The following is a 48,497-nucleotide window of genomic DNA, read 5'->3' as shown; positions in this document are numbered from 1 at the left end:
AAATGACACCTGTGGAATTCGAAAAAAACTTTCCTTTGATGGCTAGCCATCAAAGGAAAACAATGACTATTTTTAACAACGAAGTATTAACCTAAAAACGGTCAACGCTAATCAGGGAAGTACATGATGAACGTGAGAAATGTAAAAGTCAAAATGTAAAATATCAAAGTACAAAGTATTAAGTATTAAGTAAAAAATCATAAAGAATTCCCTCCATGAGGTCAAGGGAGGTGTTTTTGAATTCAGAATTGAAAAATGTAAAAGTCGAAATTTAAAATATCAAAGTACAAAGTATTAGGTATTAAGTAAAAAATCATAAAGAATTCCCTCCTTGAGGAGGGCTTGGGAGGTGTTTTTGAATGCAGAATTCTGAATTCTGAATTAAAAAACATACTATATTGTAACTATCTAAAAATATAAAACCACATGAACTCGCAAATAAAGACATTACAAGAAAAAATAGATCAAGCTAAATTAGGTGGCGGGCAGCATCGAATTGCAAAACAACATGAAAAGAAAAAATTAACAGCACGCGAGCGTGTTACGTATTTGTTGGATGAAGGTTCATTTGAAGAAATTGGTATTCTGGTGACGCATCGAACTACTGATTTCAACATGGATAAAGAAATGTATTACGGAGACGGAGTGGTAACGGGTTATGGAACGATTCAAGGTAGGCTGGTGTATGTGTATGCACAGGATTTTACTGTGTTTGGAGGCGCATTATCTGAAACTCATGCCGAAAAAATTTGCAAAATAATGGATATGGCTGTTACCATGGGAGCCCCCATTATCGGTCTTAATGATTCTGGTGGTGCAAGAATTCAAGAAGGTGTTCGTTCTTTGGGCGGTTATGCCGATATTTTTCACAGAAATGTACAGGCTTCGGGTGTTATCCCTCAAATCTCTGCTATTATGGGACCTTGTGCCGGCGGAGCTGTGTACTCTCCGGCGATGACCGATTTCACAATGATGGTAGAAGAAACCAGTTATATGTTCGTTACAGGCCCCAATGTTGTAAAAACAGTTACGAATGAAGAAGTTACTTCTGAAGAGTTGGGTGGCGCTAGCACACACGCTACCAAATCGGGTGTAGCACATGTGACTTCTAGTAATGATATTGCTTGCCTAGAAGATATCAAAAAACTACTTAGCTATTTACCCCAAAGCAATGCAGAATATCCCAATAAATTGCCTTTTGCACCTGCAGAAGAGATTCGGGAAGAACTTGCTGAAGTCATACCGGATCATCCTAATAAACCTTATGATATGCATGAGGTCATACGTGGTATTATCGATGAGGATTCGTTTTATGAAATCCATAAAGCGTATGCAGAAAATATCATTGTAGGTTTTGCACGCATCGGCGGTCGCAGTATTGGTATCGTTGCCAATCAACCTATGTTTCTGGCCGGGGTTTTAGATGTAAATAGTTCTAAAAAAGCCGCCCGATTTACTCGTTTTTGTGATTGTTTTAATATTCCCTTGTTGGTGTTGGTAGATGTTCCCGGTTTCTTACCTGGAACCGATCAGGAGTGGAATGGTATTATCGTTCACGGTGCCAAATTATTATATGCGCTTAGCGAAGCTACTGTACCCAAAGTAACAGTGATCACTCGCAAAGCCTATGGGGGTGCCTACGATGTGATGAACTCAAAACATATTGGTGCAGATCTTAATTATGCCTGGCCTACAGCCGAAATCGCTGTTATGGGAGCCAAAGGCGCAAGTGAGATCATTTTTAAAAAAGAAATACAGGCTGCCGATGATCCTACTGCTAAATTAGCCGAAAAAGAAGCCGAATATGCCGATAAATTTGCAAATCCCTATCGCGCTGCACAACGTGGTTTTATCGATGAAGTCATTTTGCCAAAAAACACCAGGCGTAAACTGTTAAAAGCGTTTAGTATGCTCGAAGATAAAGTAGTAGACCAACCCAAACGGAAGCATGGGAATATTCCTTTGTAGTTCACGGTACGAATGCATTAAATAAAAAAGGGTAACCACCATTTTATTTGGGAACCCTTTTTTCTTAGAATCGGTTTAACACCTTTAAGTATTAGTTTTAGATGCGCATGTTCACAGCCAAGTTAAGATAATTTTCAGGCGTATGGTTGAAAATTTATTACACCTTTCAACTGTTTCGAACACAATCGCTTCGCTATATTTTTTAATATAACCGAATCCGTACTATGCTAAAATTAAAAAACATTTTTAATGCTACATTTCGCCCAAAGCCTTACTTTGTTGTCCGTTTAACCCGCTTTATGACGAAGTACAAGTACATAATTTGGGTTTAATTTCTCTCGTATATGATGTTCTTATAACCATTAAATCCTATTCTGTAGACTCTCCAACCTCTTGGAATAGGAGATATTCTATGAGCTTCTGCACGGGCATTGGGCCAAGCTCCATTTAAGTTTCTAATTCTTCTGCTACCACTTACGGAATTTACATCAGTAATTACCCAACCTTCGGGCAAAGGAGAATTTCGATTCATAAACTCATATACCCCATAGTTACCGCCATTTAAATTTTTAATCGTTCTATTTCCAGATATAGTATTTATCCTTACGGTAATCCAACCTCTTGGTATTTGCTTATTAAACCGTATAGTCCTTATCTCTCCGTAATAACTTTTTGATAAGGGCAGCGTAGCCTCAAATGATTCTAAATGAACATCATTAAAATTCTCCTCTGGTTTCTCACAAGAGATAAACATTGCGCTCAGCACTGCAAAAGCAGCTAATACATGATTTTTTTTCATATTTATAAATTTAGATTATTAGAAGGTAGAACAACTTATTGGTACACCTTTGTAGATCTGAAATTAGCTTACTATATCCAAAAAAAAGTACCAACTTATAAATTGGTACTTCAAAATAAGGCTTTGGCAATATAACCAATTAGGTGATCACCCTATGTGATACTAAATGGACTCAAACTTTAAGCTACTATACTCTAATCTACTATACTCTAATCTACTATATTCTAACAAAGTAAATTTAAATTAACCATAGTATATTTATGACATGTTAACAAGCTTAAATCTGACTATCGTTTTCGTTAATGTTGTAACCATGAATCTTTAGAAAGCCTCTTTAGATTTTAGATTTCATTTTAAATATACCTACAACGCCTCATCCATAATTTTTTGTACAACTTCTGGATTTAGTAACGTACTGGTATCTCCCAGATTGCTTGTATCTTTTGAAGCAATTTTACGTAAAATTCTTCTCATGATCTTACCACTTCGGGTTTTTGGTAGTCCGGGTACAAACTGAATTTTATCTAGTTTAGCGATGGGTCCTATACGTTCGGTAATTTGTTGATTCACTTCTTTACTTAAGTTGTTACGATCACGAGTTTCTCCAGTTTCTTTAAGAATAATATATCCATACAGCGCATTTCCCTTAATGTCATGTGGAAAACCAACTATAGCCGATTCTGCTACAGCCGGATGTTCATTAATGGCATCTTCGATAGGTGCCGTACCCAGGTTGTGACCCGATACTATGATTACATCATCTACTCTACCAGTTATTCTATAATACCCTACCTCATCGCGTAAGGCTCCATCCCCTGTAAAGTACTTATTTTCAAATGCTGAAAAATAAGTATCCTTGTAACGCTGATGATTCCCCCATATGGTTCTGGCCATAGAGGGCCAGGGAAATTTAATACATAAACGTCCGTCGACCTGATTCCCCTTAATTTCTTGTCCGTTTTCATCCATTAATGCAGGTTGTATTCCCGGCATGGGTAACGTGGCATAGGTTGGTTTGGTTGGTGTCGAATATGGTATTGGCGAAATCATGATACCACCGGTTTCTGTTTGCCACCAGGTATCGACAATTGGTGAATTTTTTTGACCAATATGATCGTTATACCAATGCCATGCTTCTTCGTTGATAGGTTCGCCTACCGTACCTAATACCTTAAGACTGGATAAATCATGATTGGTCACATAATCCAGGTTTTCTTTGGCCAATGCTCGAATAGCAGTAGGTGCTGTATAGAATTGCGTAACCTTATGCTTTTGAACTATATCCCAGAAACGACCAAAATCTGGATATGAAGGTACACCTTCAAACATGACGGTCGTTGCTCCATTTGCCAAAGGACCATAAACGATATACGAATGCCCGGTAATCCAACCGATATCGGCAGTACACCAATAAATATCATCTTCATGATACTGAAATACATTTTTAAATGTATAAGCAGCATAAACCATATACCCTGCCGTAGTGTGCAACATACCTTTGGGCATTCCCGTAGATCCAGAGGTGTATAATATGAATAATGGATCTTCTGCGTTCATCACTTCGGGCACACAGTCTTTGTATGCGTCATCAAGTAAAGGCTGTAACCAATAGTCTCTACCTTTTTTCATAGTAATATCAGAGCCTATTCGTTTGGCAACCAGTACCGATTTTATGCCTGGACACTCTTCTAACGCCTCATCAACGATACTTTTTAAGTCGATGGTTTTAGCTCCGCGATACGATCCGTCTGCGGTGATGACCATTTTTGCGTCGCAATCGTTTATTCTTGTAGAAAGTGCTGTGGCAGAAAAACCCGCAAAAACTACAGAATGAATGGCTCCAATTCTTGCACAGGCCAATACCGATACTGCTAATTCAGGAATCATCGGAAGGTAGATACAAACCCTATCTCCTTTCTTGACTCCCTGATCCTTTAAAACATTCGCAAATTTACAAACGCGCTCGTGCAATTGTTTATAGGTAATATGTTGCGCATCTTCAGTAGGATCATTAGGCTCAAAAAGAATAGCGGTTTTATGACCTCTATTACGTAAATGGCGATCAATACAATTTTCGGTTATGTTAAGTTGCGCACCTTCAAACCATTTGATCTCGGGTTTTGTAAAGTCCCAGCTTAATACGTTGTCCCATTTTTTACGCCACATGAAGTGTTCTTCTGCTATTTCGGCCCAAAAAGTTTCAGGATCCCGTACTGATTTTCTGTATACTTGATAGTATTCTTCTAGATGTTTTATGTGATAATTACTCATAATGGTTGTATGTATTATGTTTTTAATTCTTCTATTTTTTTCTTAAAGAGACTGAAGCTACTAAGGATTAAGTACGTTCAACTTTTCAAATACTCAAATAATGACAATAAAAGCTCACCCTTACGACTATTGAATGTAACCGACAATATGTTATACAGTCTAAGTCAATTCCACAACTCATTTATTTCTGTCACCAGTTTTTTTATTGAAAATGGCTTTGTTAAATATTTATCTGCTCCCATTTGTAATCCTTTCTCAATATCTGCTGTTTTATTTTTTGCAGAAAGAAAGACTATTTTAGTTTTATTCAAATTTTGATTGTTACGTATTTGTTTTAAGGTTTCATAACCATCGACATTGGGCATCATAATATCTAATAGTACGATATCAGGAACTATTGTATTAGCTATTTGCAATGCTTCACCTCCATCGCGGGCAATATACACTTCGAAGTTCTTTTTTTTAAAGGTATATTCGAGTGACATTACTATGTTAGGTTCATCATCTACAATCAATATCTTTTTCATAAATAGGTTTTTCTTGGTTCGAGGCTATGATCTGGGAATAGTAAATAAGAAGCGTGCTCCCCTATTATATTTTTTATCGATCCAAATTTTTCCTCGATGACTCTCAATAATTTTCTTACTAATGGCTAATCCCAAACCACTCCCCTTAGGCTTTTTTATATTTTGATGTTTCGCTTGATAAAACTTATCAAAAATATAGTTTATATCTTCCGCAGGAATTCCTTTTCCATTGTCTTGTACGGTTACTTCAATAGTTTTTTGTTTTTGGCGAGCTTGGATCATAATCTCTCCATTTTCAGGTTCTGAGAATTTAAGGGCATTAGATAACAAATTCGTTAATACTTGAAGCATTCGATCTTCATCATAATTAGCATAGATACGTGTTCCATTTTGATAATGTATGGCTACATTTTTTTTATTCGCAATCTGTGAAACTCCATGAATCGCCTTATCTATAGTTTTATCTATTTGATTAGTTTGAATTTCGAGTTCATCTCTACCACTAGAAAGTTTTTCAAGATCCAGAATATTATGTATTAATCGTGCCAAACGGTCGGCATCACTTACAATAGTATTTAAAAATTTGGTTTTTAGCTCGTCGGGCATCTCGTGATCGTCAGTCAGTACTTCAGATGCCGCTTTGATCGATGTGATAGGTGTTTTCAACTCGTGTGCTACGGTATCCAAAAATTCGTCTTTGATACGATCCTGCTCGAGCAATTCGATATTCGCAGCTTTTAATTGTTTTGTGGTTTCAGTAAGTTCATTTGATTGTTCTTTTAGAGCTTTATTAATGGCAATCGTCTTTTTTGATTCTTCCAAAATATTCAGCACTTCAATCAAACTTACCGGTTCCTCTTTAACCACACTATCGATTAAGATTCTTGCCGATGCACTACCGATACTTCCGGTTAGTAGTTTTTCTGAAAAATTAATCAGCCGGGCATCTGCCATTTCTTCCTCTTTTGAAATATCATATTTCATATTAAAAAGATTCAAAGCACGCTCAGTTTTATATTCTCCTAAAAATCGCTTAAGCATTGCACGTATATCTGTAACATAGGCTTCTCCCTTCCAAACAAAAGCACCATCTTGTAGATTGGCATAATTGCTACTATTAATAAACATTTCTGCATAATTACGTTCTCTATAATTCCCTTTGGATAGTAAAGAGATTATAAGAAAACTGCTTGTATTTAGAAACATGCTCCAAAAAAAGGAATGTGCTTCTGGACTTAGAAAATCAATTCCTAAGAGCGCATACGGTTTTAGTAATTCTACACCAAACAGCCCCTGTTCTACAAAAGAATTATTGCCTTGAAGGACATTTAAAACAAAAGGTAAAATTAAAGTATACACCACTATTAAGACTCCTATACTCATTCCTGTCTTGACTGCCCTGGCAGAACCACGATTCCAAAAAAGACCTATAAAAAAAGAAGGTGCAAGTTGAGCAATAATGACAAATGATATCAAACCTATAGAATATAGTGATAACTCATAAGAAAAATTAACATAGAAGAAATACGCAATAATGATTAAAGAAAATATGGAAATCCTTCGTATAGTCTTGATATAATTTGCATTTTTTTCTGGGTCCCCTTTAACAAACATGTCCAAAAAACCATAGGGTATGACAAGGTTGTTACTCACCATCGTCGATAAGGCTAACGTTGAGACAACTACCATAGAAATTACAGCAGAAAATCCACCTAGAAAAACCAGCAGGGCTAAAACTATATTATTATTTTGAAGTGGTAGCAGCAAAATGTAGTAGTCTTGATTAACATTACCTTCAAAAGAAAGATTACCCGCCCAGGCAATGAAAATTACAAAAACATTAAATAGAAATAAATAAAGCGGAAACATCCAAATTGCTTTCTTCAAATAACGTTCTCTATCGTTTTCTACAACGGCTACATGAAACTGTCGTGGTAGTAAGAAAATAGCAAAAAACGAAAGTGCAATAGTAAACATCCAGTTAAAACCCGATGTAACCCCATTAAAAGCTGTTATTTGATTAAAATTATCCAACTGCGAAGCCTTTTGATACATATCTGATGTACCATCGAATAGAAAAAAAGTAACATAAATACCTGCTATAAGGAAAAATATAAGTTTGAATACCGATTCTACGGCTACGGTAGTCATAATTCCTTTTCTTCGTTGAGAGGCATCAGCAGCTTGTGTACCGTAAAAAGCAACAAAAATAGCAAGAAGCACTGCGATATAAAATGTGGAGTCATCTAGTATCGTAGTAGATACATAACTGGTCTCATCGGTTATAATTTCAAAAGTCTCTGAAATAGCCTTCAACTGCAAAGATATATAAGGTACGATCGCAAATACACAAATCACGGTTACCAAAGCTCCCAAAAAACGATTATTACCATAACGTAGGGATATAAAATCGGCGATGCTGGATATTTTATGTTGTTTTGAAACTCTAATAATCTTACGCATTACAAGTATCCAAAGTGGTAAAGAAATAACCGGTCCCAGATATATAGTCAAGAAACTGATGCCTGATTGAGAGGCTATTCCCACGCTACCATAATATGTCCAGGCAGAACAATACACAGCCAATGACAACGCGTATATATATGGATTATTAACCCATTTACTTTTTGAGTTTTTCTCTGCCCAATATGCAATGAGAAACAAAAAAGCCAAATAGATGATAATTATAGATATTAAAAGATAATTATTCATAATGTCTTCGTAGTATGAATAATGAAATGAGTATAGCGACTATCCAGATAAGAAAAATAAAAAAATAGAGCGTCGGAAAGCCAAAAATTTCGCCAGAATGGTCAAAAATGAGTATCAATGGAACATTCCACACTAAAAACAACACAAGAGAAAGAACAATAAGCTTTTGTTGATGTCTTTTTTTCATTGAAGAACAATTAATCTTATAAAGTTAGGAAAAAAACGGTGCTATATTAGGATACAACACCGGTTTCTTCTAAATTAAAAACTAATGTGAAGATGCTTCTCCCGCTCCACTCGGTATTCTTATATTTTCTACTATATCCTGAACTTCTTCCGGAGGTGCAGCCGTTACTCGAGAAATCACTACAGAAACGATTACATTTACGATCATCGCAATAGTACCGAATCCTTCTGGAGAAGTGCCAAACCACCATTCTTCTTTAGGCCTTGGTTCCATCACCCCTATTAATCCTGTTTTAAATCGAATCATGTAAAACAGCATTAGTGTAATTCCAACTACCATTCCCCATATCGCGCCTTGCCTATTCATTCTTTTGTCGAATATCCCTAGTATAATAGCCGGAAAAAAGGATGCGGCAGCAAGTCCAAAAGCTAAGGCAACTACCGCAGCTACAAAGCCAGGCGGATAAATACCAAATAATCCTGCTACTATGATAGCAAACAAAATACTAATACGTGCTGTCCAAAGTTCTCCGTTTTCTGAAATGTCGGGTTTAATTTGTTTTTTAATTAGATCATGAGAGATAGAAGTAGAAATAACTAATAGCAGTCCTGCCGCTGTTGATAAAGCTGCAGCTAATCCGCCTGCAGCTACCAAAGCAATTACCCAATTAGGTAAGTTGGCGATCTCAGGATTTGCTAATACCATGATATCACGGTCTACATATAATTCATTAGTAGAAGTATTGGCATTTGACACCAAACGCTCATTGTATTGACCACGTTCGCCTGTATATTTGGGTTTTCCATCTGTGGCGCTACCGTTCACATATTGAATTTTACCATCTCCATTTTTATCAGACCATGCTATTAGCCCCGTATTTTCCCAGTTTTTAAACCATTCGGGTACGGCTTCATACCTTGTTTCACTTACGGTTTCGATCAAATTTGTTCTAGCAAAAACTGCTATTGCCGGTGCAGTAGTGTATAATATGGCAATAAATAATAATGCTAAACCAGCAGATTTGCGGGCATCTTTAACTTTAGGCACAGTAAAAAATCGCACAATTACATGAGGTAATCCTGCAGTACCAACCATTAATGCCAAGGTTATTGCGAATACGTCCCAGGTTGTTTTTGAACCGTTCGTATACTCGTTAAATCCTAATTGCGTATGCAATGTATCTAACTTTTCTAACAAGTATGTACCATCTTCTACAGTACCCCCCATACCTATTTGAGGAATAATATTACCTGTCATTTGCATAGAGATAAAAAAAGCAGGCACCATAAACGCAAAAATTAGCACACAATATTGAGCTACTTGCGTATAGGTTATTCCTTTCATTCCGCCTAGAAAAGCAAAGACTAAAACCACTGCCATACCGATGATAACTCCCAAGGTAATATCGACCTGTAGAAATTGAGAAAAAACAATTCCGACACCTCGCATTTGACCTGCAACATATGTAAATGATACAATAAGTGCACAAATTACCGCAACTGTTCTTGCTGTATTTGAATAGTAGCGATCCCCTATAAAATCGGGAACGGTAAACTTTCCAAATTTTCTAAGATAAGGTGCCAGTAAAAGTGCTAATAACACATAACCACCTGTCCATCCCATTAAAAATACAGAGCCATCATATCCCATAAAAGATATTAAACCGGCCATCGATATAAAAGACGCTGCACTCATCCAGTCGGCAGCTGTTGCCATACCATTAGCTAATGGTGATACTCCGCCACCAGCCACATAAAATTCTTTGGTAGAACCTGCCCTTGCCCAAATGGCTATTCCAAAATAAAGGGCAAACGTAATCCCTACTAAAATCCAAGTCCATAATTGAACACTCATACTATTAATTTTTTTTGGTTTGTATAAAGATTACTCGTCGTAACCGTATTTTTTATCTAGTTTATTCATCAATCGTACATACACAAAAATGAGTATGACAAAAACATAAATAGAGCCTTGTTGCGCAAACCAGAATCCTAGCTTAAATCCTCCTAATCTTATGGTGTTTAATTCATCTTTGAATACTATTCCGGCTCCGTAAGAAACTAAAAACCATATGAGTAAAAGAATTACCAGGTATTTTAAGTTTTCTTTCCAGTATGCGACTGCTTTTTGTTTATCTGTCATGAGTTTAAATTTTATAAATAAATCATAGCTTGTAAAGTTACCGTGCTTTGTGCATCGGCATCTCCATATTTTATATTTTGATATTCTAGCGTCAATTTTGAATGATGCCCACTGAAGTACGCATTGGTCCCTAACCCGAAAGTGGTTGCATTATCGTCGATTGCATCTATGGTTCTGTTGTTGAAAGAGGCGTAAGGCTGAAATTTAATTTTCTTATTATCGTTAGGAATTACATAGCCCACGTGACCATACAGCATAGATCCGGTTTCATAAGTCTCTCCAAGAGTAAAATTTTCACCGTAATTATTGTTTTGATAAACGGCATAAGCTGTAATTGCAGATCCGTTTTCTCCAAGTGGTGCATCATAAAAAACATCTGCAGCAAAAATGGATACATCTTCTCCCTGGGGTGTTGCAGTGTCATCTACAATAATGCTACCATTAGGATGATAAAAAAACCCTGCGCCCACATTGAAGATTTTTTTACCTCCTAAATAGGATCCAACTTTATACGGTAAAAAATTTGATTCTTGATCTAGAAAATGATAATCAAAGTATCCTGCAAAGTTTTTACCGGCATCTTTAGAGCCCAATACGTTTCTTCCTGCATAGTAAGTTTCGCCTACAACAAAAGTATCGGGATTAGTTAGGTCGACCGCAGAGTCGAGTGTATTTTCTCCTGCTTCATTGACCGATATGCGATATTGCAATTTCCCAAATGATCCTTTTAAATATACACCGATGTGTCTGGCAAATTGATCAGATAAACCAATCGTAGCCCAAGACTGGCGATTGTTATCCAAGGTCATGATGTTAAGTGTACTTTGGTTATTGAGCCTTGAAATACCATTCCAGTAATGCAATCCACCCCCTATAGCGTGTTTTTTACCAAGACTGTATTGCATCCAAAAATCGTGAAAGAACAATTGCGAATTATCTCCTGTCCCTACCGGACTTTGATTAGTTGCATTAAGACTATTTAAACCAAAATGAGTTAAGATTAAAAAGTCTTTATTGATTTGGGCATACGTAAGAATACGCGCTCTGCGAATACTCATATTGGTATTGCTAATATCGTCGGGTACCTCATCCCGGTATTGTGCCCAAAATTGTCCCCAGGAAATTATTCGAAAATACTTGGATCCGTCTTCATTGAGCTTCATTTTAATGCCGCCATCGTAGTCTGGCGCTCCTTGCGAATACATAAAAGATATGGTCAGAAAAGCCATGCCTAAAAATGCGATGATCTGTTTTCTCATAGAGTTTAATAAGATTAGATTAGTACTAATTTGATAGTGTGTGCACTACTAAGCTCTTAAAAAGTATGAGTTAACAAAAAATTAATATACTTATTTGTTAATTAAGTATAGTTAATCTCTGAAACGTTCCCATTTAATAAGCATGAACTTATCTCCTAACTCTGTAACAACCACTCCGGCACCTGATAAATTGTTAAGGTTTTGAAAATAGTTAGATATTTCTGAGGCATTAAATATTTTATAGGTTGGATGATAATTAGTATGGTATGGTCTTTTAATATTGTATTTTTTGACCCAATTCATAATACTTACATGAGAAATTCCTAAAATTCGTTCTATCTCACGATAGGTTAATCCTTCCAGATAAAGCTGTAGAGCTTTGTTAACATAATAATCATCAATTTTTTTACCGATCTTATTTACTGAAAAGAAATAGTTGCAGGATTTGCACTTAAATCGCTGCCTATTATTTATAATACCACTCTTAATAAATGAAGAAGAGCCGCAATTTGGACAATTTTTGATACTCATATATATTTATTTAGCATAAATATATTAATTTAGCAATAAAGTATATACCAAATACTATGTTTTTATAACAATATGTTACATATTTTCTTAAAAAATGATAGTTTTACCCAAAAAAGTAGGTAGTTAAAAGGATTTGAATCTAACTAGCATTGAAATACGCTATTAATTTTAGTAGCTTTTGATCCCAAAAAGGCATTCACTCTATGAATAATAGAAAACGTACTCAATATGCAGTATTTGCAGTTGCTGCACTATGTGCTGCTTTAATCAATCAATACATAATTAAGTATGTAAAAGCACACATTAACCAACAAGGATATGTGTTAGTGCTTCTGGATATGATCATCGTAGTTCTAATTTTTGCGCCGGCATTTGCCTTGGTTACGAAATACACGAAAAAACTTTCCCAAACGTATCTTAAAACTTCAAAAAGATTTTCAAGTAAACGAAGTAATGGCACATTTCTAGGATTTATTATCGCTATTTTTATTCTTTTTATACTCTATGCCAACATAAGACATGATATCAACGTAATTGAAGATCTTACAAAGCTTATTCCCTAGTTCTACAGTTACATTAAAATTTTAAATCTTTGGGAGGTACGACATTCTATATGTTTAACGCTCGCTGCACATTGCAAATAGTAATCCCTTCTTGCAAAGCAAGTAATGCATCATCGTATGTAGGTATAAATTCTTGCGCAACATATCCGTTGAATCCCGTATCTAAAATTGCTTTAATAATTGCTGGATAATAAAGTTCCTGACTATCATTTATTTCGTTTCTACCCGGAACGCCTCCTGTATGATAGTGCGCAAAATATTCGTGGTACTTTTGAATAGTTGCAATAATATTTCCTTCCATAATTTGCATATGGTAAATATCATATAGCAATTTAAAATGAGGTGATCCGATCTTATCGACTAATGAAACGCCCCACTTTGTATGATCACATTGGTAATCTATGTGATCCACTTTGCTATTTAGTAATTCCATTACCAATGTTACATTCTTTTGCTCTGCATGTTTTACCAGGGGATCTAATCCTTTGGCACATGCTTCCCATCCTTGTGTATCAGAGATTCCGTTACGGTTTCCTGAAAATACAATAACTTGCTTAATCCCGTATGCAGAAGCTTTGCTAATAAGTTCTACATAGTGTTGTTGTAGTTGTTGATGATTTTGTATATTGTTGAATCCTTGAGTAATGCTGGCAAAAGTATCTGTAGCTAGAGAACACTCTAAACCATACTTTTTTGCAATTTCCCATTCGTTGGGTTTTAACAAGTCTATGGCTTTAAGACCTATCTCTTTTCCTCTTTTAGCAAACTCTGGCAGCGGAATGTTTTCATAACACCATCTACAAGCAGCATGATGAATAGCGCCTTTAACAGGAATTACGGCTTCAGCCATAATATCTTTGTCCTTTCCATGCGTATTACAAGACCAAACGGATGCGGGTATGCTTAGTGCACCTATTCCTAAAGAAACGTTTTTAAGGGCCTGTCGGCGATTTATCTTTTTCGATTTCATAGGCTACTGAATTCGTTAGTTTGTAGATTAATTTAGCTATCTAACATAAACTTTTTAACTTCATCAAAAGTAAAAACCGGATTAGCACCTTCACTGCCAGCAACCATCGCACCCACAGCACATGCGTAATCTAAAGATTTTTGCGGTGTTTCATTTTGTAATAATGTTGAAATTAAAGTTGCCAAAAAAGAATCACCTGCCCCAACGGTGTCTATAACCTTTATGGGATATCCGGCATTATAATAAAACTTACCGTCAAAAAATAACATCGCTCCGTTCTTTCCTTTGGTAACACAGATTTGAAAAGTCCCTGTAACATCAGCAATCGCTCTAATTTGATCCTCTACCAGATCTTCCTTAATCTTTAGAAGCGAACCTACCTCTTCTAATTCTTCATCATTTAATTTAATAAAATCTGCTTTTTGCATTATATCAGAAAGTAATTGCGAAGTATAGTGAGGTGGTCGCAAATTTATATCCAGAATTCTGAATTTAGCCTCTTTTAAAAGTTTGAATAATGTATTTCTAGAGACAGCGTTTCGGCTCGCAAGACTGCCAAAAATAATAGCGTCAGATTGCTTTACCTCGGCTACAAGTTCTTCAGAACACTGTATAAAATCCCATGCCGAAGGTGTATCAATAGTATAGGTTGCAGTATGCACATCATCTAAACTTACGTGTACTTCTCCGGTTTTATATTTGTTATCGATCTGGATGGTATGTACTGGCAATGCGCTGTTTTTGATGTATGTTTTGATTGCCTTCCCATATTCATCATCCCCAATTTTAGTCAATATTGAAGAACTAACTCCCATACTTTTAAGTCGTAATGCCACGTTGAGTGGGGCTCCCCCCACCTTTCTCTGATCTGGAAAAACATCCCAAAGTACTTCTCCGAAACAAGTTATTTTCATTATATTTTTACTTATACGATTAAAGATAGGTGTTTTTGGATAAACAGAACTATCAATTAACGAGCTTATCTGTAACTCAATAAACGATACAGATTTAGACAAAAAACAACCCCTAAGGATAACAACTCCTTAGGGATCTGGACTGAAGCTAAAAAATTAAACTAACTCAACTTATACTCAATCTTACTTCAGTTTCTTTTTCACTGATCCCGAAACGAGTTCAGGATTTAATTCGGCTATTTACGTTCAATTCGCTTTCGCTTTCGCTCTTGAAAGCACAGTCTCATTAAACTTGCTTCAGTTTTTCTTCTATTTGTTCAAGACAAAGATTATTAATGCTGCCTATGTGGCTATGTTTAGTATTTTTTTCGGGCTTATAATTAGAGTTTTCAATATCTTTCCCTATTTTGATGTAGGCATCTCTAAAAGACATTCCGTTCATAACCAATGTATTTAATGTATCTACACTAAATACATAATCATACTTTTCATCTTCCAAAATATTTTGGTTTACCGTTACATTTTTCAACGCATATTGTGCCATTTCTAAAGATGCTTTCAAATCCTGAATAGCAGGTATAATACCTTCTTTAAGCAATTGCATATCTCGATGATAACCACTTGGCAAATTATTGGTAAGTACCGTTAGCTCATAAGGTAATGCCTGAATTTTATTACACTTGCCCCTGATTAATTCGAAAACATCTGGATTTTTTTTATGTGGCATAATACTAGAGCCTGTGGTAAACTCTGACGGAATAGTCATAAAATCAAAATTCTGACTCATATACAGGCAAACATCCATTGCAAGTTTTGATAGCGTCCCCGCGATACTGCTCATTGCAAATGCGGTCAATTTTTCAGACTTACCCCTACTCATTTGTGCTGCAACGACATTATATTTTAAGGTTTCGAAACCTAACTCTTTGGTGGTAAACTCTCGATCTATCGGGAAAGAACTACCATATCCCGCAGCACTACCTAGCGGATTTTGGTCAACAACTTTTAAAGCCGCATTCAGCATATAAAGATCGTCGACAAAACTTTCTGCATAGGCCGAAAACCAAAGACCAAATGAAGATGGCATAGCGATTTGTAAATGTGTATATCCCGGTAACAAAACATCTTTATGTTTTTTAGCCTGGACCAACAAATCATTTGACAATGATTTGGTTACCAATTTAATTTGTTTTAATTCATCTTTTAAAAATAAATGTAAAGCCACTAACACTTGATCATTACGAGAGCGCGCGGTATGAATTCTTTTTCCTGCATCTCCTATTCTTTGTGTTAATTCGAATTCAATTTTAGAGTGAACGTCTTCAAATTGTTCTTCTATTACAAAAGTGCCTTTTTCAATTTCGTTCGCTATGTTGTCTAGCTCCTTTTTGATACTAGACATATCATCATTAGATAAAAGGCTTATTTTATGTAACATCAATGCATGCGCGAGCGTTGCTTGTACATCATATTTTGCCAACACCACATCTAATTGCCTATCGTTACCTACGGTAAATTGATCTATTTTTTGATCTGTTGGTAAACCTTTATCCCATAGTTTCATATTTTTTGTATTGAGTTGTTTGTAGTTAGTATTAAGTGGACAGTATTAAGTAGTTAGTAGTAACCTAAAATTATTAAGTTTGACCAATCTGTGATCATAAAACCATAGGTGTGCTTTATACTTTACATTTTCTTCATTGTATTATTTTTATGTGTTGCATTACACAATTCCTTCTAAAATTTTGATATATAATGAGACACCTTCTTTAATCTCATCGACATAAATAAATTCGTCTGCAGAATGTGATCGCGTCGAGTCTCCGGGACCTAATTTCAAAGAAGGGCAACTCAATACCGATTGATCTGATAACGTTGGTGAGCCGTAGGTAGTTCTTCCTAAAGCAATACCCGATTGTACTACAGGATGTTTTATAGAAATTGAAGAAGAACCTAAATGCAAAGATCTTGGTGCTATAATTACGTCTTCAGGCATGTTTTTTTGAACAGTGTCTAATATATCAGCATTTGTATAATCATCATTTATCCGTATATCAACCACCAGATCACAATGAGAAGGCACAACGTTGTGCTGATTTCCGGCGTTAACCTGTGTTACTGTCATTTTTACTGCACCCAGGGTTTTTGATATTTTTTCGAATTGATACGTTTCAAACCATTTTATGGTATCCAATGCCTTGTATATTGCATTGTTGTCATTAGGGTGCGCAGCATGACTTGATGTACCCTGAACTGACACGTCTAATACCAAAAGTCCTTTTTCTGCTACTGCGAGTTGCATTAATGTAGGTTCACCAACAATCGCGAATTCTATATTTTCAAAATAGTTCAATACACTTTTCAAGCCTAGTGGACCACTATTTTCTTCCTCGGCAGAGGCAACTATTACAAAATTGTATGTTAAGTTTTCCTTCGGAAAAAAATAAGCAAATGTTGCTAACAAAGAAACCAAACAACCACCGGCATCGTTACTGCCTAGGCCATATAATTTTCCAGTATCTACAAAAGCCTTAAATGGATCATTCGTATAATTACCATTAGGTTTAACCGTATCATGATGAGAATTTAATAAAATAGTAGGCTTTGATGCATCAAAATATTTATTGTAGGCCCAGACATTATTATTCTCCCTTTTAAATGGAATATCAAACTGCGTAAACCAATGTTCTATAAGCAGTGCTGTTTGATCTTCTTCTGTAGAAAAAGATGGCGTTTCTATAAGTTGATGCAAAAGCTGAATGGCTTTGTTTGTAAGTTCTTCGATCATTTTTATAAAGTCAGTGTTGTATGTTTTGTAGTTGGATCTTTAAGATAATTTGCATTAGCTATATGTACCTCGTGTACTTTTTTATGCAATGCATCGAAACAATTTTGAAGCTTGGGTAACATCCCATCTGCAATGACGTTATTTTCGAGTAACATGTGGTAGGTTTCCCTATTGATATGTTCTATTACAGAGTCTTGATCTTTAATAGTATGTAATACACCTTGAAATTCAAAACAGTAATATAAAGACACTTTGTAATACGAACTCATAGCAGCAGCAATTTCTGAAGCAATGGTATCTGCGTTTGTGTTTAATAATTGTCCATCACCGTCGTGCGTTACAGCACAAAAAACAGGCACAATATCGAGGTCTATCAATCCCTTGATTATATTCGAATTTACGCTAGAAACGTCACCTACAAATCCGTAATCCACAAATTGTACAGGTCTTTTCTTGGCCAACATTACATTGGCATCTGCTCCTGTGAGCCCTAGCGCATTACAGTCATTTTTTTGAAGGCATGCAACGATTCGCTTATTGATTAAACCTGCGTAGGTTTGTACAATGATCTCAAGATTTTCAGAAGAGGTGATTCTACGACCGTCAATCATTTCTGTTGTAATACCCAAACGACTGGCAAGCGTTGTTGCAGTTCTCCCCCCGCCGTGCACCAAAATTTTTGGTCTTTTTATCTTAGCAAAATCCGATAGAAAAGAATATAAAGCATCAGGATTTTCAATAGTATTTCCTCCTATTTTGGCTACCAATAATTGTTGTCTTTTCATACAAATAAAACTAATTTAAAAATTTGATTATCAACACATTATATAAAAATATTAGTATTTCCTTAGATTTGCGATCTCATCTTTTATTCATGTCCTTTTGTGGAGGCGATTACCTTGCCATATCTAATCCCTCTATGAGGGTTTCATTTCTACATAAATTACTACTCACCCCCAGCACTCTTAGTACATAAAAAGAGCTTTAATGGACTATTGCTCACTTATCTACTTTCTAATATTTTTTGTAACACCAATTGAGCAGCATATGTTCTATTATTGGCCTGCTCTATGACTATAGCGTTTTTACTATCTAATACCGCATCATCTAGAACGACATTTCTTCGAACAGGCAAACAGTGCATCAATTTTGCATTATTGGTTTTTTTCATCTTTGCTGATGTAATTTTCCAGCTTTCGTCGTTTCCTACTTTACCATATTCTGAATAGGAACTCCAATTTTTCACATAGATAAAATCTGCATTCTCAAATGCCCTTTCCTGATTGTGATCGATTGGCGTTTCTTTTGTTATTTCATCAGCCAATTCAAATCCTTCTGGGTGGGTAATGACTAAATCTACATCCATAATTTGCATAATTTCTACGAAAGAATTTGCAACTGCCTGTGGTAAAGCTTTTGGGTGTGGCGCCCACGACAACACTACTTTAGGTTTTTTTACTGAAGTATGCTCTGTAATCGTAATTGCATCAGTTAATGCCTGTAGCGGATGACCAGCAGCACTTTCCATATTGATAACGGGTATAGTAGCATATTTTATAAAACTTTGTAATACCTGTTCGCTATAATCGTCTTCCTTGTTTTTGAGCTGGGCGAAAGCCCGTATCGCGAGCACATCACAATATTGAGAAATCACTTGTGCTGCTTCTTTCACATGCTCTGAGTTTCCTTGATCCATGATTACCCCATCATTATACTCTAGAGACCAGCCTTCTCCTGTAAAATTCATCACAATAACATTCATTCCCAGATTAATAGCCGCCTTTTGAGTGCTTAAACGTGTTCGCAAGCTTGGATTAAAAAATAAGAGACCAATGGTTTTATCAACTCCCAGCATTTTATTTGCTAAGGGTTCTTTTTTTAGGGCAATAGCTTCATCAATCCAGGTTTCTAGAGCGTCTATATCTTTTATCGAAAAATAGTTTTTCATAGTATTCGTATTAATAGTCATCAAACACTAATTAGATGCTGACCTTTTCAGTTTTTAAAACTTTATGTAAAGCGTGTATAAATTGATCTACTTCCTTTTTACCAATGGTAAGTGGTGGAAGTATCCGAATCAGTTTTTTATTCATAGCACCTCCGGTAAAAATCTGATGCTCGTAAATGAGCCTTTTTCTTAAATTCGCAATTTCAAAATCAAATTCGAGTCCCAGCATCAAACCTCTTCCTTTTACTTTTTGTACCCCTGGAAGATCCTTGATTTGGGATAAAAAATAATCACCAATGTTATGTACATTATCGAGTATATTTTCAGTTTGGATAACCTCGAGAACCGATATGGCTGCCGCACAAGCCAAGTGATTACCTCCAAAAGTAGTACCCAACAGCCCATAACTTGGTTTTATATGTGGTGCGATCATAATACCGCCTATGGGAAAGCCATTCCCCATACCTTTGGCAATTGAGATTATATCGGGAGTAATATCATGAAATTGATGTGCAAAAAACTTTCCCGTTCTTGCGTAACCCGATTGTATTTCATCTAGAATCAGAACCACATTGTGCTTTCGACACAGTCGTTCAACCTGCTGAAAAAACGCTGTCGTACCTTCATCCAACCCCCCTACTCCTTGAATAGGCTCTATAATTACAGCGCATACGTCTTCTTTTTCAAGTTCTGATTGTAAAGCTTCAATCTGGTTGAGCGGTAAAAATGTCACCTGCTGCTGTTGGTTAAGCGGAGCATTAATGTTAGCGTTATCTGTAGCTGCGACGGCTGCCGAAGTTCTCCCATGAAATGCATTGGCAAAAGCTATAACTCTCGCTTTTCCAGTATGGAAAGAAGCCAGCTTTAATGCATTTTCATTCGCTTCGGCACCAGAATTACATAAAAACAGCTGGTAATTTGTATATCCTGAAAGTGCTCCTAATTTATTAGCTAACTGCTTTTGCAGACTATTTCGAACAGCATTCGAATAAAAACCAATTGCATCTATCTGCTCCTTTATTTTTTTATTATAATGCGGATGTGAATGACCGATAGAAATCACCGCATGACCCCCGTAAAGATCTAGGTATTCGATTCCGTTTTTATCGACAACGGTACTGCCATAAGCTTTTACCGGTTCGACATCGTATAGTGGATATACTTCAAATAATTTCATCTGTTTAAAATTTTATAATTCAATGAAAAATAAGTAATTACAAAATTATAAACAGATGTAACCACTTTGTTTTCGCATAAACTTATTTTAATCATATCGGTAGGGTATGCTGAAAAAAGTTTATGCTCATTTCATAGTATAGTTGTTGGTTGATGGTTTATGATCGATAGAAAAATACTAGCTATTCCCCATAAATAATCAACTATTTAATAGTATTAATCTTTTCATAAGAGGCCATCACTCCCTTGATCACCGAAGAACTTAAGCCTTGATGTTCCATCTCATTCAAACCAGCAATTGTACATCCTTGCGGGGTAGTTACTTTGTCGATCTCCCGCTCTGGATGTGTACCGTTTTCTGCAACTAGTGTCGCTGCTCCTATAGCGGTTTGTACAGCAATAATCTGTGCCTCGTGAGGATGAAACCCCATTTGTATACCTCCCTGGATCATAGCTCTTAGAAACCTTAAGAAAAATGCAATTCCGCTAGCACCAAGCACCGTAGCTGCTTGCATCAATCGTTCTTCGATGACCAGGGTTTCTCCTATGGTATTAAACATTTTTTCGACAAACTCAAGTTCCTTTTTTGCGTTCTTATTTGCTGATATACATGTCATAGATAACTTTTTTGAAGCCCCAGTGTTAGGCATCACTCGAATTACTTTGTTTTGAGGCACTACGCTATTAATTTCATCAATAGATGTTCCTGTTACTGTAGAGATTAGTAGTTGTGTTGACGTTAGTACATCCTTAATTTCTTGTAAGACAACATCTAACTGTCGGGGTTGCACACAAAGAATAACCCATTGCACACCTTTAACCGAACTAATGAGATCTTGCGATACTGATACCCCAAACTGTTCATTAACTTCCTTGAGATTATATTTCGATGTATCGACTGCCGTTATATCCTTGGGGTCTAACAAATCACTACCTGCCAAACCTGATAGTATTGATTTTCCTAAGTTGCCGACTCCTATAATTGTTATTTTAGCCATATTTCTTCGTTTTTATGCCCGAGCCTATCCGACATATATTGAACTTTTCGATGCATATATACTTTGATAAGCCGATTACATTGAGATATAAATTCATTAAAAAGCACTTGCTTTAAGCGCTAATCCTGTTTTTTCTTCAAAACCAAACATTAGATTCATATTGTGAATGGCTTGCCCAGAAGCTCCTTTAATTAAATTATCAATAATGGAGGTGATAATGAGCATTCCTCTCTTTTTTTCGATATGGAGAATACATTTATTAGTATTCAAAACTTGTTTTAAATGAACAGGTGCTTCAGAAATAACCGTGAACACTGCATCCTCGTAAAACTTAGTATACAAATCAATAGCTGTATTCTCTTCATCGTGATATGGGGTATATATCGTAGCATAAATTCCTTTACTGAAATTACCTCTATTGGGCACAAAAAGTATCGGCCCTTCAAAATTGCTTTGTATTTTGGCTATACTTTGTTCTATTTCTACCAGATGCTGATGGTCGAATACTTTGTAACTGGAAAAATTATTGTCTCTCCAGCTAAAATGAGAGGTAGCACTAGGCAATGCTCCTGCACCGGTACTGCCGGTAGTTGCGTTTACGTGAATCGTACTGGTAAGTTGACCGGTATGAGCTAATGGTAATAAAGCCAATTGAATAGCCGTTGCAAAACAACCCGGGTTTGCGATATTTTGAGCGTCACTTATTTCCTTTTTCTGTAATTCTGGGAGACCGTATACAAAATTGCGATGAAGATACTTTTGATCCTTCTCTAACCTAAAATCATTCCCCAGATCAATAATTTTGGTTGTTGTAGAAAATTCATGTTCTTCTAAAAATGCTTTTGATCTTCCATGACCCAGGCATAAAAATAACACATCAATCTCAGGATGTATGGTATTGGTAAACTTAAGGTCACTTTCTCCAATCAAATCCGGATGTTGTTTGATTACAGGTAAACCTGCATTAGTTGTACTATAAACAAAATCCAGAACCACATGTGGGTGATGATGTAGTAATCTCAATAATTCTCCGGCGGTATACCCTGATCCGCCAACTATTCCTACGCTTATCATAATGCTGTCGAATTTACATTGTGATATATTTTGTTTGCATTGCCATAAATTTTTATAAAGCCTTTGGCATCATCAGCAGTCCAGGAGTTATTCATTTCACCATATTGTCCAAAATCAGATTTCATCAGATCAAATTCTGAACTTATACCTTCGAGCGTAAAATGATATGGCTTTAATTTTACATGTACCGATCCTGTAACAGCATGTTGCGTATCTTGTAAAAAAACTTCTATGTTTCGCATTACCGGGTCGAGATAATTACCTTCGTGCAATAGCATACCATACCAATTTGCCAATTGCTCTTTCCAATATTGCTGCCATTTGGTAAGCACATGTTTCTCTAACAAATGGTGAGCTTTGATGATAATCAGGGGGGCTGCAGCTTCAAAACCTACCCTACCTTTAATCCCGATAATTGTATCTCCTACATGAATATCTCTTCCGATAGCATAAGCACTGGCCAGTTTTTCCAGCTTTTGTATATTCTGAACAGGTGATTCCTTTTCTCCGTTTATTTTTATAAGTTCCCCCTTTTCAAAAGTAAGCGTAACCGTTTCTTCTTTTTCTTTTTGAAGCTGACTTGGATAAGCCTCATCGGGTAGTGCATTCTTAGAGGTCAAGGTTTCTTTACCTCCCACACTGGTACCCCAGATTCCTTTGTTGATTGAATATTGTGCTTTTTCCCAACTATAATGTACCCCATGTCCTTCTAAATACTTCACTTCTTCCTGTCGGGAAAGTTTAAGATCCCTTATGGGTGTTAGAATTTCAATTTCGGGAGCTAAAGTTTGAAAAATGACATCAAACCTAATTTGATCGTTACCAGCACCCGTACTACCGTGTGCTATATATTTTGCTCCAACTTTTTTTGCATGCTGAATAACTGCGATCGCCTGAAAAATTCGCTCTGCACTTACCGAAAGCGGGTAGGTATTATTTTTTAGGACATTACCAAAAATTAAATACTTAATAGCTTTTTGATAAAACTCTTCAAGTATAGTTTTGTTTACGTGGTCGACACTACCTAGTTGATACGCTCTTTGCTCGGTTTCTTCCAATTCTTTTTCAGAAAATCCACCAGTATTCACCAGTATAGTGTGTACTTGCATTTTTTTTTCATGAATTAGATATTTTACGCAGTAGGACGTGTCTAAACCTCCACTATATGCTAATACTACTTTTTCCATAGTAATAATTGTTTATTGCTTACCAGCATGGTTTGCTTTATATTTTTTAATCTTTTTAATACGCTTCTATTAAACCACTTTTCTTTTTTTCTTTCTTTTTTTGAAGGATCATACAACATGCCCGTACAGAGACACATTTTGTGATCTTTGGAAGTTAAAATCTCGAAATTAGTACAAGTTTTGCACCCTGACCAGAACTTTGGATCATCGGTAAGTTCTGAAAAGGTGACAGGCTTATATCCCAAATCGGAATTAATTTTCATTACAGCCAAGCCCGTAGTGATACCAAAGACTTTGGATGTGGGATACTTTTGTAATGAATGGTTAAAGGTGAACTCCTTAATTTTTTTAGCTAGCCCTTGATTTCTGAAATCGGGATGTACTATCAACCCCGAATGTGCTACATATTTTTCATGACCCCAAACTTCTATATAACAAAATCCGGCAAATCGTTTTTGAAAAAGAGCGATAATAGCATTTCCACTTTTCATTTTGGCATAGATATACTCAGGAGTACGTTTGGCAATACCAGTACCTCTCACCTTTGCAGAAGCAGAAATTACATCACAAATTTCTTGTGCATATCGAGAATGACTTTCGTCGGCTATACTAATATCAACATGTTTCATTCATTCAAATTTTATTAATTACTTACTAATAAATTAATTATAAAATGGAGAACTTATGTAACCGCTGCGCTCTCACATTAAAATTTTAAACATTCCCTTTTGTGAAGAAATTTTTAAATTTTATTAATGTTCGTTTCATCTGTTCTTTTTGTTGTTTTTATGATCATCAGATGGAGTTCGCCATTGTGTTTCTCCTATTGATATATATGTAATTGATAGGACTCGTTTGATAAACGAACTTCTATTAACTCGCTACTGATGATTTAAAATAAAGAATGGTTATTCCTAGAAAAATTACAATTTGTAAATAATGCTTTGGCAAACTATGCCAGCTATTTATAAACTGAAAATCGAAATGGAATTTGTACCTCTCGGGGAAGTAGGGCGCACCTACTTCATAAGAAAACTAGACCCCCAAGGGGCGACGGAAACAGCGTGGAGTAAATTGTGTTGAAATGTTCAGAAATTGAACGCTAAATGCTGAATAAATGTATAGTGTTGTTTTCATAATAGTAACTCTAAATCGTCGGCCTTAGCCCCTTTCGTTAACTAATCAAAGACAATATTACATAAAAAAATTGTGGTATTCTAATATTGTAACAGCAAAATATATATTTTTCTTATATTCTCTATATTTTTATATAATATGTGTTAGTGAAGAACTGGTTTAAACTTTCTTCAATATCAAAATCGCTTAAACCAAACCTATTTTCTAAAGAGCTCCTATCTAAATCTATTGCGTTAAAAATCTTGTGAATTATTTTAACAAAAATTTTGTAGTATTTTTCAATACTCATCTCAATAAAAAGGGTTCGCAATCTCGAACTAACCACTATTTGAAACATATATTTCCTTCAAAAAGCTAATTAGCAACATAGGAATACCGAATTTATTGTGCTTTTCTGAGAATATCATTTTAAGTTTTTAACAAACCCTTTTCATTTTTACATCGATTAAGCAATTAATTTTAGTAAGAAATAGAAAAAATATGAGAATTTGGGGCTTACTAATCGGTTTTTGCATAAGTAATAGTATACATGCGCAACTTTTCTTTGAAGAAAATGATATTCCAATCGTAAAGAAGGTAATATATGAGTATTTCGATACAACACACTCTGATCAAATGCAGATAACTAAAGATTTTTATAGTACAGAAGAAGACCAATTTTTAAACGAAGTTCCTGTAATTCTATATGAGAGAATTAGTCTTCTTTATGATACGAATTCGACAGATACAGTAGTTTATGAACAGTATGAAAAGTTAGAACGAATCGTTCTGCAATCAAATTTTTAAACAAAAAAACAGCGATTCTTTCAAATCGCTGTTTTTAGTTTTTATAATATTTTTATTAGTTACCTCCAAAAGTAAATAATAAACCAATATTAAAAGTTATGTCACCTACGGTTCCATCTCCTACTTTACCAGCACTTAAATACGCGGCATTTACATTAAGTACACCGTACTTAAAACCTAAAGCCGGACGAAAAGAAAAATTGGATTCACTTGCAGCAGACTCAATATTTCCCCCATCTGCTTCAATTTCTATAGCTCCAACAGAAGTGATACCTAATCCTAAACTACCATACGGTCTAAAACCTTCTTTTCTAAAGTAATAACGTCCATTAACCAAATAACTTCCAAGAGCTACAGCATCATATGATACCCCGTCTGAATCTGCACCAACCAAAAATTCACCATGGTACAGGATAGACACATCGATATCCTCTGTTACTCCGTAACCTAATTCTAAATGCGCAGAAAGTCCACCATCTGTAATATCTGCAATATCTCCAGAGGGTACGGCATATCCTAGACCAAAACCAAGCTTTACCTGAGCTTGAGCAGCTGTTAAACCAAGAAAAGCAACGAAAATAAAAAGTACTTGTTTTTTCATAATAGATATAGTTTTATCGTTTAAATGTACGAATATATGGATAAAAAGAGTTAATTAACAAATTTTTAATGAGTATTTTAGGGTTTAACCATAATTGAGAAGACATATTTGAGTATCTATAACCTATAATGAGTTGTTATCATCAACCTAAATACTAAAACGAATTTAGTACAGGCTTGATTTAGGTTTTTATTGCAAATAACAGTTTATAAGTACAGTAAGATTCCGAAACAAACTTTGAATCACGCTAAGCCGTATCCTTATAATGTTATGCAGACAACTATTTAACTATATGATTGAATTAATTCTAAGAAATTATTTTATAATAGTCGTTATCGGTACTACGATCAAAATCGTGCCTTGCTGAATTCATTTTTCAACGTATAAAGAATTTATTTTTAATATGCAGTAAATTGAGACCCTAGAACAAGGTGATGCATAAATTCGAGTTTTTAAGGATATTCGAAAATTATACCAAAAACTGAAATAAATCGGGTTTATCGTTTAAATAATCTCCAAAAAAATTGAGTTCTTTCATTCTGGAAATTAAAGGCTCGAGGTCGTTTTTATCTTTCAATTCTATGCCTACGACTGCGGGGGCATTTTCTCTACTCGATTTTTTTGAGTATTCAAAATGGGTAATATCATCGTTGGGTCCCAGCACTTCGCCTACAAATTGTTTTAAAGCCCCTGCTCTTTGTGGAAAACGAACAATAAAGTAGTGTTTCAAATTGGCATACAATAAAGCTCTTTCCTTAATTTCAGCGGTACGGGTTATATCGTTATTGCTACCGCTAACGATACACACCACATTTTTACCTTTAATTTTATCTTTATAAAACTCTAAGGCAGCTAATGTTAAAGCACCTGCAGGTTCGACTACAATGGCATCTCTATTGTATAAATCAAGTATAGTTTGACAAACGAATCCCTCAGGAACAGTAAACATGTCCGAAAGATACGTTTTACAAATTTCAAAATTGAGATGACCTACCTTTTGAACTGCAGCTCCATCTATAAACTTATCAATAGTAGAGATTTTGGTGTTTTTATTCTTTTGTATAGAGGTGAGCATAGAGGGAGCTCCTTCTGGCTCTATACCAATAATTTTGGTTTTAGGAGATAGCGCTTTTAATGCACCACATAAACCAGAGGCTAGTCCACCACCACCTACAGCTACAAAAACATAGTCTATAAAAGCATCGGCTTGTTTAAAGATTTCGAGACCAATAGTACCCTGACCTTCAATAGTTTTGGGGTCATCAAAGGGATGAACAAAAGTTTTACCTTCTCTTTTACAGCTCTTTAAAGCTGCTTTTGAGGATGCATCAAAGGTATCACCTTCTAATACAATTTTTACAGCATCTCCACCAAACATTTGTGTTTGAGCTATTTTTTGTTTAGGTGTTACTGAAGGCATAAATATCGTTCCTTCGATTCCCAAATGATGGCAGGCAAACGCTACCCCTTGTGCATGGTTACCGGCACTGGCACAAACCACTCCGCGTTCTCGTTCTTCTTGGGTAAGTGAGCTTATCTTATTATATGCCCCGCGAATTTTATAAGATCGCACGCGTTGAAGATCCTCCCGCTTTAATAGCACATTAGCATTATATCTTTTCGAATATCGAATACTAGGCATCAAAGGAGTAACCATAGCAACATCGCGAATTGTAGAAGCTGCCTTATGGATATTTTCTATTTCAGGAAAATAGGTAGTTGTTGTGGTACGCATTCCAACATTAAATTAAAAAAACTTTGCTAGCCAGGATCCATTAAAGCTCACACAATACACAAATTCAAACTTCAACAGATCCGGCTGAACAAAAATTTATTACTTTCACGGTTTTCATGAAATCAAACTATTTGTTTCATGGCAGTCATAGATTCACGAAGTCTGGCACCAACGGTTTCTATAGGATGACTTCGTAATGCTGCATTTACTTCGATCAATTTGGCGTTATCTACACCATTATGTTTATCGTGATCAAAAGCCTTACCAATTACATCGGTATCAATTTTCTTCATAAAATCAGCAAGTAAAGGCTTACAGGCATGATCAAATAAATAGCACCCATACTCTGCAGTATCAGAGATAACACTATTCATTTCGAATAGCTTTTTTCGTGCAATAGTATTTGCAATTAGTGGCGTCTCGTGTAAAGATTCATAATATGCAGATTCTTCAATTATACCAGATTCTGTCATAGCTTCGAAGGCCAATTCTACTCCTGCTCTTACAAATGCAACCAATAATACACCATGATCATAAAATTCCTGTTCTGAAATTTCAACGGTGCCGGCAGGTGTTTTTTCAAATGCAGTTTCTCCTGTTTCAGCTCTCCATGATAGCAAATTTTTATCATCATTGGCCCAGTCTTCCATCATGGTTTTAGAAAAATGACCGGTCATAATATCGTCCATGTGCTTATGAAACAATGGGCGCATGATATCCTTTAGCTCCTCAGATAATTCAAAAGCTTTAATTTTAGACGGGTTTGATAAGCGATCCATCATATTGGTAATACCACCGTATTTCATTCCTTCAGTAATGGTTTCCCAACCGTATTGAATTAATTTTGAAGCATAACCAGCATCAATTCCCTTTTCGACCATCTTATCAAAGCATAAAATAGATCCGGTTTGCAGCAAACCACAAAGTATGGTTTGTTCGCCCATAAGGTCTGATTTAACTTCGGCCACAAATGAGGATTCCAAAACACCTGCTCTATGCCCTCCGGTAGCTACGGCATACGCTTTTGCCTGATCGAAACCCTGCCCCTGCGGATCGTTCTCTGGATGAACGGCGATTAATGTAGGGACACCAAACCCTCTTTTATATTCTTCTCTCACCTCAGACCCGGGACATTTTGGCGCAACCATAATGACTGTCAAATCTTTTCTTACCTGCATTCCTTCTTCTACAATATTAAAACCATGAGAATACGACAATGTCGCTCCCTGCTTCATTGATGGCATAACCGTGTTAACCACCTGTGTATGTTGCTTGTCGGGAGTAAGATTAATAACCACATCGGCATCTGGGATCAATTCGTCATAGGTGCCTACATTGAAATTATGAGCTGTGGCATTTTTATATGACTGACGTTTTTCTTTAATGGCAGCCTCTCGCAATGCATAAGAAATATCAAGTCCAGAATCTCTCATGTTCAATCCTTGATTGAGGCCCTGTGCACCACATCCCACAATCACGATTTTTTTATCTTTTAGTACATCTACGCCTGCCGAAAATTCATCGGCGTTCATAAATCTACATTTTCCTAATTGTGTTAATTGATCTCGTAATGATAGCGTATTAAAATAATTTGCCATTTCTTTTTTAATTTGTGATTATTCCCAACTGGAAATCTAGTTTAGTTTTAATTTTTATTGTTATTAGGGTGTTCCCTACGACTACGCTTCGGGTCGGGCTATTCGCTATATCTTTTATTTTAAAATCCTTTCGATAATTTATCTTCCGGCGTTAAAAATAAAAGGATGCCGCTGCTATCCCTTACACCGTTTCTGTTGTAAATTTTTCAAGAATTGTTGAAATATGTAATTTTTCTTTAGTAACTGCTATACGACCTGATCGTGTAAACTGCATGAGTCCGTAAGGTTCGAGTTTATGATATAGCGCATCGACTTCTCTACGTCTTCCAGTTTTTTCTAGCACAAAAAACTCTGGAGTTACTGTTACAATATTGGCATGGCTATTTTTGATCACATTTTGAATCTGGCGCTCTTCAAAAAGTAATTTGGAAGCCACTTTAAACAACGCTGTTTCCTGATAGATAATTTCTTCTTCTTTGTGATAAAAAGCCCTGATCACTTCTATTTGCTTTTCAATTTGGCCTACAATTTTTTGCACTTGCTCTTCTGTGACTTTCACTGCAATGGTAAACCGAAATACGTCTTTAATTTCAGATTGCGATGCGGTCATACTATCCAAATTGATGTGTCGCTTTAAAAAGATTGCAGAAATTCTGTTGAGCAATCCTATATTATTTTCGGTATACACCGAAATTGTAAAATTTTCTTTTTCCATTATTTTACATGATATGGATTCCAGCCTGCACCGGAATGATAAAATTTTATTATTCAAGTCTTATATCTGAAACTGATGCTCCCGTGGGTATCATAGGGAATACGTTATTTTCCTTTTCAACACATACCTCTAAAAAATAAGGCTCTTTGGAAGCAATCATTTCTGCTATAGCCTCTTGTAAATCTTTTCGTTTGGTCACTCGTTTCGCGGCGATATGATATCCTTGTGCAATGGTTACAAAATCAGGATTCACCATCTCTGTAGACGCATATCGTTTATCAAAAAACAATTGTTGCCATTGTCGTACCATACCCAAAAAATCATTGTTGAGTACTACGATTTTTACAGGGACTTTGGTCTGAAATATAGTACCCAGCTCCTGGATGGTCATTTGGTACCCTCCGTCGCCTATTATAGCCACCACCTCTCGCTCTGGTGCTCCCATTTTGGCACCAATGGCCGCTGGTAATGCAAATCCCATCGTACCTAAACCACCAGAAGTAACATTACTTTTGGTTGTTGTAAACGCTGCATAACGACAGGCAATCATTTGATGTTGCCCCACATCTGATACGATAATAGCATCTCCTTTTGTCTCTTCATTAATTTCTCTTAACACTTCACCCATTGATAAACCATCTTGCGTTGGGTACAAGTCGTTTTTAATGACCTTTTCAAATTCGATAGTATCATAATCTTTAAACTTTTGAACCCATGAGGTATGTGAATTTGCTGCTACCGAAGGAAGAATTTTTGCAAGCGTATCCTTTACATTACCCATGACCGCTACGTCAACCTTTACATTTTTATTGACCTCTGCAGGATCTATTTCGAAATGAACAATCTTTGCCTGCTTTGCATAGGTTTCCAGATTTCCGGTAACGCGATCGTCGAATCTCATTCCTATGGCCAACAGTAAATCACATTCGTTGGTTAATTTATTTGGTCCGTAATTTCCATGCATGCCTACCATACCCACATTAAGCGGATGAGCGGTAGGTAGCGCAGAAAGCCCCAGGATGGTCCATGCTGCCGGAATCCCGGATTTTTGAATGAAATTTTGTAGTTCTTCTTCGGCTTCACCCAGAATAACGCCCTGACCAAAAACGATCATGGGCTTTTTGGCCGCGTTGATCATTGCGGCTGCTTTTTCCAGACTTTTAGGATCAGTTTCTGGTACCGGAATGTAACTTCGAATCCCTTTACACTTGGTATACTCAAAATCAAGTTCTCCAAATTGGGCATCTTTTGTAATATCTATCAATACAGGGCCGGGACGACCAGAGCGTGCGATATAAAAAGCTTTTGCCAAAATTTCAGGAATATCTTCCGCTTTTGTAACCTGATGATTCCATTTTGTAATCGGCGTAGAAATTCCGATAATATCGGTTTCTTGAAAGGCATCAGAACCTAACAAATGAGAACCTACCTGCCCGGTAATACAAACCATCGGTGTTGAATCAATTTGAGCGTCTGCGATACCTGTAACAAAATTAGTCGCTCCGGGACCAGATGTTGCGATAGCAACACCCACCTTACCGCTTGTACGGGCATACCCTTGAGCAGCATGAGTAGCTCCTTGTTCATGTCGAGTTAGTACGTGGTGTAATTGATCTTGAAATTTATACAATTCATCATACACAGGCATGATTGCTCCACCCGGATACCCATAGATGAGATCTACACCCTCTGCCAACAGACAACGAATTACCGCCTCAGCCCCGGTAATGCGTTCTTTTCGCACTGTTCTTTCCTTTTTTATGCTTTGCGTTTGTGTTTCCATACGCTTGTATTTGGTCTCCGATTGTTCTTCGGAACTTATTTACATCCTGACTTTGGCCAAAATGAGAATTATTGAAATCAATATGTTGTATTGAAGTTTTATTGGATTCCCTACCTACGCAGGAATGACAAAACTATCGATATCAATACTATGTATTGCTCGTTCTTATTAAAATTCATCAGTAACGCATCCTTTTGACGCAGATGAGACGGTTTTAGCATATTTATATAACACTCCCCTTTTAAATTTTAATTCGGGTTGTGTCCATTTTGCTCTTCTCTTTTCAATTTCAGCCTGATCGATATCGACTATAATTGAATTGGTTTCAGCATCTATCGTTATCATATCCCCATCCTCGACAATACCAATTAACCCCCCTTCTTGCGCCTCTGGAGTAATATGCCCTACAACAAACCCGTGGGTTCCTCCAGAAAATCTTCCATCGGTTATTAATGCAACATCTTTACCAAGTCCGGCACCCATAATGGCTGCGGTAGGCTTAAGCATTTCTGGCATACCAGGCCCTCCTTTGGGTCCTTCGTACCGTATGACGACTACGTCTCCTTTTTTTACTTTACCATCACGAATACCATCATTTGCGGCATACTCGCCATTAAACACTTTTGCTTTTCCTTGGAAACGCAATCCTTCTTTACCCGTAATTTTGGCAACACATCCATCTTTGGCAAGATTTCCAAACATAATTCGTAAATGACCTGTTTGTTTAATGGGTTGTTCTAAGGGTTTGATTACGTCTTGACCTTCAGAAAGGTCAGGAATGTCTAAAAGATTCTCTGCCAGTGTTTTTCCGGTAACTGTTAAACAATCACCGTGCAGCAAGCCTTTCTTCAACAAATATTTTAATACCGCAGGGATTCCGCCAACATTATGAACATCTTCCATTAAATATTTTCCGCTAGGCTTTAAATCTGCCAAGAATGGAGTTTCATCGCTTATTCTTTGAAAATCTGCCAATGTGAACTCAACATCGGCCACCCTAGCAATTGCCAGAAAATGTAACACAGCATTGGTCGAGCCGCCAAGAATGGTAACCAACCGTATGGCATTTTCTAGTGACTTTTTGGTAACAATATCTTTGGGTTTAATATCTTTTTCGAGTAATAATCGCATGGCACGCCCTGCAGCGATACTTTCTTCTTCTTTGTGTTTACTAATGGCAGGGTTTGACGAATTGTAGGGTAATGACATCCCTAAGGCTTCGATGGCCGATGCCATGGTATTTGCGGTATACATACCACCACATGCTCCTGCTCCCGGACACGCTTTTTCTATAACACTTTTATATTCTTTTTGTGTGATGGTACCGGCTACCTTTTCTCCCCAAGCTTCGAAAGCAGAAACGACATCTAGTTTTTTCCCCTCATGGCATCCAGAAGCGATAGTACCCCCATATACCAGAATAGAAGGACGATTTAAGCGCAGCATTGCCATAAGTGCACCCGGCATATTTTTATCACAACCGACAACAGTTACCATTCCATCATATGACATAGCCTGCACCACTGTTTCCATAGAATCGGCAATAACATCTCTGGATGGCAAAGAAAACCGCATTCCCGGGGTTCCCATAGAAATTCCGTCACTTACACCAATAGTATTAAAAATCAATCCGACCACATCTTCTTGTTGCGTTCCTTTTTTTACTAACGTCGCCAGATCATTAAGATGCATATTACATGGATTACCTTCGTATCCCGTACTGGCAATTCCCACTAGTGGTTTATTGAAGTCTTCATCGGTGAGTCCAATGGCGTGAAGCATAGCTTGTGCCGCAGGTTGGGTATCATCTTGAGTAACTTGTCTACTATATTTATTTATACACATTCGCTTCTGAATATATTTATTATGAGTATCCGTTTAAGTACCTATTGTATATGTCATCCTGAGCGGAATCGTAGGGTTGATACATACATCTCGACTACACTCAATGTGACATGCTAGTATTGATTTTAACATTTAGGTAATTTTATGAACATTCAATTATTTATTAATAATGCAATTATTTAACTTTTTTATTGAAATATTAATACTATTGTTTATAAACACTACGTAAAATTATTTCGTTGTACTGAAAACCTTAAATATCATTCAAGATTCTTACAATATCCAACAGGATGTTAAAGGACTTTACTAATTGATTTACAGTATTTTATATTTATTTTTTTTACAATCACTATATATACATCTTTCTAAAATATTAGTGTATTTATACCAAATCTACCATAAAATAGCAGATTTGGTATTACACAAAAAATCCCTTTAAAATGTAAAGGGATTTTACTGTAGTACCATGTCTAAGATCCCTTATTTATGCTGAACCAATCACTATAATTTTAATACTATTGATTACTATATTACTATTCATTTCTTTCTTTTAGTGAAAGTTATTTCAAACAAAAATCCCTTTGCGGTTACAAAGGGATGTTATATATTTTATAATGCACTAGTCCCTTTTCAAGTTGATACAATCACCTCGATAATGACAATGCTACTATTTCTATTGGTATTCTTCATTTATGTATCAAATATAAAAAAATTTTTGATTGTCCGTTATTATACCTAAAAATTTAACTGAGAAGTCATCCTGAATTCATTTCAAGATCTCATCACCTTTATTTTCAGTACATTGAGATGAAAAACTGAAACAAGCCTGTGTTGAACTCGTTTCAGTATTCAGCTAGACACAAACCGTTTAGGTTAAATTACGGATATTCGTAAAATTTTTACATAATTCCTATATCACTGAACCTTTTTTTAGGTTTTCAATCAATTTTGATCAAATTATTTTTCATACTGTAAATGACGAGACCAACTCTGGTTTTTACTTCCAATTTTTTAAAGACAGCCTCTCGATAATTTTCGACCGTTTTAGGGCTCAACCCCATTTCTACAGCAATATCTTTGTAGGTGAGTTCTGTACAGGCGTGTTTTAAGAAATTCCATTCCCTTTCTGTTAACTTTTCATGCAAATCGCGTGTGGATTTGTTATCATCGACATTACGCAGAGCGCTTTCAATTTTTCCAGAATAATAAAACCCTTGTTCGATAACCATTTTCATCGCAAATTCGAAGTTTTCGGGATGAATATCTTTAAGCAGGTATCCCTTTGCGCCGGCTCTTAGCATTTTGATGATCGTATCCTCGTCGTCTTCCATGGTTAATGCCAACACTTTTTGCTCGGGTCTGTTTTCCTTAAGCCATTGCATGGTTTGAACACCATCCATAACCGGCATTTTTACATCCAAAAGTATAAGATCCGGCACTCTACGTTTATGTAAATAATATTGAGTTAGTTCTTTCCCATTCTTCAAAATAGCCAGAACTTCGTAATGTTCCAGTTTAGAGATTAAGCTTTCTAGAGATTGTGCGAATAACAAATGGTCGTCAACAATAACAATAGTCTTTTTCTTCATAATATACACTTTATAGTAAACTACCCAGAGCCAAGCCCAAGAATCATTTATAAGAAACCAAATTTTAATTTTAAGGCGAGCCTCGGGGGTATTAAACCCTTTTGTAGTGCCAATTACACTTATTTTTTTAAAGGATAAGATAATGTTATCGACACTCCTTTTCCTAGTGAAGACGAATAGTTAAAATCTGCCTTTACCAATGCTGCTCTACTTTTCATATTTAATAACCCTGAATTTGCCTGTACCGATTTCATATCAAATCCTACCCCGTCATCTTCTACCTTGATTATCAAAGCATGAGGAGTATATTCTAAAACTACACTAAGATGAGCAGCTTCAGCATGTTTTATGGTATTAGAGAAAAACTCTTGTATAATACGGTACAAGATAATTTCATCTTTAGGATTGATATGAACCTCTTCTCCATGTATGAAAAGGTTTGTTTTAAGAAAACGTAGCTTTTCAAATCGATCCAACTCGACACGTATGGATTTTTCTAAACCTATATTATGAATTACCTCATTATTTAGAGTTTTAGACAGGTTACGAATTTCTTGTAAGCTATCTCCTACTAATTTACGAACATCTTGTAACGAATCTAAGGCTTCTTTCTCTAGCGAGGTTCCCATAATATTTATTTGCATCACAGCAGTAGATAACAATTGACCTATATTATCATGTAGCTCCCAGCTTACATTTTTAAGCGCTTGTTCCTGGATCTCTATACGGGATTTAAAAATTTCATCTTCAAATCGTTGTTCTGCTTTTAGTTTATCGAGAAGGAGTTTGTTTTTTCGACGTTGAAATGCAATAAAAAATATAATACCGAAAACCAAGAAGAAAAGGATAATGACGGTAAAATATATTATGAGTAAGATTTGTTCTTTTTCAAGCATACGAGAAATCCAATGGTATAGCAAGTATACATAAAAATTATTGCACTATTTAAAATAATCCTTCTAACATCAACAAAATCAGGACTACTTTTCAAACTATGGTAAATATCATAAATAAACAATGGAGTTACGATCAAATGAAATGAAATCGAACCAATTACAATATAGAAAGGGAGTGTTTTGTAGAAAGTTAAAATCTTATCACTTTGAAGAGTTTCAAAAAGATAAATTATTCCCCCAATGAAAAGAAGTACAGTGCCAATTATATAGGAAAATGAAGACATTTCCGAAAAGAAAACGCCAGAAAAAATTAAATTAGTAATTGCTCCTATTATGTAAATACATATTAAAATATTAACATACCTCTTCAAACTTGAGGTTTTATAATTCAGACTGAAATAATAGACATAGAAAGAAAAACTAAGAATAACTTGAATATTATAAAGCCACTGAGTGTTTTGGATTATACTGTCTTTGATGTAATCATAAAGATTGAGTTTAAACAGAAAAAAAGGCAGACTGCCTACTAGTTCTGTTATAAATATGAACCATAAAAAATATACAAAATATCGAGAAATCTTATCTTCTCGATATTTTGTTATAAATATTGTGCCAACTATTGAGGCTACAAATTCTGCAATCAAATAAGAAAAAGAGAATATCATCTACTAATACTCAAATGGAGGATTTCCACTTCCCCCTTGATTATAAGCCTCAATATTATAATTATTTGGCGCGTTATCTAGGCCTTTCCCTTGTTCACCTACCGGCGAACCTGTTGGCGCAAAGAAAGCAGTTGCATACCCTTTCCCCATTTTACATTGTTCTTTGGGATAGGCTCCAAAATACAATCGAATCCCCGGGTCATGAATACCTTGTTTTCTAGACTTTCGCTTTACGTATTTAAGATAATCCATTAACTCGTCTAAGCTCCACCAAAATTCTCTATGGTCTTCAAAACCGATACATCTATCTATTTCTGGGGTTCTTGTACAACACCAAGTGTCTTGAAGCACCTTTGCTTCTTCTACACTTATACATTTTTCGGGTCGTTTTTTTGCCATTACATGTTACTTTTTAAGTTTAACTGGCAATAATATTACCAAAAAACATGACAGCCTACAAATGACCGATGCTTCTTATCTTAATTTTTAACAACTTTGAAAATTTTAAAAAACTGACTATCAATATTTTGAATACAAAACACAATTTTAGAAAAATTTAACACAAGGGGGTTTTTCCCCTGTCGCAGGTTAGGGGTTTTCCCCCTATAAAGTTTTATAACATTTATAAAAGTAAATCCTTTATTTCAAATTTAACTTTTTCATGGGTTCTCTTTTGAGCCATCACATCAATTGAAGATATATTTAATTGTAATACTCTTGGATATCCCCCTGTGGTTTGACTATCACGCATTAATACAATAAGCCTGCCTGATGGTGTTAATTGCACTGTACCAGGAAGTACAGGAGAGGTTAATAGAGATGGTAAGCTATTTGGTAACACCTCGTTTAGCTGTATTGCCATGCGATTAGCCATACCCGAAATAGTAAACGAATGGTGTATCAAAAATTCTTTTTGTTCAGGGGTTAACGAATCAAATTCAGGACCTTTATAGACTTGCAACGTTTCCGTGTTTGGTATGAAAAGCTTGGTAGATAGTACAGAAAAACTATCGGTAAACGTCTTAACTGGTGTATACATAATTTCGTCCCCTTTTTGCAGCGATTCTTTTGAAGTAATTTCTTTAAAAAAAGATCGGCTGTTCAATACAACTTCAGATTGAAACCCACCTTTTATTCCTACATAACCATATTGACCATTCTTACAAAAATTTATAGTCAGAACATCATTTTTATTCACTCTTAATTGACGATTCATTGAAATTTCTTTTTCGTTCAAAAAGCCAGTCGTACGAGCTCCGGTTAAGCACACTACGGTTGGTTCACTAAATTGTAAGATAGGCGGTTGATACACCCATTCGATACAGGCATCATTTTCATGATTTCCTAAAAGAGCGTTTGCCAAAGTAAAAGAAGTTCTATCCATTGCTCCACCAAAAGGCACACCGTATTTTGCGTAGCCAAAACGACCCAAGTCTTGAATTGTAGAAAATAAACCTGGTGTAACGACTTTTACTTTCCCCATGATAGTTCTTCAGGTTCAGGGAAATAATTTTTGTTTAAAACTTTGGTTCTTATCTCGGTATATTGAGATGCCGATATGGATACAAATTGAACGCGATCACTCGGACAAACACGTGAAGGAATTTCTTGATGAGCGTCAAATAAATTAAGGGGACATTTACCTATTACGTGCCAGCCTCCCGGACTATCTACCGGGTATATTCCAGTTTGATTTCCCCCTATAGCAACAGCACCTCTTTCTACTATAGGCGCTGGTGTTTTTTTTCTTATAAAATGTAAGGTTTGAGGTAACCCACCCAAATACAGAAAACCCGGAAGAAAACCTAAAAAATAAACCGTATATTGCGGAGCGGTATGTAGACTAATAATATCGTCTATTGAAAGTGCTTTGGTTTTTGAAAAAGAAATTAGATCAGGAGCTAAGTGAGGTGAATAGCAGACCGGAAGTTTCCAAACTTTTTGCTTTTTTTGTAGGGGCACCGTATTTGAATTGTATAAGGCCTTGAGCCCTGAAATCTTATCATAGAAATCTTCTATAGCACTTAAGTAATAAACTAGCAATGAGTTATATGCTGAGACCACCTCGATAATTACTTTATTATACTGTGTTTTTATTTTTTCCTGAAAAATAAGTATGTCCTGAAGTATATTTTCATCAATTTCGGGAGGCCATTCAATTAAAATAGCATCTTCGGCATACGGTTTATATTTCAGTCTATACCTCATTCTATACTTTAAAAATTTAATTTCAACTCTGAAATTTTTTGATGTAAATAGCGTAAAATGCTTACCGATTTTGGGTTGTCACCGTGTACACAAATCGTGTCAAAAAAAATCTCTTTTTCTATACCCTTTTTAGTAGTGACGTACCCCTTGGAAAACATTTGATATACGTGATCAAAAACCTCTTGTGGATCAGTAATTACAGCATCACTTTCTGACCGGGATACCAACGATAAATCTTCATTGTATCTTCGATCTGCGAAGACCTCATATTTTACTTTCAATTTATCCTTGGCTGCACAAGCCAGCTTTGAGTTTTTTGTCGTTACTAGATAGAGACTTTTATCGACACTTATAGTAGCATCTATGATTGCAGAAGCAACCTTTTCGTCTTTTATGGCATCATTATACAAAGCACCATGTGGCTTTATATGATGTAAGTTATTCCCTAGCTTTTCGGCTTGAAACTTAACCACTTCGATTTGTATTTTAAGAGATGTCACCAAGTCTTCGTATGCTATTATCATGGTTGCTCTACCAAAATTTTTTCTGTCAGGATATGAGGGATGTGCTCCGATCTTTACACTGTACTCGCTTGCTAAACTGATAGTATCTCGGATTACTTTTTCGTTTCCGGCATGGCTGCCACAGGCAATATTACACCAAGAAATAAGAGGCATAATCTGAGTATCAAAACCCATTTCTTCACCAACGTCTGCATTTAAAAGTAGCTGCTTCATTTCTTACAAAATTTACAAAAAATTCTTACAATTCTACGATCACTTTCCATACACTTCTAAGTCCGAGAAAAATAGTAACCAAGACAATTAAGAATCCGGCTAAATTTTGATACCCAGAATTGGTGTATGTGCCTAATACTTTTTTAGCATTCATTACCCATAAAAGTATCACAGCGATGACGGGCAATAAAAGTCCATTTGCCATTTGAGCAAATTGTATAATCTCTATAGATTTTAGGCCTAGAGAAGAACAAACAACCCCAAGTAAAAGAATAAACATCCATACGGCTCTAAATTTTGCACTTTTCAAATTATTTTCCCACCCCAGACAGCCTTTCACAACATAAGCAGCTGCCAAAGGCGCAGTAATTGCAGAGGTAATTCCGGCAGCAAACAGCCCTAAAGAGAGCACGTATTTGGCTGCAGATCCAAATATAGGCTCTATACTTTTGGCCAAATCGGCGGCATTATTGATTTCTGCATTTTGTATTGCTGCACTTGCAACGATAATGGCCATCGACATTATACCTCCTAAAACAATGGCAACTATCGTATCTTTTCTTGCTAACGGTAATTGTTCGGGATGATGCCATTTCTCTTTTACCAACGATGCATGTAGAAAGAGATTATAGGGCACTACTGTTGTCCCAATTAATCCAATAATTGTTAAAAGCTTTTCAGATTCAAACGAGGGAATAAATCCTTTACCCATAGAAAATATATTCGGTTTGGTCATGATAGCTGTTATGACAAAAGCCATACTCATACCTAACACTAATATCATCAGGCTACGCTCTAGGATTTTATAATTCCCTATAAATAATAGTGTAAAGGCCAATACTCCTATAATAAGGCTGAGATAATTAATACTTAGATCCCCTAAAACAATATAAGGTGAACCCACTAAGGTAGACAGCCCCAATACCCCACCGCTAATATTACCTGCTTCATATGCGGCGTTTCCTATAAATATAGCAGCAATGATGATAATTATAAGTAAGGATCTCGCAAATTTGTTTTTGACGTGCGATGTAACAATCTCACTTAGCCCTTTTTGGGTTACCAAGCCCAAACGTGCCGCCATTTCTTGCAGAATTATACATGCTATAACCGATAAACACAAGACCCATAATAATGTGTACCCAAATTGAACTCCAGCCAACGTACACACGGTAACTGTTCCCGGACCGATAAATGCTGCAGTCACCAGTGTCCCCGGACCTAAATTGGACAACCCTCTTTTTATCATTCTTAAAAATATTGATTTCTTGAGGGATAACAGCACTATTGTTGATAATAACCAAAAATAGTTTATAAATCTTTATCCCAGCCAACCATCTCGATCCAGGCTTCTATATTGTATAGCTTCTGAAATATGATCTCCTTGTATGTTTTTTGAATTCGCAAGGTCTGCTATAGTTCTCGACACTTTCAAGATACGATCGTAGGCTCTGGCAGAAAGATGTAACCGTTCCATAGCGGTTTTTAATAAATCTTTCGAGTCTGCATCTAGTTTACAAAAATCTTTAAGCTGTTTTACCCCCATCTGAGCGTTGTAATGTAAGTTTGGCATTTCAGAAAATCTTTTTGTCTGGATATCCCTGGCAGCGATCACTCGTTTTCTGATTTCGATACTAGATTCTCCCTTTCTTTCTTCACTTAATTTATCAAAAGGAACCGGCGTGACCTCGACATGAATATCTATCCTATCGAGTAGTGGTCCAGAAATTTTGCTTAAGTACCGTTGCATTTCTGCCGGAGATGAAGTGACCGGAGCATCAGGATCATTAAAATAGCCTCCCGGACTCGGGTTCATGCTAGCAACCAGCATAAAACTTGATGGGTATGTAACCGTAAACTTGGCTCTTGAAATAGTAACTTCTCTATCTTCAAGAGGTTGTCGCATGACTTCTAACACTTCTCTTTTAAATTCAGGCAGCTCGTCTAAAAACAACACACCATTATGCGATAATGAAATTTCTCCCGGTTGGGGATAACTTCCACCGCCAACCAAAGCCACGTTAGATATGGTATGGTGCGGACTTCTAAAAGGTCGTTGTGCCATTAATCCTACATTATCCTTTATACGCCCTACTACACTATGAATTTTGGTGGTTTCTAATGCCTCTTGCAGTGACATAGGTGGTAAAATACTGGATAATCTCTTGCTCAACATGGTTTTTCCGCTTCCGGGAGGACCTACCAAAATAATATTGTGCCCACCTGCGGCAGCTATTTCCATGCAACGTTTGATGCTTTCTTGCCCCTTTACGTCTGCAAAATCAAATTCTGGATTATCGAGAGCTGCATAAAATTCGTCTCTGGTATTGACTACTGTTTTTTCTAAAGCCTTTTTACCATCAAAATGATCTATTACTTCTTTAATATTATCGACTCCAAAAACATCGAGATGATCAACGATAGCGGCTTCTTTTGCATTTTGTTTGGGAAGAATAAACCCTTTAAAACCTTCTTCACGTGCTTTGATAGCTATTGGCAGCGCTCCTTTGATAGGCTGTAAGCTACCATCTAATGATAATTCTCCCATGATCAGATATGTTGAAATCTCATCAGCTTTGATTTGAGAACTTGCCGCTAGAATTCCCAATGCCAAAGTAAGATCATATGCAGAGCCTTCTTTACGTAAATCTGCCGGTGCCATGTTGATCGTTATTTTCTTGCCTGGCAGTTTATACCCATTGTTTTGCAAAGCAGCCGCTATTCTATAACTACTTTCTTTTATGGCATTATCTGGCAATCCTACGAGATGATATCCAATTCCCTTATCAATATTTACTTCGACCGTTATCGTTGTCGCCTCTACACCAAAAACGGCACTTCCAAAAACTTTAATTAGCATCTTATTTTTATAGTTTGGAAGCGAAAATAAAGATTGTCAGTTTCATTTTTTGAAACTCTGTTGTGCAATTTTGATTGAAGTGCAATAAAAAATATTAGATCACGCAATCGTGAAAATTTGGTTTTGACTGTCCGTTATTATACCTAAAATTTAACTGAGAAGTCATTCTCAATTCATGTCAAGATCTCATTACATTTATTTTCAGCACATTGAGATGAGAAGCTGAAACAAGCCTGTGCTGAACTCGTTTCAGTATTCAGCTTGACGCAAACCGTTTAGGTTAAATACGGATATTCATACAATTTAGTTTAAGAATTAGCTAAGCTTTCTAAACATCTATTTTTTTCATCATAAAATGAATGCACTAACTAATCGACTACAAAGCCATTTCATTGTTGGTCTGAAATAATTTTTCATTCAAAAAACGTAATGATGGGATTTTATCTTTTGTATCCACCAAGATAGAAATATTATTATTACTACCTCCATAAGAAACCATTCGTACAGGGATGTAATTAAGTATTTCAAATAGTTTATACGAATTTTTATCATTGATAACTGCCTCACCAACTATACAAATAATACTGTGATCTTGCTCAACGGTAATCTCGGCATAGGCTTCTATTTCTTTTACTATTTTATCTAAGTTTGACGTATTATCAATAGTTAATGAGATCGCTATTTCTGAAGTAGTAATCATATCAATTGAGGTTTGATAATGATCGAAAACCTCAAATATTCTTCTTAAGTACCCGTGGGCCATTAGCATTCGGTTAGATTTAATTTTGATAGCTGTAATTCCGTCTTTTGCTGAAATGGCTTTTAATCCTTTCGTATGATATGCATTCGATATAGTCGTACCTAAGGCTTCAGGATCAAAAGTATTTTTTAGCAATACAGGAATATTTTTAGTAACTACCGGCGATACAGTTTGAGGGTGAAGAATTTTAGCCCCGAAATAGGCAAGCTCGGCAGCTTCATCATAGGTTAAGCGAGCTATCGGGCGTGTTTCGTCAACATACCTGGGATCATTATTATGTAATCCATCAATATCTGTCCAGATTTGAACTTCAGAAACCTGTAATGCCGAACCGATAATGGTAGCCGTATAATCACTCCCACCTCGGTTAAGGTGACTTATTTGTCCTTCGCTATCTTTACATACAAAACCTTGAGTGATATAGATAGAAGATTTTGGGCGAGTACTTAATACTTGCTCTAATCGGTGCTTAACCCTTTCTATATTTGGGTTTTCTACCGAATCGACATACATAAACTCTTTGGCGTCTAGTAGTACATTAGCAACCCCGATGATATTAAGATAACCAGAGAAAATAAAAGTAAGAAGCGTTTCGCCGTATGTAATGATTTTGGAGTTCACACTTTTAGAGTAAGGCTGACTAGACACTTCAAACATTTCAGTAATAGTAGCTGTTATTCCCCTTTTTAAAACATTTTGTAGCTCTTCATCATCAATTAAAGCATCAATCACATCAAAATGTTTTTGCTCTAGTTTGTGTAAATTTCTGGTTATAGCATCAGTATCGTTAAACTTGATGTTTTCGACTAAGCGAACCAATGTATCAGTCACCCCAGCCATAGCAGAACAAACCACTATTTTATCTTCATGATCTGAGATCAGAATTTCTTTAACCTTTTTTAAATTTTCTACTGATCCAACAGAGGTACCACCAAACTTGAGTACTTTCATACGTTTAAATGTTTTTAAATTTATTGTAAATAAAATAATTATAAAATTGAGAATGTATGTAACCGCTACGCTCTCACATTAAAAATTTTAAAAATTACTTCACAAAAAGGAATGTTTAAAATTTTAATGTTCGTTTCATATGGTTATATTTTTGTTATTCTTTAACATTGAATCAATTACAAGACTTAGAACGTAACTAAATAGTTATGTATCTGTGGTGCATATTGAAAGAAATTCAATGTCCAACGTACTATTGAAGAGGCATAATTAGTTAATATTAAACCTAAAATAAATATTTCTATAAAAATTATATAAATTTGTACATCATGTTAAATATATAACAATGAAAACGATAACAGATTGCGTGCATCAAATATTAAGACACCAACCTTTTCTGGAAGATGCGTTGTCCCGGGATATTATAAATTTCAGTTCTTTAGCTTTAGACCTAAAGCCACAAGTAGAGAAAATAATGCGCAAGCCTGTAAAACCAGGTTCTATAGTAATGGCGTTGCGTCGTTATCATCCCAGAAGAATCAAACATCTCAATTCACTGCGAAGTTTAGGGGATATCGTGGTAAGATCAGGTATTACAGAATATACTTATCTAAATTCTAATACTATACTGACTTGTCAATCCAATTTTTTGAACAGGGTTAAAAATGAGACGAAAACTTATTTCACCTATTCTAGCAACTTCCAAGAAAGCAACATTCTAGTAACGTCATCTTTAAAAGAAATAGTAGCGCATTATTTCGAAAATGAAACCTGTATTTCGGTCGCAGATAATTTATCTTCTATGTCTATTGCACTTCCTGAAGATAACTCTAAAGTAATCGGACTTTATTTCTATATTTTTAGGCTACTCGCTTATGAGGGAATCCCGGTATTCGAAGTGATATCCACCTCAAATTATTTTACGTTATTCTTAGAAAAAGAGCATGTGAATAAAGCCTTTTTGCTTTTAAACGAAATCAAAGAGAACACTATGTAGAGTTATCAGATATAAAGTGATATACAAGCTCAACTGTTTGTGATATACTTACAAACACATATTGATCTATGATTTAGCATATAAACCGAAGTTTTTTACCAAAAAATATTAAAAGTGTCACTAGTATCACTAGTGTTCCATATGTTTACCTATTTTTTATTGTTTGAAAACGAAATAATTAAAAAATTATGAACGTATGTAACCGCTATGCGCTCATGTTAAAATTCTATTACTATTCGTTTTGTCTTTATAATCAATTAATTACAACAAACAACCTTAGCAAATGTTTTAAAATAAATGAATAGTAGGGTTTTTAATCATGTTTCCTAGTAATTTGTGCAATACTAAACGCATACAAATCTATATACTATATAACATAGTATTACGGAAATACCTATACAATTGTTAAATAAATCTAAAAATTTAACATTTACACCATTGTAAGTATAGTAAGGGCTAGAAGAGTTTTAAATCATTTTGATTACTAAAAAATCAATATTAGCACTACTAAAACTCTATTTTTATGATAAAAAATTGTATATTGTCGTATATTTAATGCTATACAGCGAAAAATTTACAAATAAAGTAAGTATAAACTTACTTTTTAAGCATAGTTGAAACTTCAAAAACCAAACTTTATGAAAACATTTTTACCCTTAATAGTTTTGCTAATAACAAGTGTTACTTATGCAAACACAAAAATTGACATTTCGTACAAATTGATGTACGTTACAGAAAATACCGTAATTGACGGTTTAGACGAAAATACTGAAGAAGGTGTTATTTTTATTACCGAAAGTCTTCATTTAGAAGCAGGAGCTCGTATTAAAGTCAGAAATGCATGCCTCATTATTCTCGGGGATTTATCTGGCTCAGGCATTATCGACGTTGATTCTAGTGCTACAATTACTCTAGAAGGAGAAAAACAAGGTAGAGTAACTTTTATAAACCGTTTTCTCGCAGATGATACTTGTCAACAAAGTACGGCTCAAAAAACATTTAGACATATTATTGAAGTTCCTCAAGGGCTCAAATATAGTCTATACTCGTTAGACGGCAGACTGCTTGACAAAGGTGAAATAGATGACTATTTGCATTATCTTAGAGATCCAAAAACATACTTTATTAAAATTGAAGGATACAAACTTAAAAAATATATTTTCAAAGGGTAATTTATTATCTTTAAAGTAAGGTTTAGAATCCATGACATATAATTGTCGTGGATTTTTTTGCATTTCTTTAAAGATGAATATTTGTAAAATAGCTTATATTTAAATTTCAAAACCCCTAGCCCCATTCGCAAACCTCCAAATTAATTTAAAAATTACTAACTCGGTTAAAGTCAACCCTATATGAAGCAAGATTCTTGGTTTATGTCTGAGACTATCAAATATACATTGTGCGGAATAATATTTGGTCTATTGTTTCCAATTCTTGCAACTTGTATCGATATTAACAAATTAGGCCTTGAGTTTTCTTGGGAATCTGTCAAATTTGTTCAAAATAACGATCCGATGCATTACATTATTGATACAGCTCCCATATTTCTCGGGTTGTTTGCCATGTTTGGTGGTCGTAATCTGGACAGGCTTAAAGAAAAAAATCAAGAAATATTAAAGGCGTATCAATACAAACAAGATTTTCTTGCCAATATGAGTCATGAAATCAGAACTCCCATGGTAGGGGTTATTGGCATGATAGACTTACTAAGCCGAAACACTACATTAGATACCATTCAGCAAGAATATGTACATACCATACAAAAATCTTCGTATAACTTACTAGAAATCCTTAATCAGATTCTAGACCTTTCTAAAATGGAGTCTGGAAAACTTAAACTCAATACTACGACTATAAATTTTGAAGATATTCTGCAACAATGTGTTGATCTTTTTCTTGCTACCGCAAAAGCTAAAGATGTTAATTTGATGCTCAACCATTCTAACGAAATTCCCAAATACATTATAGCAGATGGGCACAGGTTATCACAAGTAATTTCTAATCTCATTGGTAATGCTATTAAATTTACCGATAAAGGTTCTATCCAAATCAATACTTCAGTCATGAAGAGAAAGGATCAAAAATTAACCATTAAGGTAGAGGTTATAGATTCTGGAATAGGAATAAGTAAAAAAGATCAGGAACAAATCTTTAATCGCTACAGCCAGTTTCATGAAGCCTCGATGAATTTAGGTATCGGTAGTGGTTTAGGTCTTGCCATTTGCAACAAATTAGTTCCGTTAATGCATGGGGAACTTGGAGTTCACAGTGAATTGGGAAGTGGAAGTAATTTCTGGTTTACCTTTACAACAAAAGTATCTAGCACCACCCCTGTTGTTTCAGAAAGTAAAACTAGTATTGGTAGTAATCAACATACTTATAATTTGCATGCTTTATTAGTAGAAGATTCTGATACGAGTATACTGGTTTCTCAACAAATTTTAAAATATTTAGGTTGTACCGTAGATATCGCAAAAAATGGAAAAGAAGCCATAGCGCTTTTCAAAGAAGATACATATGACTTCATTTTGATGGACATTAATTTACCAGATCTTGATGGTGTGCAAACGAGTAAGCTGATTAGAAAACAGCATGCAAAAGTACCTCCTATTTTCGCGCTTAC

The 48,497-nt window shown here is 35.7% G+C and carries 41 protein-coding genes (1 of these 41 only partly in view); 6 read left to right on the top strand and 35 right to left on the bottom strand.

Features of this window, described 5'->3' with window-relative positions; translation table 11 throughout:
• Positions 1-426: 426 nt before the first annotated feature.
• Positions 427-1,968, top strand: coding sequence for an acyl-CoA carboxylase subunit beta (locus J8281_RS15835; protein ID WP_210198628.1), 1,542 nt, complete (start codon positions 427-429; stop codon positions 1,966-1,968).
• A 328-nt stretch (positions 1,969-2,296) separates the two neighbouring features.
• Here J8281_RS15835 and J8281_RS15830 read toward each other — a convergent pair whose 3' ends face one another.
• The 9 genes from J8281_RS15830 to J8281_RS15790 form a co-directional block, all read right to left on the bottom strand.
• Complete coding sequence (locus tag J8281_RS15830; RefSeq protein WP_210198627.1) at positions 2,297-2,767, bottom strand: hypothetical protein; 471 nt, start codon at positions 2,765-2,767, stop codon at positions 2,297-2,299.
• Positions 2,768-3,130: 363 nt separating this feature from the next.
• Complete coding sequence (acs, locus tag J8281_RS15825; protein ID WP_210198626.1) at positions 3,131-5,038, bottom strand: acetate--CoA ligase; 1,908 nt, start codon at positions 5,036-5,038, stop codon at positions 3,131-3,133.
• A 164-nt stretch (positions 5,039-5,202) separates the two neighbouring features.
• On the bottom strand, positions 5,203-5,565 hold the full coding sequence (locus tag J8281_RS15820) for a response regulator transcription factor (RefSeq protein ID WP_210198625.1): 363 nt from the start codon (positions 5,563-5,565) through the stop codon (positions 5,203-5,205).
• Between the two features lie 24 nt (positions 5,566-5,589).
• Positions 5,590-8,277: an ATP-binding protein gene (locus tag J8281_RS15815; protein ID WP_210198624.1), complete on the bottom strand. Its 2,688-nt coding sequence runs from the start codon at positions 8,275-8,277 to the stop codon at positions 5,590-5,592.
• Positions 8,270-8,464, bottom strand: coding sequence for a hypothetical protein (locus J8281_RS15810; RefSeq protein WP_210198623.1), 195 nt, complete (start codon positions 8,462-8,464; stop codon positions 8,270-8,272). The genes J8281_RS15815 and J8281_RS15810 overlap by 8 nt, the downstream gene beginning before the upstream one ends.
• Positions 8,465-8,545: 81 nt before the next feature.
• Positions 8,546-10,318 carry a sodium:solute symporter family protein gene (locus J8281_RS15805; RefSeq protein ID WP_210198622.1) on the bottom strand — a complete coding sequence of 591 codons (1,773 nt, stop codon included), beginning with the start codon at positions 10,316-10,318 and terminating at the stop codon, positions 8,546-8,548.
• Positions 10,319-10,348: 30 nt separating this feature from the next.
• Positions 10,349-10,606, bottom strand: coding sequence for a DUF4212 domain-containing protein (locus J8281_RS15800; RefSeq protein ID WP_210198621.1), 258 nt, complete (start codon positions 10,604-10,606; stop codon positions 10,349-10,351).
• Between the two features lie 11 nt (positions 10,607-10,617).
• A complete protein-coding gene (locus J8281_RS15795) occupies positions 10,618-11,865 on the bottom strand; it encodes a hypothetical protein (protein WP_210198620.1) in 1,248 nt (415 codons plus the stop codon).
• A 111-nt stretch (positions 11,866-11,976) separates the two neighbouring features.
• On the bottom strand, positions 11,977-12,396 hold the full coding sequence (locus J8281_RS15790; RefSeq protein ID WP_210198619.1) for a helix-turn-helix domain-containing protein: 420 nt from the start codon (positions 12,394-12,396) through the stop codon (positions 11,977-11,979).
• Between the two features lie 203 nt (positions 12,397-12,599).
• Between J8281_RS15790 and J8281_RS15785 the strand changes: the two genes are divergently transcribed.
• The gene (locus tag J8281_RS15785) at positions 12,600-12,959 is read left to right on the top strand and encodes a hypothetical protein (protein ID WP_210198618.1); all 360 of its coding nucleotides are present in this window, start codon (positions 12,600-12,602) and stop codon (positions 12,957-12,959) included.
• Between the two features lie 46 nt (positions 12,960-13,005).
• Here J8281_RS15785 and J8281_RS15780 read toward each other — a convergent pair whose 3' ends face one another.
• The 11 genes from J8281_RS15780 to J8281_RS15730 form a co-directional block, all read right to left on the bottom strand.
• A complete protein-coding gene (locus tag J8281_RS15780) occupies positions 13,006-13,929 on the bottom strand; it encodes a hydroxypyruvate isomerase family protein (protein ID WP_210198617.1) in 924 nt (307 codons plus the stop codon).
• Between the two features lie 32 nt (positions 13,930-13,961).
• A complete protein-coding gene (locus tag J8281_RS15775) occupies positions 13,962-14,843 on the bottom strand; it encodes a carbohydrate kinase (protein WP_246849137.1) in 882 nt (293 codons plus the stop codon).
• Between the two features lie 286 nt (positions 14,844-15,129).
• Positions 15,130-16,407, bottom strand: coding sequence for an argininosuccinate lyase (argH, locus tag J8281_RS15770; RefSeq protein ID WP_210198616.1), 1,278 nt, complete (start codon positions 16,405-16,407; stop codon positions 15,130-15,132).
• 159 nt (positions 16,408-16,566) lie between these two features.
• The gene (locus J8281_RS15765; protein WP_210198615.1) at positions 16,567-17,631 is read right to left on the bottom strand and encodes a M20 family metallo-hydrolase; all 1,065 of its coding nucleotides are present in this window, start codon (positions 17,629-17,631) and stop codon (positions 16,567-16,569) included.
• Between the two features lie 2 nt (positions 17,632-17,633).
• Entirely contained in the window at positions 17,634-18,416 is a 783-nt protein-coding gene (argB, locus tag J8281_RS15760) for an acetylglutamate kinase (protein WP_210198614.1), read from the bottom strand.
• A gap of 218 nt (positions 18,417-18,634) precedes the next feature.
• Positions 18,635-19,579, bottom strand: a complete 945-nt coding sequence (locus J8281_RS15755) for an N-acetylornithine carbamoyltransferase (protein WP_210198613.1) — start codon at positions 19,577-19,579, stop codon at positions 18,635-18,637.
• Positions 19,580-19,610: 31 nt separating this feature from the next.
• Positions 19,611-20,756 carry an aspartate aminotransferase family protein gene (locus tag J8281_RS15750; protein WP_210198612.1) on the bottom strand — a complete coding sequence of 382 codons (1,146 nt, stop codon included), beginning with the start codon at positions 20,754-20,756 and terminating at the stop codon, positions 19,611-19,613.
• 202 nt (positions 20,757-20,958) lie between these two features.
• Complete coding sequence (proC, locus tag J8281_RS15745) at positions 20,959-21,753, bottom strand: pyrroline-5-carboxylate reductase (RefSeq protein ID WP_210198611.1); 795 nt, start codon at positions 21,751-21,753, stop codon at positions 20,959-20,961.
• A 96-nt stretch (positions 21,754-21,849) separates the two neighbouring features.
• Positions 21,850-22,827: an N-acetyl-gamma-glutamyl-phosphate reductase gene (gene argC, locus J8281_RS15740; RefSeq protein ID WP_210198610.1), complete on the bottom strand. Its 978-nt coding sequence runs from the start codon at positions 22,825-22,827 to the stop codon at positions 21,850-21,852.
• Positions 22,824-24,014 (bottom strand): argininosuccinate synthase, encoded by a 1,191-nt coding sequence (locus J8281_RS15735; RefSeq protein ID WP_210198609.1) that lies wholly within the window; start codon positions 24,012-24,014, stop codon positions 22,824-22,826. Before J8281_RS15735 ends, argC begins: the two co-directional genes overlap by 4 nt.
• Positions 24,002-24,643 carry a GNAT family N-acetyltransferase gene (locus J8281_RS15730; RefSeq protein ID WP_210198608.1) on the bottom strand — a complete coding sequence of 214 codons (642 nt, stop codon included), beginning with the start codon at positions 24,641-24,643 and terminating at the stop codon, positions 24,002-24,004. The genes J8281_RS15735 and J8281_RS15730 overlap by 13 nt, the downstream gene beginning before the upstream one ends.
• A 988-nt stretch (positions 24,644-25,631) precedes the next feature.
• On the opposite strand from J8281_RS15730, the gene J8281_RS15725 reads away from it, so the two are divergent.
• Entirely contained in the window at positions 25,632-25,937 is a 306-nt protein-coding gene (locus tag J8281_RS15725; RefSeq protein WP_210198607.1) for a hypothetical protein, read from the top strand.
• 55 nt (positions 25,938-25,992) lie between these two features.
• On the opposite strand, the gene J8281_RS15720 is transcribed toward J8281_RS15725, so the two are convergent.
• The 15 genes from J8281_RS15720 to J8281_RS15650 form a co-directional block, all read right to left on the bottom strand.
• Positions 25,993-26,538, bottom strand: a complete 546-nt coding sequence (locus J8281_RS15720; RefSeq protein ID WP_210198606.1) for a hypothetical protein — start codon at positions 26,536-26,538, stop codon at positions 25,993-25,995.
• 469 nt (positions 26,539-27,007) lie between these two features.
• Complete coding sequence (gene ilvA / locus J8281_RS15715; RefSeq protein WP_210198605.1) at positions 27,008-28,273, bottom strand: threonine ammonia-lyase IlvA; 1,266 nt, start codon at positions 28,271-28,273, stop codon at positions 27,008-27,010.
• Positions 28,274-28,395: 122 nt separating this feature from the next.
• Positions 28,396-29,871 carry a ketol-acid reductoisomerase gene (gene ilvC, locus J8281_RS15710; protein WP_210198604.1) on the bottom strand — a complete coding sequence of 492 codons (1,476 nt, stop codon included), beginning with the start codon at positions 29,869-29,871 and terminating at the stop codon, positions 28,396-28,398.
• A 181-nt stretch (positions 29,872-30,052) separates the two neighbouring features.
• Entirely contained in the window at positions 30,053-30,586 is a 534-nt protein-coding gene (ilvN, locus tag J8281_RS15705) for an acetolactate synthase small subunit (RefSeq protein ID WP_210198603.1), read from the bottom strand.
• Between the two features lie 49 nt (positions 30,587-30,635).
• Positions 30,636-32,369 carry a biosynthetic-type acetolactate synthase large subunit gene (gene ilvB, locus J8281_RS15700; RefSeq protein WP_210198602.1) on the bottom strand — a complete coding sequence of 578 codons (1,734 nt, stop codon included), beginning with the start codon at positions 32,367-32,369 and terminating at the stop codon, positions 30,636-30,638.
• 168 nt (positions 32,370-32,537) lie between these two features.
• A complete protein-coding gene (ilvD, locus tag J8281_RS15695) occupies positions 32,538-34,214 on the bottom strand; it encodes a dihydroxy-acid dehydratase (protein WP_210198601.1) in 1,677 nt (558 codons plus the stop codon).
• Between the two features lie 938 nt (positions 34,215-35,152).
• Positions 35,153-35,803 (bottom strand): response regulator transcription factor, encoded by a 651-nt coding sequence (locus tag J8281_RS15690; RefSeq protein ID WP_210198600.1) that lies wholly within the window; start codon positions 35,801-35,803, stop codon positions 35,153-35,155.
• 119 nt (positions 35,804-35,922) lie between these two features.
• Positions 35,923-36,699 carry a sensor histidine kinase gene (locus tag J8281_RS15685; protein ID WP_210198599.1) on the bottom strand — a complete coding sequence of 259 codons (777 nt, stop codon included), beginning with the start codon at positions 36,697-36,699 and terminating at the stop codon, positions 35,923-35,925.
• 668 nt (positions 36,700-37,367) lie between these two features.
• Positions 37,368-37,763, bottom strand: a complete 396-nt coding sequence (locus J8281_RS15680; protein WP_210198598.1) for a hypothetical protein — start codon at positions 37,761-37,763, stop codon at positions 37,368-37,370.
• A gap of 223 nt (positions 37,764-37,986) precedes the next feature.
• Positions 37,987-38,847 (bottom strand): biotin-dependent carboxyltransferase family protein, encoded by an 861-nt coding sequence (locus J8281_RS15675; RefSeq protein ID WP_210198597.1) that lies wholly within the window; start codon positions 38,845-38,847, stop codon positions 37,987-37,989.
• Positions 38,835-39,572, bottom strand: a complete 738-nt coding sequence (gene pxpB / locus J8281_RS15670) for a 5-oxoprolinase subunit PxpB (RefSeq protein ID WP_210198596.1) — start codon at positions 39,570-39,572, stop codon at positions 38,835-38,837. The genes J8281_RS15675 and pxpB overlap by 13 nt, the downstream gene beginning before the upstream one ends.
• Before the next feature lie 8 nt (positions 39,573-39,580).
• Positions 39,581-40,309, bottom strand: coding sequence for a 5-oxoprolinase subunit PxpA (gene pxpA, locus J8281_RS15665; protein ID WP_210198595.1), 729 nt, complete (start codon positions 40,307-40,309; stop codon positions 39,581-39,583).
• 25 nt (positions 40,310-40,334) lie between these two features.
• Positions 40,335-41,558 carry an Nramp family divalent metal transporter gene (locus tag J8281_RS15660; RefSeq protein ID WP_210198594.1) on the bottom strand — a complete coding sequence of 408 codons (1,224 nt, stop codon included), beginning with the start codon at positions 41,556-41,558 and terminating at the stop codon, positions 40,335-40,337.
• Positions 41,559-41,630: 72 nt separating this feature from the next.
• Entirely contained in the window at positions 41,631-43,169 is a 1,539-nt protein-coding gene (locus J8281_RS15655) for a YifB family Mg chelatase-like AAA ATPase (RefSeq protein ID WP_210198593.1), read from the bottom strand.
• Between the two features lie 376 nt (positions 43,170-43,545).
• Entirely contained in the window at positions 43,546-44,880 is a 1,335-nt protein-coding gene (locus J8281_RS15650; RefSeq protein ID WP_210198592.1) for an aspartate kinase, read from the bottom strand.
• Positions 44,881-45,223: 343 nt separating this feature from the next.
• Here J8281_RS15650 and J8281_RS15645 point away from each other — a divergent pair, with 343 nt between their 5' ends.
• The 3 genes from J8281_RS15645 to J8281_RS15635 all read left to right on the top strand — a co-directional run.
• Positions 45,224-45,874 carry a hypothetical protein gene (locus tag J8281_RS15645; RefSeq protein ID WP_210198591.1) on the top strand — a complete coding sequence of 217 codons (651 nt, stop codon included), beginning with the start codon at positions 45,224-45,226 and terminating at the stop codon, positions 45,872-45,874.
• A 638-nt stretch (positions 45,875-46,512) separates the two neighbouring features.
• A complete protein-coding gene (locus J8281_RS15640) occupies positions 46,513-47,046 on the top strand; it encodes a hypothetical protein (RefSeq protein WP_210198590.1) in 534 nt (177 codons plus the stop codon).
• Between the two features lie 180 nt (positions 47,047-47,226).
• On the top strand, positions 47,227-48,497 hold the 5' portion of the coding sequence (locus tag J8281_RS15635) for an ATP-binding protein (RefSeq protein ID WP_210198589.1). Its footprint extends 136 nt past the window's final position; the window shows 1,271 of its 1,407 coding nt (coding positions 1-1,271); it begins with the start codon at positions 47,227-47,229; its stop codon lies off the right edge, out of view.

Source organism: Aquimarina sp. U1-2 (assembly GCF_017897595.1).
Taxonomy (GTDB): Bacteria; Bacteroidota; Bacteroidia; order Flavobacteriales; family Flavobacteriaceae; genus Aquimarina.
The sequence above is the reverse complement of the archived record's forward strand: the minus strand, read 5'-3'. Positions and strand labels throughout refer to the sequence as shown.

Coding starts and splice junctions, on each gene's coding strand:
- argH (WP_210198616.1), bottom strand. CDS start 16,407: ATGAAACTATGGGATAAAGGTTTACCAACAGATCAAAAAATAGATCAA.
- J8281_RS15735 (WP_210198609.1), bottom strand. CDS start 24,014: ATGGAAAAAGTAGTATTAGCATATAGTGGAGGTTTAGACACGTCCTAC.
- proC (WP_210198611.1), bottom strand. CDS start 21,753: ATGGCTAAAATAACAATTATAGGAGTCGGCAACTTAGGAAAATCAATA.
- J8281_RS15680 (WP_210198598.1), bottom strand. CDS start 37,763: ATGGCAAAAAAACGACCCGAAAAATGTATAAGTGTAGAAGAAGCAAAG.
- J8281_RS15685 (WP_210198599.1), bottom strand. CDS start 36,699: ATGCTTGAAAAAGAACAAATCTTACTCATAATATATTTTACCGTCATT.
- J8281_RS15660 (WP_210198594.1), bottom strand. CDS start 41,558: ATGATAAAAAGAGGGTTGTCCAATTTAGGTCCGGGGACACTGGTGACT.
- J8281_RS15730 (WP_210198608.1), bottom strand. CDS start 24,643: ATGAAACATGTTGATATTAGTATAGCCGACGAAAGTCATTCTCGATAT.
- ilvB (WP_210198602.1), bottom strand. CDS start 32,369: ATGGAAACACAAACGCAAAGCATAAAAAAGGAAAGAACAGTGCGAAAA.
- J8281_RS15675 (WP_210198597.1), bottom strand. CDS start 38,847: ATGGGGAAAGTAAAAGTCGTTACACCAGGTTTATTTTCTACAATTCAA.
- pxpA (WP_210198595.1), bottom strand. CDS start 40,309: ATGAAGCAGCTACTTTTAAATGCAGACGTTGGTGAAGAAATGGGTTTT.
- J8281_RS15830 (WP_210198627.1), bottom strand. CDS start 2,767: ATGAAAAAAAATCATGTATTAGCTGCTTTTGCAGTGCTGAGCGCAATG.
- J8281_RS15790 (WP_210198619.1), bottom strand. CDS start 12,396: ATGAGTATCAAAAATTGTCCAAATTGCGGCTCTTCTTCATTTATTAAG.
- ilvD (WP_210198601.1), bottom strand. CDS start 34,214: ATGTGTATAAATAAATATAGTAGACAAGTTACTCAAGATGATACCCAA.
- ilvN (WP_210198603.1), bottom strand. CDS start 30,586: ATGGAAAAAGAAAATTTTACAATTTCGGTGTATACCGAAAATAATATA.
- acs (WP_210198626.1), bottom strand. CDS start 5,038: ATGAGTAATTATCACATAAAACATCTAGAAGAATACTATCAAGTATAC.
- J8281_RS15755 (WP_210198613.1), bottom strand. CDS start 19,579: ATGAAAAACTATTTTTCGATAAAAGATATAGACGCTCTAGAAACCTGG.
- argC (WP_210198610.1), bottom strand. CDS start 22,827: ATGATAAGCGTAGGAATAGTTGGCGGATCAGGGTATACCGCCGGAGAA.
- J8281_RS15650 (WP_210198592.1), bottom strand. CDS start 44,880: ATGAAAGTACTCAAGTTTGGTGGTACCTCTGTTGGATCAGTAGAAAAT.
- pxpB (WP_210198596.1), bottom strand. CDS start 39,572: ATGAGGTATAGACTGAAATATAAACCGTATGCCGAAGATGCTATTTTA.
- argB (WP_210198614.1), bottom strand. CDS start 18,416: ATGAAAAGACAACAATTATTGGTAGCCAAAATAGGAGGAAATACTATT.
- J8281_RS15805 (WP_210198622.1), bottom strand. CDS start 10,318: ATGAGTGTTCAATTATGGACTTGGATTTTAGTAGGGATTACGTTTGCC.
- J8281_RS15835 (WP_210198628.1), top strand. CDS start 427: ATGAACTCGCAAATAAAGACATTACAAGAAAAAATAGATCAAGCTAAA.
- ilvC (WP_210198604.1), bottom strand. CDS start 29,871: ATGGCAAATTATTTTAATACGCTATCATTACGAGATCAATTAACACAA.
- J8281_RS15775 (WP_246849137.1), bottom strand. CDS start 14,843: ATGAAAATAACTTGTTTCGGAGAAGTACTTTGGGATGTTTTTCCAGAT.
- J8281_RS15645 (WP_210198591.1), top strand. CDS start 45,224: ATGAAAACGATAACAGATTGCGTGCATCAAATATTAAGACACCAACCT.
- J8281_RS15725 (WP_210198607.1), top strand. CDS start 25,632: ATGAGAATTTGGGGCTTACTAATCGGTTTTTGCATAAGTAATAGTATA.
- J8281_RS15720 (WP_210198606.1), bottom strand. CDS start 26,538: ATGAAAAAACAAGTACTTTTTATTTTCGTTGCTTTTCTTGGTTTAACA.
- J8281_RS15655 (WP_210198593.1), bottom strand. CDS start 43,169: ATGCTAATTAAAGTTTTTGGAAGTGCCGTTTTTGGTGTAGAGGCGACA.
- J8281_RS15640 (WP_210198590.1), top strand. CDS start 46,513: ATGAAAACATTTTTACCCTTAATAGTTTTGCTAATAACAAGTGTTACT.
- J8281_RS15795 (WP_210198620.1), bottom strand. CDS start 11,865: ATGAGAAAACAGATCATCGCATTTTTAGGCATGGCTTTTCTGACCATA.
- J8281_RS15800 (WP_210198621.1), bottom strand. CDS start 10,606: ATGACAGATAAACAAAAAGCAGTCGCATACTGGAAAGAAAACTTAAAA.
- J8281_RS15815 (WP_210198624.1), bottom strand. CDS start 8,277: ATGAATAATTATCTTTTAATATCTATAATTATCATCTATTTGGCTTTT.
- J8281_RS15690 (WP_210198600.1), bottom strand. CDS start 35,803: ATGAAGAAAAAGACTATTGTTATTGTTGACGACCATTTGTTATTCGCA.
- J8281_RS15820 (WP_210198625.1), bottom strand. CDS start 5,565: ATGAAAAAGATATTGATTGTAGATGATGAACCTAACATAGTAATGTCA.
- J8281_RS15810 (WP_210198623.1), bottom strand. CDS start 8,464: ATGAAAAAAAGACATCAACAAAAGCTTATTGTTCTTTCTCTTGTGTTG.
- J8281_RS15765 (WP_210198615.1), bottom strand. CDS start 17,631: ATGATCGAAGAACTTACAAACAAAGCCATTCAGCTTTTGCATCAACTT.
- J8281_RS15780 (WP_210198617.1), bottom strand. CDS start 13,929: ATGAAATCGAAAAAGATAAATCGCCGACAGGCCCTTAAAAACGTTTCT.
- ilvA (WP_210198605.1), bottom strand. CDS start 28,273: ATGCGTACCACAACAACTACCTATTTTCCTGAAATAGAAAATATCCAT.
- J8281_RS15785 (WP_210198618.1), top strand. CDS start 12,600: ATGAATAATAGAAAACGTACTCAATATGCAGTATTTGCAGTTGCTGCA.
- J8281_RS15750 (WP_210198612.1), bottom strand. CDS start 20,756: ATGAAATTATTTGAAGTATATCCACTATACGATGTCGAACCGGTAAAA.